The following is a 55,690-nucleotide window of genomic DNA, read 5'->3' as shown; positions in this document are numbered from 1 at the left end:
TCGGGTTCGCCCGCCAGCGACAGCCCCCGGATCGCCGCCGCCCGGCACTCGGCCCATTCACCGCGCCGGTAGCGGATGTCGGCCAGCGTGACCCAGGGCTCGCGGCGCTCCGGGCATTCGGCCGCGGCGCGCAGCGTCCAGTCCAGGCCATCGCGCCCCTGGACCATCTCGCACTTGGCCAGGTACAGCATGCTGGCCGACCGCTCGGGCCGGAAAAGGTTGCCCGGCAGGGCCAGGTAGCGCTCGAACTCGCGCGCCGCGTCCTGGTGGCGACCGGCGTGGAACAGCTCGCGCGCATGGTAGTGCGCCATGCGCGGGTCGTGGGGTTCCTCGGCCGCCGCGGCGGCCAGCAGCGGCAGGTAGGAGCCGCGCGGCTTGGCGCGATCGGGATGGTGCTCGACGCGCATGCCGGGCACGAGCACGCCTTGCTCGGCGATGCGGTCGGGATAGATGCCTTCATGGCAGGCGTGGCGCCACCGGTAGCCGTGACGGGCGTGGATGCGGTTGTTCAGGAAGCGTATCGCCGGGCTGCCGTCCGCATGGAAGGCAGACACGAAATCGTAGTGCGCGCGTGTGGTGCCCGACACCCAGGCCGCCTCCAGGGCCGGCCGCCAGCCCGGGCTCAGGATCTCGTCCAGGTCCAGCGACACGCACACGTCCACATCCCCCGGCACCAGCGCCAGCGCGGCGTTGCGGGCATCGTCGAAGCGCCAGGGCTCGATGGACAAGCGATGCACGCACGCGCCCAGCGCCTCCAGGCGCTCGATGCCACCGTCGGTCGATCCCGTGTCCGCGACCACGACCATGTCGGCGCTCGCACAGGACGCCATGAAGCGGTCGGCGAAACCGGCTTCGTCGCGGCAGATGGCGTAGACGGCGATCTTCAGGGCTTGCCCGCCGCGGCCAGCCGGACCTCGACGCGATCGATATTCTCGCGATGCGCCACCAGCATGGCCAGCAGATCGTCCTGGATGCCGACCTCCTTGACCTTGGGCACCAGCGCTTCCAGCTTCCTGACCACCCAGGCCTGGCCCCGATTCAGGAAGGCCATCCGCGCGGGCAGGTCGGCGATGGCCATGGCCTTGCCGTGGAAGGCGCCGGTACGCGAGCCGGGCTTGGCGTCCAGCGACTTGATGGCGGCGATCAGCATGGCACACCATTTCACTTCGTCCCGCCGGATGTCCTCCATCAGCGCGCGCTCGGCCGGATCCTGCAATTGCGCCACGGTTTCCTCGGCCACCCGCGCACCCGCCCGCTCGGCCTCCAGCAATTCCTCCAGCGCCGCCAGCAGTTCCTCGCGCGGAAGCTGGCCCATGTACGCGGCATCGGCCTGCTCGGCGTAGCACACCGGCGATGCGCGATCGGATTTGGGCTGCATGATTTCTCCAGAATGATGAGTCAGGCGGCACCGGGGCCCGCATCGCCGGGCTTGCGCACCAGCGTGACCAGCAGCGTCGTATCGGCCAGCGCCCGCACCGCGTGCGGCTCCTGGCCGAGCAGCGCGACCAGTTGGCCGGGACGCAGTCCACAGGTGCCGTGCGGCGTGGTGACGACGGCTTCGCCCGCCAGGCACTGGATGGTCAGTTCGCCGGGCACGTGATGCTGCGGCAGTTCGTGTCCCGCCGGGAGCACCAGCTGCATGAGTTGCAAGCCGTCCGTGCGGAGCAGGCTGCTGCTGGCGTGGGTTCCCCGCTGTTCGTCGCTGGCATGCAGGTCGATCGCTTCCAGGGGACTTGCGTGTCTGAGGGCCATGATCGCACCGACTGAACCTGTGGGCGCTCCAGTCTCCAGGCCGAGCGCATTGCCTTGTCGTACCTGACGTTATACGCCAGTACGGCGGCGGTCGCATTCCGAAGGAAAAAGATACAGCACGCGCGCGCCCCGCTTGCTAGGATCGCCCGCGTGCCACCCATGGGAGCCGGGATGACGGAATCGATCGCCTCGCCCTTCGCATTGACCTTCCGCCTGTGGCTGCGCTTCTGGCCGCAACTGATGTGCCTGGTGCTTGCCGGCGTGCTGGCGAACGAGCTCCTGCTGCGGCTGGCCGTGCATACCGGCTTCGCCAACCACCTGGCAGGGCTGGCCGTGCTGACGCTGGTGGCGCTGGCGCACCTGATCGTAACGGTGCTGATGTTCCAGGTGCTGCTACCCGGCCTGCCCGCCGTGCGCACCGCCCAGGACGCCGCGCGTGGCCAGGCCTCGCCGGCCTCCGGCGGCCCGGACCGGCTGGCATCGGCCATCACGGTGGCCCTGCTGCCCTTCTTCGCCTACTACGCCGCGTGGGGTTTCCTGGGCGACACCGTGCGGCAATACTCGCGCCTGGCGCTGTCCCTGGACCCGTTCGGCACGCATGGCAATATCCTGGACGCCCTGGATTCGCGCTGGCTGTTCGTCTCGGTCGCGGTGTCGTGGCTGGTGCGCAAGCTGGCCAAGCGGCGCCGCGACGCCACCGGACGGCCGGCGTGGCAGGTGGTCATGGTGATCTGCGAGACGAACTGGATCCTGATCGGCCTGTACGTCATCAGCCGCTGGAAGGACGACGTCTGGACCTGGGTCACCGGCCTGGGCATCCGGGACTACCTGGCCTCGCTCCTGAACGCCCTGGCCACGCCGCTGGCGAACGCGCAAGCGGCGGCGATGGTGCCGGTGGAAGCGCTTGCCGAGACGCCCGGCAAACTGCTGGCGAACCTGTTCTTCTACGCCTTGCTGCCGGTGGTCTGGCTGGTCATGACGGCGCTGGTCTACGGTTACGACGTGCGCGACGATACCGAATTGATGCGTATCAACCGCCGCATCGAACGCTTCGGTGAACGCTACCGGGCAATACCGAAATTCCTGCGCGACTTCGCCGCCCACTTCATCGGCGGCTACCGTTCACGCTACCTGCCCGTCGCCAACGGCATCCGCCTGACGCTGAACTCGGGCGTACTGCTGCTGATCACGCTCATCGTCGGCTACCGGCTGATCGACTGGGGCAGCGCCTGGCTGTGGATAGGCGCGACGCGGCTGATCGGCCCCCACGACCTGGACACCTGGCAACTCTGGGCGCACGGGTTGACGCTGCTGCTGGGCAGCCCGTTCCGCGATTCATCCACGGGGCTGCTGATCGAACCGCTGCGCATCTGCTTTCTGGCGGCGATCCTGGAAACCGCGTTCGCGCGGCCCACGCGCGAGTCGGCGTCGGCGCGCGCCGCGCCTCTGGAACGACCCGCCTGAAAGCCAGCGCCGCCTATTGCACCAACGTCGGCGGCTGGGCAAAGCGCAGGTAGCGCGGCCGCTGCGGTCCCAGCGCCACCGTGGCGCGCAGGGCCGCGGCGGCATCGCGCGGCACCAGAAAGGCGTGGCGAATGCGCACGGTGTCGCCGGCCTTGGGTCCCGATCCCGCGGCCAGCACGCATTCCCGCGCTTCCGAACGCGGCAGCGGCAAGACGCGCGTCGGCATCCAGCGCCGCCCTTGGCCGTCCTCCAGGGCGATCTCGCAACCCGCCCAGTTCTTGCGCACGTCGGCATCCCGCACCTGCACGGCAAATTCGGCCACCACGCCCATCGCGTTTTCCGGTATGCGCTTGCCCGCCGGCAGCGGCGCCATCCGCAACGCGCGAAGCCGCCAGCTCGCTCCCCCAAGATCGGCCTGGCCGCCCGTGGGTACCTCGCGCGCGATGCGCGCGCGCCCGCTCCACCACGTTCGCGCGCTGTCATGCATGACCACCGCCATGGCCAGGGGCAAGAGGATCACCAGCAGCCACAGGCTGCGCCGGCGCCATCGGCACTCCGCAGCGTCCCGCGCAACGGCGGGATCCCGGGCGTTCACGGCCGGCCTCCCGCCTGCTGCAGATCGAAGGTCTCGGCAATTGGCGGCAGGCCGTCCGCCGCGGCCGGCAGCGCATTCAACGCGACGTGCGCCTCGGAATCCAGCCGGGGAAACGGGCCTTCGGAAACCAGCAAGGTGGCGCCCAGGATCTGATCGGGCCGGATCTCGAAGACGAAGCGGCCACGCTGCGGCAGGCCAGGCTCGAGCGTATGGGGCGGCAGGTCCGGCAGGAACTCCGGCCGGTCCGACAACTCGTAGCGCAGTCCCGTCGGCCCTTCCCACACGGCGTGCGTGACGTTGACCGACCGCGAACGCGCGGCCATCCGCGCGGTGACGATCGCCCACACCCCCGCGCTTTCATGCCGTATCTCGCCGCCGAAACGCTTGCCGACCAATTGCCGCGCGAACTCCACGCGCTCGACCCGGATGTCGAACAGGCGCGTGGACGCCGCCTTCCCCATCTTCCCGTAGGCGGGGATGGGTCCGGTCAGGTCCTGATAGCGCGGCGTACCGCGCTGCATCGCGAACAGCACGCCAGCAGCCAACGCAACCATGGCCACGGTGGCGAACGGCCGCCTCACGAGGCCCACCCCGCCACGCTTTCCGTCACCTCGACCGCCATCGTGATTCGTCCCACCACGCGCGGATTGAACCAGCCGGGCGTGCCGTAAAGGTTGTCGACGGGCTTGTAGGTCTTGGCGATGACATCGGCGTCCAGGCTCGTGGGCAACACGGCCGAGGCCGGCAGTTTCCACACGAAAGCCACGCGCTCGGCCAGCCCCGGATGCAGCAGCGGCAGCGGCCGGGCCTCGCGTACCAGCGCCACCTCGGGATCCGGCACGGGAACGCCGCCCACGGGATGCAGTTTCAGCAGCTTCGCGTAGTCGCGGGTGGAGGCTTGCGTGCGGTTGTTCAGCTCGGCCTCGACCACCAGCGCCCGTTCACCTTCCTGCAGCCGGACGCCCAGGACCTTTTTTTCTTCGCTGACCCAGGCCCGCCTGGGTATCACCTGCCATTGTCCGGCCTCGATCTGGCTGCCGGCCGTGTACTCGGTCGCGGCCGGCGGCGGCGCGGCGCCCAGGATGCCGTAGACCGTCGCGGCGCAGACCGCGACGGTCGAACCGATGCCGGTGGCCAGACGAGCCCTGAGTTTGCCGAATGCGACGCGCACCCGCCCCTCCGTAGTTCACGCGTGAAGGTCCGGCGATGCTGGACGAGCGGGGATGGTAGCCCCCGGGCTCGCCGTGCGTAAATTGCGCGATTGTTTCGATACGTACCGCGCGGCCGTTACAAGCGCCGCGCGGGTTCCTGCCGCTTATTTGTAGGCTTCGACCACCGGGTCATAGACGGAAGTCTTGACCAGCTTGTCGATGGTCAGCGAGCCGAACGTCTTGGCTTCGTCGTTGGTGAAATCGTAGTCGGCCTTGACGGTCTGGAGCGTCCTGACCACATCGCCATGGTGGAAGGCCCCGAATGCCCCTTCCGTATCGGTATCGTTGCTGGTCTGCTTCCAGACCTTGTCATCGAACTGGAAGTGGGCAACGCCGAGAATCTGGCCGGGATGGCTCTTCTGGTACTCCAGCACGCCTTTCAACTGCCGCTGGACATAGTTCGCGGTGTAGTCCGGCTTGGCGCGGCTATAGCCGATCTCGGTGAAGAGGATAGGCACGCCGAACTGCTTGTACGTCGCCGGAATCCAGCCCTGGCCCGTGCTTTCCGCGTCCCTGAGCAGATAGTTCTCGTTGTTGTAGGTTTGCGGGGCAAGCATGAGGCGGTCCCTGTACTTGGCGGTCCTGGGATCGGTCAGCAGGCGGTTGAACTGATTCCAGCCCGGCATGTTCCTCCCTTCCAGGTAAGGTTCGCCGCGCGGCACGAAGGTCACCGGCATGCCGACCGGCACGCTCTTGCTGAACTTCCGCTTGTCGGCTTCTTCGATGAAGCGCGCGACCAGACCGATGGCGGTGTTGTAGTTGCCGGGATAGCCACTGAAATCGAGCTCGTTCGAGATGATCACCCCAGCGATCGCGGGATGCCAGTCGGTGCCGGCCTTGTTGCCGAAGTTCCTGCTGGAGAAATAGGCGCCGACGTCCCTGTTCCAGACGACCGAGCCCTGCGTGGAGATCCAGTTGCTGAGCGGCACGACGACCTTGATGTTCAGGCTGTTCGCATAATCCAGGAACTGGCTGTGGTCGTTGCGGGTATCCCAGTCGTAGAGCCGGATCAAGTTGATCCCCATATCCTTGATGGTCTTCAGGTCGTCGCGGCAATCGGATCCGCAGCTCTGCGAAAGATAGGACTGCTTGCCCCACAGCGATCCTGCCTGCTTGCGCGCGATGTCGCTGCCGAAATAGATGTAGGTATCGTTGGCCTGCGAAGGGTTGTAGCCCTGTCCGAAAGCCTGGTAGGCGGTGCCCTTGCCGGGAATGGGGAAGCGCGTGAAGCGGCCCGCGGCGATGCTCAGCACGGCATCGTCGACGGCTTCCAGCGCGCCCGCGTTCGAGCCCTGCAGCGTCGCCGTGTAGCTGATCTCGTCGGTGTCCGCGTCATAGGCGGGATTGGTCAGCTTCATGGCGTACAGCTTGGCGCCCCCCTTGGCCGTGGTGCCGAACAGCGTGGCGGTCGGCGCCGCCTCGCCGTAGGCATAGGACCACTGCGGCAGGAAATAGGAAACCGGCCGGGCCTCGGAGTACGTGCCCGGAGCGTTGTCCACCAGGAACATGTCCGCGCCCGCCTGGCTCAGCACCACCTTGTACTGGCCGGCCGTGGCGGTGGGCTGCAAGGCCGCCTTCGAGGCGTACTGCGTGTACTCCGCCACCTCCTTGTCGTCCGCCAGGTTGTTGAGCACCTTGACGGTGACATTGTCGAAGGCAAGCGCGGCGCCGGCATCCTGGTCCAGCGTGTCGTTCTGCAGCTGTGCCTGGAACGTCATCGTCCCGGTTTTCTCGTCGTAGGCGGGCCGGGAAAGCGCCACATACACACCTTCCATGGCACCGCCGCCCGACAGCTGGAACTGGACGGTCGCGTTGGGGTCGACGCCGCCATAGGCGTCCCGCCAGATGCTGCCCGCGTAGTCCTTGACCGGAGACTTGCCCACCGCCAGGCCTTGGCCGCCTTCGTACCACAGCACGTCGGATTCGACGTTCTTCAAGGTCAGGGTCCGGGTCGCCCCATCGGCGCCGGCCGACAACTGTCCGGACCCGGCCACCAGCATATAGGTGCGGGGCGAGTAGCTGGCGCCCGAGCCGCCGTCGCTCTTGGCCCCGTCTCCCCCGCAACCGGCCAGCATCGCCCCCGAGGCCAACGCCAGCGCCGACATGACAAATCGTTTTGTTTTCATACTGCCGCTCCTGAGAAACCGGTCCCGTGGCCCGTGAAACGAACCGACGCCCTGACATTCGCAATGCCGCGTCATTCGCATGGGAAGGATGAGCAGATGTTAGAGAAAGGCCTCTTTTGCGAGGCAGGCATGTTTGGGGCAAGCGTCCCGAGTACCGGGAAATCGTCCCGGATGTAGCATTGCGCGCCACAGGTGTATCATTTTGTGTCATGCCGACCACCCCGCCTCCTTGCGTACCGGAGCATCTGTCTTCCCACGACGTGGAGCCGGGGCTGCGTTTCGACGCCTGGCGCGAACGTGCGCACCAGTGGGTGGAAATGCTGCCGCCACCACCCGGTACCGAACTCGATGCGGAACTGCTCACCTTGCGCAGCAGCACCTGCATCTTCGGCACCATGCGTTCGTCCGCCTACGAAATGCGGGCGGCGTCCCGCCGCCTGGCCCATGCGCCCGAGATGGTGGTGGTCACACTGATCCAGGCCGGCGAACTGATACGCGATGCCGCACCGGGCGAGCCTCAACGCGTCGGACCGGGCAACCTGGGCCTGTACGACCCCTGGCGCATCGGGCACTACCGCTGGAGCCAGGGCTCGCGCGAGGTCTTCCTGGCCCTGCCCCGCGACGAGGTGCGCGCGGCGCTGGGACGCGAGCCGGGCAACGTGCCCATCCCGCTGGAACACTGCGCGCTGGCGCCCGCCCTGGCCAGCCAGTTGAATCATCTGGCCCTGCTGACACGCCAGCCGCAGAAGCTCGACGGCGTGGAGTACGCCAGCCTGCTGGAAGGCACGCGTTCGCTCGCGTTGCTGATGCTGCGCAACCTGGGGCGGCAGGGATCGAACCAGGAACAGTCCGACCTGGAAGATGGCCTGAACGGGGGCCGCCATGCGGCGGCGCTGCGCTTCATGGAACGCGAGGCCCACCGACACGACCTCGACGTCGCGGCGGTCGCCCGCGGCGCCGGCTGCTCGCGCACCCGCCTTTACGCGGCCTTCGCATCCCGGGGCGAAACGGTGATGGGAGCCCTGCGCGAAATCCGCCTGCAACGCGCCAAGGCCTTGATCGAGCGCAGCCCCAGGCTGCACATCGGCTCGCTCTCGTGGCGCTGCGGCTTCGCGGACCAATCGGCCTTCAGCAAGCTGTTCCGCCTGCGCTTCGGCCTGCTGCCCTCCGAATGGCACCATCGGACGTGGAGCAGTCCGGCCGCCGATGCGTCGGCCCGCGCCCGCTCGCAAGATCCCTGTTGAAAATCCCCGGCGTCGTCAGCGGTATTGGGGTTCCCCCCCATAAGATTCATTTAATATATATCTTCAAACCAGACGTCCATCCCCCACGGAGCCGGCCCATGGCCATCCTGCTGGAAGTCGAAGAACCGGTGCCCCCCACCCCGCCGCCTCCGCAGTGGCGCGCTTTCCTGGAACTGGGCTTCCGGCCCCTGTACCTGGCGGGCTGCCTGTGGGCCGCCTTGTCCGTCCTGCTCTGGGTGTACGCGCCGCAGGCCCTGACCGGACCGCTCGGCGGCGTGGCCTGGCATGCCCATGAAATGCTCTGGGGCTTCATCGCCACCATCGCCGTGGGTTTCCTGCTTACCGCCGGCGCCAACTGGACCGGCATCAATCCGCTGCACGGCAAGGCCCTGGGGGCGCTGACGGCCCTCTGGCTACTGGCGCGGGTCGGCTACCTGGTGCCCGACACCGCGGGATTCTGGCTTGCCGCATGCGGCGAGACCTTGTTCTTCGCCACCGCCGCGGTGGCCCTGGGACGCTCCATCTACCAGGCGCGCAGCAAGCGCAACTACGGCATACCCGTACTCATCCTTGGATTGGGCGCGGCGAACGTCCTCTACCTCCATACGGTCCTGCAAGGCGACTACGCCCTGTTGCTGGCGCGCTTCAACCTCGGGCTGCTGTGCATGGCGGTGATCGCACTGCTGGTGGCGCGGCGCGTGATCCCCTTCTTCGCGATGCGCGCCGTGGCCGGCCTGGACATCCCCATGCATACCCGCAGCGGCCAATGGCAGCTCGGCGCGGGCGTGCTGGCGATCGCGCTCCTGCTGGCGGACTGGATGCCAGGGGCGGGCCTGGCTCTTGCTGCCACCGGCGTGCTGACCTGCTGGCAACTGCTGGCATGGCGCCCCTGGGCGGTGCGGCGCGTGCCGCTGCTGTGGATCCTGTACGTGGGCTACGCCGCGCTGGGCATCGGCCTGCTGGTGGCCGCGGCGCACGCGGCGGGCTGGGTCCCGCGCCTGGCCTGGCCGGCGCACGTCATCGGCGCGGCGGGCTTCGCCGTGCTGATCATCGGCATGGTCACCCGCACGGCGCTGGGCCACCTGGGGCGTCCGCTGCGCACCGACCGCAGCATGGTGGCGGCCTATGCGCTGGTGATCGCGGCGGCCGCGCTGCGCCTGGCCGCGCTGCTGCCCACGGCCTGGGCCATGGGCGTCCTGCACGCATCGGCGGCCGCCTGGATCCTGGGGTTCGCGCTGTACCTGTGGCGCTTCTTCCCGCTGCTGATTCGCCCGCGTTTCGACCAACGTTCCTGAAGGAGAACCTGATGAAGATCCTGCACACCACCCCGGCCCTGCTGCTGGCCGCCACGCTGGCCGGCCCCGCCTTCGCCGCCACCTGCAACGTGGAGATCGCGGGCAACGATGCCATGAAATTCGACAAGACCAGCATCGAGGTGCCGCAAAGCTGCAAGCAGTTCACGGTCAAGCTCACGCACCCGGGCAAGCTGCCCAAGACCTCGATGGGACACAACTGGGTATTGAGCAAGGCCTCGGATGTGCAAGGCATCGCGGCCGACGGCATCCCCGCCGGGCTGGACAAGAATTACCTCAAGCCGGGCGATACGCGCGTGATCGCGCACACGAAGGTGATAGGCGGCGGGGAAACCGACTCCGTCACCTTCGACACGAGCAAGCTCAAGGCGGGGGAAAACTATGCGTTCTTCTGCTCGTTCCCGGGGCATGCGGCGCTGATGAAGGGGACGGTGGCGGTGACGAAATAGGCGCCAGGGGGTTTGCTTGGTAGCATGCGGGAATGATTGGTTAATTGACGGCATTCCCAGTACCCCAATGAAACTCGCTACCTGGAACATAAACTCCCTGAACGTGCGCCTGCCCCAGGTCATCGCCTACCTGCAGGCCACGCCGGTCGACGCGCTGTGCCTGCAGGAACTCAAGCTGACCGACGACAAGTTTCCCGTCGGCGCCTTCGAGGAAATCGGCTATCACGCGGCGTTCACCGGCCAGAAGACCTACAACGGCGTGGCCATCCTGAGCCGCCAGCCGGTCCGGGACGTGACCAAGAACATCGACGGCTTCGAGGACCCCCAGCAGCGCGTGATCGCCGCCACGCTGGACACGCCCGCGGGCGAGGTGCGCGTGATCAGCGCCTATTGCCCCAACGGGCAGTCGGTGGGCAGCGACAAGTACGACTACAAGCTGAAATGGTTCGCCGCCTTCCGCGACGGCCTGCAAGAGGAACTGGGCCGCTATCCGCGCCTGGCGGTGCTGGGCGACTACAACGTCGCGCCCGACGATCGCGACGTGCACGACCCGGTCAAGTGGGAAGGCAGCGTGCTGGTGTCCGAACCCGAGCGCGCCGCGTTCCGCTCGCTGCTGGACGTGGGCCTGCACGACGCCTTCCGGCTGTTCGAGCAGCCGCCCAAGTCCTTCAGTTGGTGGGACTACCGGCAACTGGGGTTCCGCCGCAATGCCGGCCTGCGCATCGACCACATCCTGCTGTCCGACACCTTGAAGGCCGTGTGCAGCGAGTGCGTGATCGAGCGCGAGATCCGCAAGAACGAACAGCCGTCGGACCACGCGCCGGTGATGGCGACGCTGGAAATCTAGCGGCGCTCAATCCGCCAGCGCGCAGGCCTGGCGGCGCAGGTCGGCCGCCGCTTCCAGGGTACCATCCGGACGCATGCGGATGGCCTTGGCCGACCCGAAATAGAACTCGTGCAGGGAATCCTCCTCCACCGGCACGCCGGCCTCGCGCAGCCGCCGCGCCACGCCCTCCTGGAAACCGGGTTCGAGCAGGATGTCGCCGCCGCGCGTGATGCTCCAGCGCGGCGCGTCGATGGCCTCGGCCAGCGGCATGTCCTCGAAGCAGGCATGGGCGATCACCTGTACGCCGGTCGTGGTCTGGCTCACGCCGCCCGGCGACACGCCCAGCATGGCCGGCCGGCCGCCTTCCATCACGATGTAGGGATTCAGGGTGTGGACCGGCCGCTTGCCCGGCCCCAGCACGTTGGGGCTGGCCGGATCGAGATCGAACTCGATCAGGCGGTTGTTCATCAGGATGCCGGTTTGCGCATCCACGCAGCCGCTGCCGAAAGGCTGGAACACGCTTTGCAGCATGGCCAGCGCGTTGCCCTGGTCGTCCGCCAGCACGATGCCGGCGGTGTCGCCGGGATCCCGCGCGCCCGAAGGCGTCGCCTCCGCCACGCGGGCCAGGCGCCGCGCGACCCGTTCCGGATCCAGGGTCGCGGGCCACGGCGCGGCCGGATCGGCCACCTTGCGCTGGAAGGTTTCCAGACATAGCCGGGCGATCTGGATCTGCGCATAGGCCCGTTGGCCTTCGGGCTCGTCCAGGTACGGCGCCAGCGCCTCCAGCTGGGCCAGCATCAGCACGCCCAGCGAGTTCGGCGGCATGACGTGGATGTGCCGGTCCCGTACGGACAGGCTGACCGGCCGCGCCCAGTCGGCCCGCTGCGCCAGCATGTCGTCCAGGCGCAGCAGGCCGCCCTGCTCCCGCGCGAAGGCGTCCAGGCTGCGGGCAATGGGTCCTTCGTAGAAAGCGTCGGCGCCATCGCGCGCGATGCGCTTCAAGGTGTCGGCCAGGGCGGGCTGGCGCAGCAGGTCCCCCGCCGCCAGCGGCCGGCCCTCGGGCGCGAACAGGGTGCCGAAGCCGGGCTGGCGGACTACCGCCGGCTTGGCGCTCCCGAGGTTGCGATGGATCTCGCTGGAGCACCCTATGCCGTCCGCCGCGTGGCGCACGGCGTCCTCCAGCAGCAAGGCCCAGGGCAGGCGCCCGTGGCGCCGGTGCGCCTGGTCCCACAGGCGCACGAGCCCGGGCACCACCCAGGTCGACGGCCCGCGCGGACCGATGCCGCCGTCGCCGAAGGCATCCGGCCGGGCCAGGCCGGGCGCCCGGCCCGTGCCGTTCAAGGCCTGGATCGTGCCCGAGGCCGCGTCGTAATACAGCATCATGCCGCAGCCGCCCAGCGAGGTCGCGTGCGGCAGCGCCACCGCCATGACGGCCGAGGCCGAGATCATCGCATCGACCAGCGAGCCGCCGGCCCGCAAGGTATCCAGCGCGCTCTGGCTGGCCAGGTGATGGCCGGTGACGACGGCGCGGCGCCGGCCGAATGCGGCGGCGCGGGAAGCGGGCCTGGCCATGCGGGTCATCGCAGCAGGTTGGCGCAGAAGGTGCCGACGAAGCAGCCCACTGCGCAGGCGATGGGCAGCCACCAGCCTTGCCAGCGTCCCGCCGCCGGCGAGGCGGATGGCGCGGGCGCAGGCACAGCCGGGGCAGCGAACCCGGATGCGGGGGCGGCGGCCTGGGCCCCCGCCCCCGACAATTCGCGCTGCACGTTGGCGAAGAACTGTTCCGAGAACTTGCGCGCCGCGCCGTCTATCATCCGCGCGCCCAGTTGCGCGACCTTGCCGGTCACCTCGGTCTCGGCGCGGTAGCCCAGCAAGGTGCCGCCGGCGATGTCCTCCAGCGTCACGGCCACGCTGCCGGTGGCGGCGCCGGCCACGCCGGCCGAGCCCTGGCCCGTCAGCGTGAAGCGCTCCTGCTGCGCCTGGACCGCGCGGGCGAAGGCCACGTCGAAGTTGGCGCGTATGGGCCCCACGCCCGCCGAGATCGTGGCCCGGTAGCCGCCGTCGTCGGTGCGGCTGATGGCGCGGCAATCGGGAATCGTGCGGCGCAGGAAATCCAGGTCGTCCAGCGCCTCCCAGACCCGGCCGCGCGGCGCCGCCAGCGTCTTGGTGCCGTCTATGATCATGGCCGCACCTCTCCCATCATGTCTATGCCCGCCTGCGCCAGGCCGCGGTCGGCCACGCGCATGCGTTCGTTCAGGCACTTGAACTGGCCGAAGCTCCAGGCCACCAGCGGACGCGCGAAGTCCAGCGAGGTCGGCCACTGGCGCGTGAACCAGTCATAGCGCACGGCCCAGGCCTGCGTGCGGTCGCTGATGAAGCGCACGCGCTGCTCCCAGGCGGCCACCGCCGAAGCAACGTCGTCGGCGTCCGCCACCAGGTGCGCCAGCGCGTAGGCGTTCATCAAGGTCAGCCCCGCCCCCTGCCCCAGGGTCGGCGGCAAACCATGGGCGGCGTCGCCCAGGATGGCGATGTTGCCGACGCTCCACTTCGGGCACTTGACCAGGCCGTAATGGTATTGCGTGCCCTCGGCCCGATGCAGCACCGCCATCAGGTCGGCGATCTTGGGAAAGCGCCGGCTCCAGTCCTCGACATCGATGGGAAAGCGCGCCGCCGTGGCATCCCAGGCCGGCGCGACCATGTAGACATAGGTGTGGCCGGGCCCCGACGGCGTCACGCCTATGCGCCGGTTGCCGGACCAGTGCTCCACCGTCTTGGGCTGGGGCGTGAAGGCGCGGCCCTCGATCAGGTAGCGGTTGATGATGGTCGGCAGTTCCGTGAACCCCCCTCCCATTTTCTGCGAGTTGCGCACCGCCGAATGCACGCCGTCGGCCGCGATGACGAGGTCGGCTTCATGCAGCCCGCCGTCGGCGGTCAGAAGGCCCTTGCCGGGCAGCGCGCCGGTCACGCGCGAGCCGGTCACGATGTTCACGCCGGCTTCCAGCGCCGCGTCGCGCAGGCCCTCGATCAGCACCTGCCGGGCGAAGGTATGGACGCGCGACTTGTCCCGCAGCGGCCGTTCCTGCTTGACCGTACCGTCGGCGAACTGGATCTGCGCGCGTTCGAGCACCGTGCCCTGGCCGCGGATGCGGTCCAGCACGCCCAGCTTCTCCAGCACTTCCAGGCTGTTGTTCTTGATATAGATGCCCGCCCCCACCTCACGGATCTCGGATCCCTGCTCGTGGACGTTGACTTCCCAGCCACGGCGCGCGAACAGCGCGCCGGCGCTCAGGCCGGCGATGCCGCCTCCGGCGATTTCTACTTTGCGTTTCATACCCGATATCCGAAGAAAATGATGAAGCGAAGAATCTCTATCCGGCCTGGCGGCGCTTGGCGGCCAGGCTGATCTGCATGGCCGCGCCCGAGGTCAGCAAGGCATGGATGCTGAACCGGTCGCGCAGGACCTCCCATTGCATGGCGCACAGCGCCTCGCGCTCGTCGTCCGCCAGGGCGAACGGCTGGCAGAAGGCCGCGGGATCGTCCAGGAAACGCTCCGCCGCCTCGGCCCCCGTGCGCAGGGTCAGGACCGCCTCGGCCAGCCTGGCGCGTGCCGGCGGCATCGCGGGATACCGCAGCGGGTCGCGCGCCGGCGCGGGTTCGGTCAGGTCCCATCCCGCCGACGCATAGATGTGATGCCACGACGGTTCCAGCAGCGCCGTGAACGGCGGCCGGTTCTCGCCCAGCGCCCCGGCCAGGATCAGCGGCGCGCGCAGCTCGACATTGCCGGTGCGGTCCAGTTCCCAGTCGTCGTAGCTCAGCAGGTGCGTCAGGTGGCCGGCCTGGATCTCGGCGAAGATGCGCTGGTCCGTCTCCAGGTCGGGATGCGGATAGTGCACCGTGCCCGGGTAGTGGGACAGGCCGCCGCTGGCGATCAGCAGCGCCCGCTTGCCCAGGCGCTGCAAGGCGGTCTGCAGGGCGGCGCCGAAGGCGTAGCAGCGGCGCCCGCCGGGCTGGGGCGGCACGTAGGCATTGACGAACAGGGCCACCAGCGGCACGTCGCGCCCGAAGCCCATGAATTCGTAGGGAATGGTGAAGGCCGTCTGCAGCTTGGCGTTCATCGTGAACGCCAGGTCGAAGCCGGCCCGCTCCATTTCCGGGACCAGGGCGTAGCCGGTGTCGCCGTCGATGGCCCACATGCCGCGATGCTTGTGCATGCCGTCGGCCTCGTGGGCCACATGCACGCAGAACGGTGGCACGCCGTGGGTGACGAAGTGGTCGCCGTGGTCGTTGGACACCATGACGATGCAATCGGGCTCGAGCGCCCGCAGCCGCTCGCCTATCGTTTCCAGCGAGCGGCGCACGCGGGCGACCTGCTCGAGGTCCTCGCTCTCGGGCAGGGAAAGGAACTGCGGCGCGTGCGGCACGATGGCCGCGCCGACGATGCCGTAAGGGTTGGAGGATTTCACGCTTGCACCTCGGTAGTGGGTCGTTCTTCGTTGGCCACTTCGACAACGGCCGCGACGATGCCGTGATAGCCCGTGCAGCGGCAGATGTTGCCGGACAGGCACTGGCGGATCGCCGGCTCGTCACGCAACTGGCCGCGGCGCACGATGTCGTACCCGCTCACGACCATGCCCGGCGTGCAGAAGCCGCATTGCAGGGCGTGGTACTCGCTGAAGGCCCGGCGCAGCCGGTCGGCCTTGGCGTCGCACAGCCCTTCCAGCGTCGTCACCGAGGAGCCGTCCACCGAGCCCGCCAGGGTCAGGCAGGCACGCACCACCTTGCCGTCGACGATGACGTTGCAGGCGCCGCATACGCCGTGCTCGCAGCCCAGGTGCACGGAGGTCTGCCGGCACTGCTCGCGCAGCACGTCGGCCAGTACCGCGGAGGGTTCGACCTCGAGTCCGGTCTCGCGGCCGTTCACGGTCAATGTGATGTTCATGCAGCAACTCCTTGCCATGCCTGTTCGGCCGCCCGGGCCATCGCCTGCGCGTGGCGGGATGCCGCCAGCGGATCGACGTGGGGCCGGGCGGCCAGGATCTCGTCCAGGGCTGAGGCCGCGATGTCGCGCCTGGGGGGCAGCAAGCCCCCGGCGGCCGGCAGCCGCGCCGCCGTGGCCGGCAGCGCCAGCGGACCGGGATCGATCGCGCCCAGCCAGCATGCCCACTGGCCGTCGGCCCCCTGCAGGGCCAATGCGCTGGCCGAGGCGAATTCGCCGGCCCGGTGCATGAGCTTGCACCGCCCCCACCGGACGAGGCCCGATGCCCGCTCGGGCAGCGTGGCCGCCAGCGCGATCTCGTCCACCTGCACGTCGCTGTCCATGGCGCCGCGAATGAAATCGCGCAGCGCGACGGCGCGCCGTCCCCGCAGGCTGGCCAGTTCCACCGTGGCGTCGAGCGCGGTCAGCAGCAGCGGCCAGTCTCCCGCCGGATCGGCGTGGACCAGGCTGCCGACCACGGTGCCCCGGCTGCGCACCGGCAGGAAGGCGATTTCGGCGGCATGCGCCCGCAGCAGGTCGAACAGCGCACCCGCCCGCTCGCACCGCTCGACGTCGGCATGGGTGACGGCCGCGCCCATGCGCACGGCCGGCGCGGTATCCAGGCGCGCGAGTGATTCCACCCGGGTGATATCGATCAGCGCGTAGGGGCGCAGCATGCGGTAGCGCATCATGGGCAATAGGCTCTGCCCGCCGGCCAGGACCTTGGCATCGCTGCCCAGGGCGGCGCGCAGCGCCAGCGCCTCGTCCAGCGTGCGCGGCACGTGCAGCGCGAAAGGCGGAAGCTTCATCGCGCACCTCCCTGCCCGGCTTCGTGCAGCTGGCGCAGCAGGTAGTCGGGCGTGATGGGCGTACGGCACACGTCCACGCCCAGCTCCGCCAGCGCGTCGCGCACGGCATTGGCGATGGCCGCGGGCGGCGCCACGGCGCCTCCTTCCCCCATGCCTTTCATGCCGAACTCGGAATGGGGCGACGGGGTGCTGAAGTGCAGGATGGAAATCGGCGGAACCTCGACCGCGCTGGGCACGGCGTAGTCGCCGAAGGTCACGGTCTGCGGCTGGCCATTGCTGTCGTAGATCATTTCTTCATACAGGGCCTGGCCGATGCCTTGCGCGACGCCGCCGCGTATCTGGCCGTCCAGGATCAGGGGGTTGACCACGGTGCCGCAATCCTCCACGACCAGGTAGTCCAGGATCCTGACGAAGCCGGTGTCCGGGTCGACGCTGACGCGCGCGGCATGCAGCGTGTAGGAAAACGTTCCGGTCTCGACGCCGGGCCGGTAGTCGGCCTGGAACGAGAAGCCGGGAGAAATGGAGCGCGGCAGCTTGCTCACGCCCACGTAGGCAACCCGGGCCAGGTCGCCGAAGGACATGGTGCCCTGCGGCGAGATGCAGGCGCCGTCGCGCACCTCGATCTGCGCGTCGTCCGTCTCGTGCAGCACGGCGTGGATGGCGCGCGCCTTGCCGACGATGTCCCGGCAGGCCATGGCCACCGCCCCGCCCGCCATCACGATGGACCGCGAAGCGACCGAGCCCAGGCCGTACGGCGCAGCCGACGTATCGCCCTGGCGTATCCGTATCGCCGAGACCGGCAGCGTGGTGATCTCGGCCGCGATCTGCGCCAGGCTGGTGAAATGCCCCTGCCCGTGCGACAGCGTGCCGACCTCGATGACCAGCGTGCCGTCCATGTTCAGCGTGGCGCGCGCCGACTCGTGGCCGTAGATCAGCGGCGAACCCCGGCGGCGCCATTCCTCGGCGCCGTGCGCGGCCTGCTCGACCAGCATCGCATAGCCCACGCCCACCCGGCCGCCGTCATCGGCCTGCCGCGCGGCGGGCCAGTTCTCGGCCACGAAGCGCCCGGCGGCATCGACGACCTCGCGGTAGTTGCCCGAGTCGTAGGCCAGTCCGGTGGCCGACACGTAGGGCATCTGCGCCGGCGAGATCAGGTTGGCCCGGCGCACGTCCAGCGGGTCGGCGCCCAGTTCGCGGGCGACCTCCTCGATGATGCGCTCCATCGCGAAGCAGCCGCCCGGCCGGCCCACGCCACGGTAAGGCCCCAGGGGGCTCTTGTTGGTGTGGATGCTGACGGCCTCGAAGCGATAGTTGCGGATGTCGTAGGGCCCGAGCATGACGTTGGTGGCCATGTTGGCCTCGATCGCCCCGGTGGAGGTCTTGGCCGAATAGGCGCCGGCATCCACCACCACCAGCGCGTCCAGCGCGTGGATCCTGCCCGTGTCGTCGAAATAGGCGGTGATGCGCTGCTCGTGCTGGCGGCTGTGGTTGCTGGCGACGAAATGCTCGTAGCGGTCCTCGATCCAGCGCACCGGCCGCCGCAGCTTCCAGGCCAGCGCGGTCACCAGCACTTCCTCGGGATAAAGATTGCTCTTGGAGCCGAAGCCGCCGCCCACGTCCGGCACCACCACGCGGATGTCGGCCTCGGTCAGGCCGGGAATCTGTTCGGCCAGGAAGGTGCGGATCAGGTGCGGCCGCTGGCTGGACACGTGCACGACCACGCCGCCGGCCGGATCGGGATAGGCCAGGCAGCCCCGGCATTCCAGGGGGCTGGCCAGCACCCTGCCCATGGACAGGCGGCGCGTGACCTGCCGCAGGCCGCGCCCGGCCGGATCGTCGATGATGGCCTGCGCATCGCCCAGCGCGCGGCCGATGCGCATGACCAGGTTGGAGGACAGGTGGTCGTGCAGCGGCACGCCCGGGTGGTCGACCTCGTCCCAGGCATCGACCACCGCGGCCAGCGGCTCGATGTCCAGCTGTACCTGCTCGGCGCGTTCCTCGGCCTCGGTCCGGGTCGCGCCCAGCGCCAGCACCACCGGCTCGCCGGCAAAGCGCACCTTGCCGTCGGCCAGCAGCGGATACGGCGCGCCGTTGAATTCCGGACGCAGCAGCGCGCAGTAGATGGGCAAAGCCAGGCCGGCGATGTCGGCCGCGGTCCAGAACGTGCCGGCCGGCAATTCCGGCGGCAGCGTCACGCCCTTCAATCGGCCATGGGCCACCGGGCTGCGGCAGAACGCTACTTCCAGGCATCCCGGCGCCTGGATGTCCGCCACGAAGGCGCCCCCGCCAGCCAGGTGGCGGGCATCCTCCACCCGGACCAGCGGCCGCCCGATATGGGCGTAGCCACCGTCGACCTTGCTTTCCCCCATGCTCACTCCAGCGTCACCTTGGCATCCTTGATGATGCCGCCCCACATGTCGAAGTCATTGCGCATGCGCTTCTTCAGATCGTCCACCGACGTGTCCATGGGCGCAAGCCCCAGATCGATCAACGTGCTGCGCACGTCCGGCTTCTTCAGGATCTTGTTCACTTCGCTGTTGATCGACGCCACCACGGCGGGCGGGGTCTGCGCCGGAGCCATCAGGATGAACCAGCTCGACAGTTCCTCGTCGGGCAGTCCCGATTCCTTCAGGGTCGGCAGCGCCGGCGTGCTCGGGAAGCGGTTGCGTGCCCCCACCATCAGCAGGCGCACCTTGCCGGCATCCACCATGGGGCGCAGCGGCGGGATGTTGTCGAAACTGAAATCGACGTCGCCCTGGGCCAATGCCACCGATGCCGGGCCGCTGCCCTTGTAGGGTGAATGCACGGCCTTGATGCCGAGCTGCTTGATCAGCCATTCGGAAGCCAGGTGCAGCGTGCTGCCGGGGCCCGCCGAGCCAAAAGTCACGCCTTTCTCGGTGGCGGCCTTGGCCTTGATCTCGGTGATGAAATCCTTGACGTTGGTCGCCTTGATGCCGGGTCCCACGGCCAGGAACGGCGGCACGTCGACGATGCCCACCACCGGCACCAGCTCTTTCATGGCGTCGTAATCGAGCTTGGGATACAGGTGGGCGTTGTTGACGACCGAGGTGGTCGCCAGCAACAGCGTATAGCCATCGGGCGCGGACCGGATCACGTTGCGGGTCGCGATCTGGGTGCTGGCGCCGGGCTGGTTCTCGATCACCACGGCCTGGCCGTAGGCTTCCTGCAGCTTCTTGCCGATCAGCCGCGCCGTCACGTCGCTGCCGCCGCCGGCGGCGAAGGGCACGATGATCCTGATGGAACGGCTGGGATAGGAATCCGCCGCCGTGGCGGAGGCCGCACAAGCCACGGCGGCGCACGCAAGCACGGCACCGGTGGCGCGTCGTGCGAAAAGCGATGAACTCAACGACATCTTCATGTTCGATACCTTGAGCGAAAAGAGAGGAAAAGAAGCATGGGCGGCACGCGAGGTCCGCGCGCCGCCAGCCTGCCTAGCGGGTCGCCACGACCTCGATCTCCAGCATCATCCCGGCGATCGCCAGGGGTGCCTCGATCGTGGTGCGGGCGGGGAACTTGCCTTCCTGGAAATAGCTGCGATAGATCTCGTTCATCTCGTTGAAGCGGCTGATGTCGGTCAGGATCACGTTGGCCTTCACCACCTTGTCGAGCGAGCTGTCGCATTCGGCCAGGATCTGCTTGAGATTCTTCATCACCTGGTGCATCTGCTCGGAGAAGGTCGGCGCCAGCTCGCGGTTGGCGTCGAAGGGGGTCGTGCCCGAGACGAAGACGAAGTCGCCGGCGACGACCGCGTGCGAGAGCGGCGCCTTGGGTTTGGCGACGGCATCGGACATGAAAATCTTGCTTGTGGACATGAGGGGCCTCGATAATGACTGGCGGGAAACGCTCGAACCGCCGGCTGCTGTGCCACCTTGGCGTCAGCCTTGCCGGGCGCCAAAAAATTATCGATAGATCCCTCCACCCCAACAAGACGAAGGGCACGCACACTATGTTCTCGGATCGAGAACACCTGTATGGGGAACATCCATGAACCAGGCTGATCTGGCCAGCTTCTATGAAGTCGCGGTATGCAAGGGCATACGCCGCGCATCCGAACGGCTCGACACCGCCCCATCGGCCCTGAGCAAGCACATCAAGCGCCTGGAGAGCGAACTGGGCATCAAGCTGCTGGACCGCTCCAGCCGCGGCGTGGTCCTGACGCCCGCCGGAGAAGTCTGCCTGCACTACGCCGAGGAAGTGTTGCACGGCGAGCGGCGCATGCTGGCCGAACTCGAGGCATTGAAAGGCCTGCGCAATGGCCACGTGAAGCTGTATTCCACCGAAGGCCAGATCGAGTTCGTCACGCAGACCGTGGCCGGTTTCCAGCAACGCTATCCAGGCGTGACCTTCGAGATCGTGGTGGCGGGCACGGAAACCACCCTGGCCGCGGTCAGCTGCGGCGACGCCGACCTGGGCCTGGCTTTCACGCCCACGCCGCACGACGCCATCGAATGCGCCCTGCGCATTTCCGCGCCGCTGGAAGCGGTGATGGCGCCCACGCACGAACTGGCGCGCCGCAAATCGATATCGCTGCGCGAGATGCTGAATCACCGCACGGCGCTGCCGGCCTCGGACTTCGGCATACGCCGGCTGATCGATTCCATCTGCGCCGGCGAACGCCTGCGGGTGGCGCCCGCGATGGTGACCAACTCCATCGCAGCGATGAGGAACTACGCGCGCAACCAGGGCGGCATCACCATCCTGTCGCACATGTCCATCCACCATGAACTGGATGCGGGCGACCTGGTCAGCATCCCGCTGTCGCATCCCATCCTGGGCAAGACCTGCGTGGACGTGTGCGTGCTGGGCCGCCGGCGCCTGCCGCAGGCGGTCAGCGCCTATCTCCAGCACATGCGCAAGCACGTGCGCACGCTGTACGGCCAGGACACCGGCAGGCGCTGAAGGCCGGCCTCAGGCGCCAGCGGCTCCGGCCGCTTCCAGCATCCGCTCCAGCGGCTCGATGCCGCGCGCCAGGGCCGCCACCGTTTCGGCATCGACCGCGGGCAGGCGCGGGATCTCGGCCAGCACGCGGACCTTGCCGAACTGTTCGATGCCGAGCCGGTTGCCCGCCGAGGGTTCGCCGCTCATCACCACGCCCGCCACCGGGATGCCCCGCGCGCGCAACGCCTCCAGCGACAACAGCGTGTGATTGAGCGTGCCCAGCGCGCTGCGCGCCACCAGCACCACCGGCAGCCCCAGGTGTGCGATTAGGTCGATCATGGTCGCCCGGTCGTCGATGGGAACCAGCAGTCCGCCGGCGCCCTCCACCACCAGCGGCGCGCGCGTGGCGGGAAGCGCGATGTCGGCCGCGCTCAGCGCCGCGCCTTCCTCGCGCGCGGCCGCCCAGGGCGACAAGGGCGCCTGCAGCACCGCGTGGGGCGCATGGATGCGCTCGGGCGCAAGGCCGGCCAGCCTCGCCACCGTGCCGGTGTCGTCGGGCTCGGTCGCCACGCCGGTCTGCAAGGGCTTCCAATAGTCGGCCTGCCAGGCGCGCGCCAGCACCGCCGACACCAGCGTCTTGCCGATGCCGGTGTCGGTGCCGGTCACGAACACGCCGCGCGGCGCCTCGCCCTTGCTCCAGGTGCCGTAGGCCAGATGGTAGGTCACGCTTGCCCCCTGTGTATCGAAACTGTGCAGTATCCGCTTGAATAGGGCGGGCGGCAGCGGCCGGCGCCCCGGCGCGGGCGCATCCGCACCTATTGCCTTGAGCCCGCGCAGGAACGTCATGCCGTCGCGATGCGGCAGCACCCGCCGCTCGGCCTGCATCAGGCGGCGCAGGCCGGGCAGCGCGGCGCCGATGTCCGCGGGCCGGGGGTAGTCGCGAACCGCGGCGCGCACGCCATGGTCCGCGTGCACCGCCCGCCACTCGGCGAAGGTGCCCTCGGCCAGCGTCGCCACGGCCATCCAGCCGCCTTCGGCGAGCAATCCGCCCAGCCGCGCCAGGCCGGCATCCAGGTCGCCGAACCATTGCACGGCCATGCTGGAACAGATCAGGTCGAACTCGCCCAGTTCCGCGTCGGGGTGCTCGCCGTCCACGGCCAGGAAACGGCAGGTGCCGGGCAGCGACAAGCGGCGCCGCGCGGTCTCCAGCATGGCGGGCGAGATGTCGGTCAGCGTCCAGCATGCCGGTCCCAGCCGGCGTGACAGCGCCTCGGCCAGGAATCCCGTGCCGCAGCCTATCTCCAGGATGCGCGGGCGCTCCGGCAGCGGCAGGCGGGCGATGCGCGCGGCCAGTGCCTCGGCCACCTCGCGCTGCAAGCCCGCGTGCCGTTCGTAGCGTCCCGCCGCATCGCCGAAACGGCGGGCCACGGCCCGCCCATGGATCCGCCCCGTCATGCCGGATCCGGGGCGCCGGCCAGTTCGCGCACGAACGCGCGTATCTGACTGGCGCACCACGCGGGATGCGTCAGGGGCAGCAGGTGGCCGCCTCCGGCGCACCAGACGGCCTCGCCGCCGAACGAGGCGGCCGTGAGCGCCGGCGTGACGACCGGATCGGCATCGCCGGCCAGGATGCGGACCGGCACGCGCCTGGCGGCCCAGGCCGCGCGTGCATCGCCCGCGCGCAATTGGCGCAGTCCGGCGGCCAGGACGGCTTCGTCCAGCGTGCCCGCGTCGATGGGATCGGCGGCGCCGCAGCGTCGGCGGAACTCGCCCACCACGGCGGCGGGATCGGCCGCCAGGCGGGTCAGCATGCGGTCCAGCACCCGAGCGGCCACCCCCGTGGGGAAATCGCCGGCGGCCGAGAAGCGCGCGAAGCCATTGATCAGGACGAGGCCGCGGCAACCCGCGCCCGCGTCTTCCAGGCTCCGCATGGCGCCCAGCGAATGGCCGACCGCCACGTAGGCGGCGGGGCGTTCGGCCGCGACGGTGCGGCCGAAGTAGCCGGCATCGTCGGCGTGGATGTCCCAGCCATCCAGATGGGCGCGCATGGGCGCCCAGGTCGAGGCGTCGAAGCCCCAGCCATGCAGGCACACCAGCGGCAGGCGCGCGCCATCGGTCATGGCCGGCCTTCGTCCGCGTTCATGGCCTGCGCGCGCAGTTCGGCGATGGTCCGGGCCAGGCGGGCCACGTCCGCTTCGTCGTGCGCGGCGCTGAGCGCAATCCGCAGCCGGCTCGTGCCCATGGGCACCGTGGGCGGACGGATCGCCACCGCCAGCAGGCCCCGCGCGCGCAGTCCGTCGCTCAGGGCCAGCGCCGCGCCCGCCTCGCCCACGATGGCGGGCACGATCTGCGTCGACGAGGCGCCCGTCTCCACGCCCTGGTCCGCCAGCGCCCGCCGCAGTCCGTCGCCCAGCCCCGCCAGCCGCCGCCGCTCGTCGTCCATGCCGGGCACGAGATCGAGCGCGGCGTCGATGGCGGCCAGCACCGGCGGCGGCAAGGCGGTGGTGTAGATGAATCCCGAGCAGGTATTCACGAGGTAGTCGCACAATTGCCGCGACCCCGCCACGTAGGCCCCGAAGCCGCCCAGGGCCTTGCTGAAGGTGCCCATGGCCAGGTCCACCCTGCCCTCGCCCAGGCTGGCCAGCCCGGCGCCGCGCGGCCCCAGCACGCCGGTCGCGTGGGCCTCGTCCAGGTAGACGAAGGCGCCGTGGCGCTCGGCCACCCGGCACAGCGCGGCCACGTCGGTGCGGTCGCCATCCATGCTGAACACGCTTTCCGTTACGACGAAACGCGGCCCCGGCTGGCCGGCGCGCTCGGCCAGCAGTGCATCCAGGTGATCGAGATCGTTGTGCCGGAAACGTATCTGCCGCACGCCGGCGGCCTGGCAGCCATGATGCAGGCTGGCATGGTTCAGCCGGTCGCTGAACACCAGCGGGTCGCCCTGGCCCGGTACGCGCAGCAAGGCCGGCAGCACGGCGGCGTTGGCCTGCCAGCCCGAGGCGAACAACAGCGCCGCCTCGGTCCCCTTGAAGCGGGCGAGCTTGGCTTCGACGGCCTGGTGCAGATCGAGATTGCCCGACACCAGGCGCGAGGCGCGCGCGCCGGCGCCGTGGCGCGCGGTCCACTCGGCCACGCGTTCGGCCAGCACGGGATGCCTGGCCAGGCCCAGATAGTCGTTGCTGGAGAAATCGACGACGTCGCGGCCTTCGAACGTCACATGCCCGCCGCGCGCCGCGGCGGCGGTGCGCAAGCGGCGCCGCGTCTGGCGCTGCGCGGCGCGGTCGAGCTCTTGGGAAAACAGGGAATCGAATATAGACATGGCCCGGCGATGCGCCCGGCGGCGCCCGCACCGTAGAATGCGTGTCATTGTAGAGGAACGACCGGTCCGGCCTGGCGCCGCGGCCGGCGCAGGACGATCATGCACACACCCCCGCCCGCCTGGGTCGCCGACGGCGCCCGCCACGTCTGGCTGCCCTATGCGCAGATGAAAACCGCCGCGCCGCCGCTGCCGGTGGTGCGCACCCACGGCAGCCGCATCGAACTGGCCGACGGCCGCAGCCTGGTGGACGGCGTGGCCTCGTGGTGGACGGCCTGCCATGGCTACAACCATCCCGCCATCGCCCAGGCCGTGCGCGACCAGCTCGATGCGATGCCGCACGTGATGTTCGGCGGGCTGACGCACGAGCCCGCCGCGCGGCTGGCGCAGCGCCTGTGCGCGCTGCTGGGGCCTGGCTTCGATCGCGTGTTCTACACCGACTCGGGCTCCGTGGCGGTCGAGGTGGCGATGAAGATGGCCGTACAGTTCTGGCTCAACCAGGGCGAGCGCCAACGCTCGCGCTTCCTGGCCTTCCGCGGCGGCTACCACGGCGACACCTTCGGCACGATGGCGGTCTGCGATCCGGAAGACGGCATGCACAGCCTGTTCCGCGGCCTCCTGACCCGGCACGTGATCGCGCCGCTGCCACGCGACGACGCCTCGGAAGCCGAGCTGGACGCGTTGCTCCGCCGGCACGCCCACGAACTCGCCGGCATCCTGGTCGAACCGCTGGTCCAGGGCGCCGGCGGCATGCTGATGCACCCGCCCGAGGTGCTGGCCCGCCTGCGCGCGCTGGCGGACCGCCACGGCCTGCTGCTGATCTACGACGAGATCTTCACCGGTTTCGGCCGCACCGGCACGATGTTCGCGTTCGAACAGGCCGATGCCCGGCCCGACATCGTCACGCTGTCCAAGGCGCTGACCGGCGGCACCCTGCCGCTTGCCGCCACCGTGGCCAGCCAGCGCGTGTTCGACGGCTTCTGGTCCGACGATCCGGGCCATGCCCTGATGCACGGCCCCACCTTCATGGGCAACGCCCTGGCCTGCGCCGCCGCCAACGCCTCGCTGGATCTGTTCGCAAGCGAGCCGCGCCTGAAGCAGGTCGCGGCCCTGTCCCGCGCGATGGAAGCCGGCCTGGCTCCCTGCCGCGAGCTGCCGTGGGTGCGCGACGTGCGCGTGCTGGGCGCCATCGCCGCGATCGAATTGAACGGACCGTTCGACCGCGACGCGCTGCGGGCCAGGCTGGTCGACGCCGGCGTCTGGGTGCGGCCCTTCGGCAACATCGTCTACCTGACACCGGCCTTCACCATCGGCCAGGACGACCTGGATCTTCTGATCGCCGCGGTGGTGGGCGTCGTGCGGACCATGCGCCCCACCGCCGCCTGAATCAGGCCAGCGAAACCAGCTTCGTCACCAGGCAGGCCTCGAGCCCCTCGATGCCATTCTCGGCGCCATGGCCGCTTTCCTTGACTCCCAGGAACGGTGCATCGGGAACCGAGATCAAGAAGGAATTGATGGCCAGCATGCCGGCCTCGACCTCCTGGGATACCCGCCTGACCACGTCCGTCGAACGGGTAAACGCATAGGCCGCCAGGCCGAACGGCAGCCGGTTGGCCCGTGCGATCACCTCGTCCGTGGACGTGAAGGTGTTCAACAGCGCCAGAGGGCCGAACGGTTCTTCGTTCATCACTCGGGCAGACTCCGGCACGTCGGCCAGCACCGTCGGCTCGAAGAAATAGCCGTCCGCCTCGATGGCCTTGCCGCCGCTGACGAGGCGGCCGCCGCCGTCCAGCGCGTTCTCGATCAGGCCTTCCAGGGGAGCCCGGCGCCGGTCGTGCGCCAGCGGGCCCATGCGGGTCCCTTCGGCCAGCCCGTCGCCCACCGGAATGGCTCGCACCCGCTGCCGAAAACCGCTGACGAAGCGCTCATGGATGCTTTCATGGATGTAGAAGCGCGTGGGACTCACGCACACCTGGCCGGCATTGCGATACTTCGAGGCGACGGCCAGGTCCAGTGCCTGCTCGACGTCGGCATCGCCGAACACGAGCACCGGCGCATGCCCGCCCAGCTCCATGGTGGTCCGCTTCCCGGAGGCCGCGGCGAGTTTCATCAGATGCTGCCCGACGGGAATGGATCCGGTGAAGGACACCTTCCGTATGACCGGCGACGCCAGAAGATGCTCGGAAACCGCCGCCGGCACGCCGAACACGACGGACAGGACCCCGCGCGGCAGGCCGGCCTCCAGCAGTGCCCTGGCCACTTCCAGCGCCGCCGCGGGCGCCTCTTCCGCAGGCTTCAGGATGCAGGGGCACCCGGCCGCCAGCGCCGAACCTATCTTGCGGGCCGCGTTGACCGTCGGAAAATTCCAGGGTGCGAATGCCGCGACGGGCCCGACCGGCTCTTTGACCACCATGAACTGGGTCTTGCCCAGCCCCGATGGCAGGATCCGTCCATACGCGCGGCGCCCCTCTTCCGCGAACCAGTCGAGCGTCTCCGCGGCCAACGCCGCTTCCTGGCGAGACTCGGCAATGGGCTTGCCCACCTCCAGGGTGATCAGCCGGGCTATTCGCTCGAGGCTGCCGCGCATCAGGTCGGCGGCCCGGCGCAAGATCCGCCCCCGATCGACCGGCGCCACCCGCCGCCATGCCATGAAGCTCCTTTGCGCGGCTTCAAGCGCATCGTCCAGATCCTGCCGGCTTGCCAGCGGAAGCAGGCCCAGCGCACCGCCTGTCGCGGGGTTCACGACCGGCATGGCTTCCCGGCCATCGAGCCCTCGGGGATCGCCCCCGATCAGCAGTTCCGGCTGCCGGTATGTATCGGTATTTCCCAGTTCCAAGATTCCATCCTCAAAGATTTCCCGACGGTCGGTCCAGACACGCGGCCGCGCCTACTGGTCCAGCGTCAGGTTGTTTTCCTTCACGATCTTCGCGTAGGCCTCGGACTCCTTGCGGATCAGCGCCGAGACTTCCTGAAGCTTGATCAGCAGCGGCATGTAGCCGAACTGGATCATCTTCGACGGCACGTCCGCCTGGCCGTAGATGGCGGCCACATCCCTGTTGACCTGATCGACCAGCGTCCTGGGCGTGCCCGCCGGCGCGAACAGCCCCACCCATCCCGACACCTGGAAACCTGCCGGCCCGCCGCTTTCGCCGACCAGCGGCACGTCCGGATACCCGGCAAGACGCTCGGTGCCCGCCCAGCCGATGAACTTGAGCTTGCCCGCCTGCTGCAACGGACCGGCGCTGCCCGGCGTCCCGAATGCCCAGTCGACGTCGCCATTGGCAACGGAGGCATACAACTGACCCACGTCCTTGAACGGGACATGCGTCATATGGGTGCCCGAGGCGGTCTCCAGTGCCGCGCCGGCCAGATGCGCCACGCTTCCGATCTGCCACGAGCCGTACGTCACCCTGCCGGGAGCCGCCTTCGCGGCGGCCAGCAGATCGCCGGCGCTGTTCCATTTCGATTGCGACGACACGGCGATGAAGAAGTTGCTGTGATGCAGGGGGATCACCGGCACGAAATCCTTCTGGGCGTCGTAGGGCATCTTCTTGTAAAGATGCGGCACCGCGGTGAAGTTCAGGCCATCCGCATGGAAGAGCGTATAGCCGTCGGCAGGCGAGCGCATGACGTCGGCGGCCGCGATGAAACCCGTGCCCCCGGGCTTGTTCTCGACGACGACGGCCTGGCCCCACGCCTTGGACAGGCGATCGGCCACGATGCGCAACATCGCGTCGGCTCCCGATCCGGTGGAAAACGCCGACACGATGCGGACCGGCTTGGCGGGATATTTCGGCGCCTGGCCAAAGGCCGGCGTGTTCGCCAGCATGAATGCCGCGGCAGCGGCCGTGATTGTCTTTTTCATGGTCTCGACTCCTGGTTTCTGATGGTTCTTGTGATCAGACGAAGATGGCTCCGCCATCGACGACGAGCGTCTGGCCCGTCATGAATGCCGCATCGGGTCCCAGCAGGAACGAGGCCGCGCCGACCAGGTCCTCCGGCATCTGGTCCCGCTTCAACGCCCGCGCGCTCTTGCCCACGTCGCGGAACTGATCGACGTGCTCCTTGTTCGTCAGGATGCCGTCCGACAGCGTGAATCCCGGGGCGATCGCATTGACCGTGATCCCCGCCGGCCCCAGTTCCCTGGCCAGGCTGCGCGTGAGCGCGATCACCGCGCCCTTGCTGGCCACGTAGTGAGGCATCCCGGTCACCCCTTTCAAAGGCGAGGTGGACGCGATGTTCACCACACGCCCACCGCCGCCCTCCCGCATGGCTGGCGAACACGCCTTGATGCCCAGGAACGGACCGGCGGTGTTGACTGCCATGACCTGCATCCAGTCTTTCTTGGAAATCTGCGTGAACGGCTGCATGGGCAGGCTCGCGAACATCGCCGCGTTGTTGACCAGTCCGTAGAGCGCATGTCCTTTCGCGGACAGGTCTTCGACGATGCGCATCCAATCCGCCTCTTCCGTCACGTCGCCGGAATAGCCGGTCGCGCTCAGTCCCTCGCGTGCGATCGACGCCGCGGCCTGCTCGGCGCCCGTGCTGTCGAGAATGGCGACGTCGAACCCGTCGGCCGCGAAACGCCGTGCGAACGCCAGCCCTATGCCTCTGGCCGCTCCTGTAACGATGATGCTCTTCACTGCTTGCGCTCCTGGCTCCTCGTTTACGATGCGCGCAGTATGCGTAAGGCAGAGCGGCACTGAATATTGCTTTTTCCGGTGGGCGCCATTAAGTTTCGGCATGACCATCCACATCCGCCCTCTCGATGCCTTTCTTGCGGTTGCCCAGTACGGCACGCTGGGGCGCGCAGCCCAGAAACTCAACATCACCCAGCCTGCCCTGAGCCGGACCATACGCAAGCTGGAAGAGCAGATCGGCATGCCGCTGTTCGAGCGCTACCTGACCGGCATGAAGCTGACCGCCGCGGGCGAGACCCTGCTGCCCCGCGCAGCGTTGATCCAGAAAGAAGCCGAGGCCGCCACCGAAGAAATCGACGAACTGCGCGGCCTGGCGCGCGGTACGATCCGCGTCGGTGCGATCGCCAGCGCGGTCGGACAAATCCTGCCCCAAGCCATCGCCCAGGTACTGGAACAATGGCCCAGGCTGCAGGTGCATATCGTCGAAGGAATCGCCGACGTGCTCGTCGATGCGCTCGTCAACCGGGAGGTCGACCTTACCGTCGGCGCTTCCATGCCCGCCAGCCCCGACATCTGCGCGATCCCGGATTGCCATTGGGAAGACGCGAGCTACATCGTCGCCGCGCCGTCCCATCCCCTCCGCGCCAACAGCGTCATCACCCTGGCGGACACCCTGGACTACAAGTGGGTGCTATCGCCCGAAGGGACCGCCCCCTACGAGGACTTGTCCAAGGAATTCGCCAAGGCCGGATTGCCCATGCCGGAGGTGATCGTCAAGACCCGCTCGAACATCACGAACAAGAGCCTGATCTCGCACGGCGGCTTCCTCGGATGGCTGGCTGAACCGCTGTACGAGCCGGAACGGCAGGCAGGCTGGATAGACCGGCTACCGGTGGCCGGCGTGGTCAAGCGCCGCCAATTGCAGGTCTACCGGCGAAGCCACGGGCTCTTGCCCCAGCCCGCGGTGAAGCTTCTGGACGTCCTGCGCCAGCTCACGTCTCGGCGGTGATGCGGCGAAGTCCCGCTTCTTCCTTCAGTCTGTCTTTTTGTTCTAAAATATAAATGATTATCATTACTATTTGTATAGTTATTTTTATTCAAAAATCCTTGTCCGGAGCGCCTCATGACCCATGCCCTGCCCCCGCTGCCCTACGCGTACGACGCCCTGGAACCCCACATCGACGCGCAGACCATGGAGATCCACTACACCAGGCACCACCAGACCTACGTCAACAACCTGAACGCCGCGCTGGAGAACTCGCCGCTGAAGGAACTGCCCGTGGAAGCACTGGTGGCCGGCGTCGACCAGGCGCCGCAAGCCCTGCGCACGACCATTCGCAACAACGGCGGCGGACACGCCAACCACTCGCTGTTCTGGACCGTGATGTCGCCCCGGGGCGGCGGCGCGCCGCACGGCCAGGTGGCGCGCGCGATCCAGTCCGACCTGGGCGGTTTCGAAGCCTTCAAGCAGGCGTTCACACAAGCCGCGCTGACGCGCTTCGGCAGCGGCTGGGCATGGCTGAGCCTGACGCCCCAGGGCAAGCTGGCCGTGGAAAGCACGGGCAACCAGGACAGCCCGCTCATGGCTGGTAACACGCCGATACTGGGTCTGGACGTGTGGGAGCATGCATACTACTTGCGCTACCAGAACCGGCGTCCCGAATACATCGCCGCCTTCTACAACGTGGTGAACTGGGATGAAGTCGAACGGCGCTACCAACAGGCCCAAAGCTGAGGCCCCCATGACGACGGCCAACCGAACCGCCTCCCCGGGCCAGGTGCTGCGCAAGACCGTGGGCGTCGCCATCGTGCTGCTGGGCCTGGCCGTGCTCGGTCGGCAGCTCTGGATACGGATGGCCACCGACCCGGTGGTGCTGGATGCCCTGATAGGCGGCATGATGGCCGCCGGCGCGACAGCGCTGGGGGCCGTGCCCGTGCTGTTCTCCCAACGCCTGTCCGATCGCGTGCAGGACAGCCTGTTCGGATTCGGCGCAGGCGTCATGCTGGCGGCCAGTGCCTTTTCGCTGGTGGTACCGGGCATCGAAGCAGCGAAGCTGCAGGGCGCCGGCCCCTGGGGCGCGGGCATGCTGATGGGCGCGGCCATCCTGCTGGGCGCCGCCCTGCTGCTGGCGATGGAGCGCTACCTGCCCCACGAGCACTTCATCAAGGGCGTGGAAGGCAAGCACACGATCCTGGCCGTGCGCCGCACGTGGATGTTCGTGTTCGCCATCGCCCTGCACAACCTGCCCGAGGGCCTGGCCATAGGCGTGGCCTTCGCCGGCACCGATCCGCTGCGCGCCTCGGCGCTCACCACCGGCATTTCCATCCAGGACGTACCCGAAGGACTGGTCGTGGCCGTCGCGCTGCTGGGCATCGGCTACAGCAAGGGCTTCGCGTTCGTGCTGGGTGCGCTGACGGGACTGGTCGAGCCGATCGCCGCCGTCATCGGCGCCTCGGTCATCTCCTACTCCGCGATGCTGTTGCCCTGGGGACTGGGGTTCGCGGCCGGGGCGATGCTGTTCGTGATCAGCCACGAGATCATCCCCGAATCGCACCGCAAGGGACACGAGGTCTATGCCACCTGCGGCCTGATGGTGGGCTTCGTCATCATGATGCTGCTGGACACGGCGCTGGGCTGACGGCTGGGGCGCCGCCCGGCGCCGCCGGCGTCAATCGTCGTCGTCCAGCCCCAGGTCCTGGATCTTGCGCGTGATGGTGTTGCGTCCGATGCCCAGCTTCAGCGCCGCCTCGATCCGGCGGCCCCGGGTGGCGCGCAGCGCGGTCGAGATCAGCATGCTTTCGAACTGGCGGGTCAGGGTCTGCATGATGTCGGGCTCGCCCCGCTGCAGGCGTTGTTCGACGTCGCTCTGCAGGCCGCCCAGCCACGGATTCGGGCGATCGGCCACGACCACGCCGCCGGCGGTGTGCGCCACCTCCGCGCTCGGCCCGGCCAGCACGCCGCGATCCGGCGTCAGCGCCTGCATTGTCGCGGCGAAGGCACCCGGCGCCAGCGCTTTATCGCCCTCGGCCGGCATCTTCTCCAGGAGTTCGGGCGGCAGGTCCTGCACGTCCACCGTCTGCGCCGGCGCCATCACGGTCAGCCAATGGCAGACGTTCTCGAGCTGCCGCACGTTGCCGGGAAACGGAAAGCGCGACAGGGCCGCCAGCGCGGCGGGCGTGAAGCGCTTGGGTTCCACGCCCAGGTCGCGCGCGCTGCGCGCCAGGAAATGGCGGGCCAGCAGCGGGATGTCCTCGGCCCGCTCGCGCAGCGGCGGCAGGCGCAGGCGGATCACATTGAGCCGATGGAACAGGTCCTCGCGGAACAGGCCCTGCTTGACGCGTTCTTCCAGCGGTTGGTGCGTGGCCGCGATGACGCGCACGTTGGCGTGCACCGGGTTGTGCCCGCCCACGCGATAGAAGCTGCCGTCCGACAGCACCCGCAACAGGCGCGTCTGCAATTCGGCGGGCATGTCGCCGATCTCGTCCAGGAACAGCGTGCCGCCGTCGGCCTGCTCGAAGCGGCCGCGGCGCATGCTTTGCGCGCCGGTGAAGGCGCCGCGCTCGTGGCCGAACAGCTCGGACTCCAGCAGGTCGCGCGGAATCGCGGCGGTATTGATCGCCACGAAGGGGCCGGAGGCCCGGGCACTATGCCGATGCAGTGCGCGCGCCACTAGTTCCTTGCCGCTGCCCGATTCGCCGGTGATCATGACCGTGACCTGCGACTGCGACAGGCGGCCGATGGCGCGGAACACTTCCTGCATGGCCGGCGCCTGCCCCAGGATCTCGGGCGTGCCGACCAGCGTCTCGTCGGCCGAGGCCTCCTCGCGCAGGCTTTCCTCGACGGCGCGGCGGATCAGTTCGGTCGCGGTGTCCACGTCGAAGGGCTTGGGCAGGTACTCGAAGGCGCCCCCCTGGAAGGCCGATACCGCGCTCTCCAGGTCGGAATACGCCGTCATGACGATGACGGGCAGCGCCGGAAAACGCCGCTTGACCGCCTGCAACAGTTCGATGCCGCCGGCCCCGGGCATCCGGATGTCGGTCACCAGCACCTGGGGCACGTCGTCGTTCAGGGCGTCCAGGGCCTCGCGCGCGGTGCCGAAGCTGCGGCTGGGCAGGTTCTCGCGGGCCAAGGCTTTTTCGAGCACCCAGCGGATCGAACGGTCATCATCTACGATCCAGATCGGTTTCATCGCTGCCTTCCTAGGTACGCTCGGGAAAAAAAATCCATCCAATTCTTCGATCAAGGTAAGGGCAACAGCAGGCGGAAATCGGTCAGGCCGGGCCGGCTGTCGCATTCGATCACACCCTCGTGCTGCTGCACGAAAGTCTGAGCCAGGGTCAATCCCAGTCCGCTGCCGCCCTCACGTCCCGACACCAGCGGATGGAAGATCCGGTCCAGCAATTCAGGGGGAATCCCCGGGCCGTTGTCCATCACATGCAATTCCAATGCCAGCCTGAAACGCTGCTTGGCCAAGGTGACCTGGCGCGCCACACGGGTGCGCAGCGTGATCTCGGCATCGCCGGCCGCGATGCGTGGCGACAAGGCCTCGGCGGCGTTGCGCACGACGTTCAGGACGGCCTGGATCAACTGCGCCTTGTCGCCCCGGAACTCGGGAATCGCCGCGTCGTAGTCGCGCACGATGCGCAGCCCGTTCGGATACTCGGCCAGCACCAGCGACCGCACGCGCTCGCAGACCTCGTGGATGTTGACGTCGCCGACGATGCGCGGCGCGCGATGCGGCACCAGCAGGCGGTCCACCAGGGTCTGGAGACGGTCCGCCTCCTGGATGATGACCTGGGTGTATTCGATCAGCGCGGGATCGGACAACTCGGCCTCCAGCAATTGCGCCGCGCCGCGCAGCCCGCCCAGCGGATTCTTGATCTCGTGCGCGAGGTTGCGCAACAGTTCGCGATTGGCCTGCGCCTGTTCCAGCAGGCGTTCCTCGCGGTCCACCTTCAGCTGCTGCTCGATCTCGCGCAGTTCGATCAGCGCCGGCCACGGCTGGCCGTCCAGCGCGACCACGGTTACCGATACCTGCGTCGGCTCGCGCCCCAGGCGATCGATCTCCAGTATCTGCCGCTTGTCCGCGAACAGGTGCTGGCGGGCCTCCTCCAGCGACTGGCGCAACTGCTCGCCATCGCGGAACAGGTCGCCGGCCTTGACCGCGTACAACTGCCGCACCGAGACCTCGAACAAATCCTCGGCCGGGGCGTTGGCATAGCGGATCAGGCCGTCGTCGTCGATGACGAGGATGGCGCTGGACAGCAGTTCGAACGCGGCGAAGGCGTCGACCGGATAGGAGGAAGGATCGGGAAGCAAATGAGTCATGTCCAATGAAAACGGGGCGTTCGAACGCCCCGTTTTTCCTTGCTGACGACTGATCAGGTCCTGATCAGAGGCCGTAGTACATGTCGAACTCGACGGGGTGGGTCGTGACGCGGAAACGCGTGACTTCTTCCATCTTCAGCGCGATGTAGGCATCGATCATGGCGTTGCTGAACACACCGCCGCGGGTCAGGAACTCGCGGTCCTTGTCCAGGGCTTCCAGCGCCTGCTCGAGCGAGGCACACACGGTCGGGATCTTCGCGTCTTCCTCGGGCGGCAGGTCGTACAGGTTCTTGTCGGCCGGATCGCCAGGATGGATCTTGTTCATCACGCCGTCCAGGCCGGCCATCATCAGGGCCGAGAACGACAGGTACGGGTTGGCCAGCGGATCCGGGAAGCGCGTCTCGATGCGGCGGCCCTTCGGGTTGGCCACGTACGGGATGCGGATCGAGGCCGAGCGGTTGCGGGCCGAGTAGGCCAGCTTGACCGGGGCTTCGAAGTGCGGAACCAGGCGCTTGTACGAGTTCGTGCCGGGGTTGGTGATGGCGTTCAGCGCGCGGGCGTGCTTGATGATGCCGCCGATGTAGTACAGCGCGAACTCGGACAGGCCGGCGTAGCCGTTGCCCGCGAACAGGTTCTGGCCGTCCTTCCAGATCGACTGGTGGACGTGCATGCCGGAACCGTTGTCGCCGACGACGGGCTTGGGCATGAAGGTGGCGGTCTTGCCGTAGGCGGCGGCCACGTTCCAGATCGTGTACTTCATGATCTGGTTCCAGTCGGCGCGCTGCACCAGGGTCGAGAACTTGGTGCCGATTTCCAGTTGGCCGGGGCCCGCCACTTCGTGGTGGTGCACTTCGACCGGCACGCCCTGCTGCTCCAGCAGCAGGCACATTTCCGAACGCAGGTCCTGGAAGGAATCGGTGGGCGGAACGGGGAAATAGCCGCCCTTGACCGAGGGACGATGGGCCAGGTTGCCGCCGTCGTAGTCGATGCCGGTGGACCACGAGGCCTCTTCCGACTTGATCTTGACGAAGCAGCCGGACATGTCGACGTTCCAGGTCACGCCGTCGAACACGAAGAATTCGGGCTCGGGACCGAAGTAGGCGGTGTCGCCCAGGCCCGAGGACTTCAGGTAGGCTTCGGCGCGCTTGGCCAGCGAGCGGGGGTCGCGGTCATAGCCCTTCATGTCGGAAGGCTCGACCACGTCGCAGGTCAGGATCAGGGTCGATTCCTCGCGGAACGGATCCATGCGGGCGGTCGAGGGCTCGGGAATCAGCAGCATGTCCGAGGCTTCGATGCCCTTCCAGCCGGCAATCGAGGAGCCGTCGAAAGCATGGCCCGTTTCGAACTTGTCATCGTCCACGGTATGGGACGGCACCGTCACGTGCTGTTCCTTGCCACGCGTATCGGTGAAACGGTAGTCAACGAACTTGACCTCGTTGTCCGCAATCATCTTGAGGACGTCTTTGGGCGTTGCCATTAGGGCTCCTGATAGTCTCGTAACCGCCTCCGGCTCCCGGAGGCTCAAGCGTTCTCGATAATGCATACAGCGCGACCGGAAGCGATCTGGGCTGAACGGTTGCGCATCAAGTTAAGCAGTTTCCGTGCCAGCATCGGCCGGGGCCGCTTGCCGGCCCGCTTGCGCAGGACGGCGCGGCATTCTCGCACATCGGCGAGCCGGGGAAGATGTCAGGCCTCGCACCACCATGAAGCATACCCGGCCGGGGCATTCCCTATATTGGTGCAAAAGGGGAAACCAGGCTTATTTTGCACCATAAAAGTGCATTCGTGCCGCGTGATGGCGCGGCCCGCACGGTTACGGGCAACGGTCCGCCTTTTCGCCCGTTCAAAGAAACAGGCTTTGCAGGTCGTTCAGGAAGCGCCGACCCAGCGCCGTCGCGCGGATGCGGGTCGGATCCTCGTCCAGCAGGCCCCGCTCCACGGCGCGGGCAAGCGGCCGGGCGATGGTGGCCAGGTTCAGGCCGGTCCGTTCGGCGAAGCTGGCCGCCGGCACGCCATCGGCCAGCCGCAGCGCGTTCAGCATGAATTCGAAGGGCAGTTCGTCGGGCCCCACCAGCCGCGATTCCGCCAGGTGCGTCGCGCCATCCGCCGGGTCCAGCAGCGCATCCATCCAGGACTGGGGATTGCGCACGCGCGCCTCGCGCAGGATGCGGTCGTGGAAGGACAACTTGCCGTGGGCACCCGGGCCGATGCCGAGGTAGTCGCCGAACTCCCAGTAGTTCAGGTTGTGGCGGCAGCGGGCACCGAGCCGGGCATAGGCCGATATCTCGTAGTGGTCGTATCCCGCCTCGGCCAGCCGCGCCTCGATCCGGTCCTGCATCTCGAAGGCCGTATCGTCGTCGGGCAGTTGCGGCGGATACTTGGCGAAGACCGTGTTCGGTTCCAGCGTCAGGTGGTACAGGGACAGGTGTTCCGTCCCGAAGGACAGCGCGGTCTCGACATCGTCCAGACAGCCGTCCAGGGTCTGCCCCGGCAGCGCGAACATCAGGTCCAGATTGACCCGCTCGACGTGGCGCTGCGCGATGGCGATCGCCTCGCGCGCCGCCCGGCCGTCGTGGATGCGGCCCAGCGCGCGCAGGCGGTCGTCGTCGAAGCTCTGTATGCCCAGCGAAATGCGGTTGACCCCGCTGGCCGCGAAATCGGCGAAGCGCCCGGCCTCGACCGTGCCGGGGTTGGCTTCCATCGTGATCTCGGCGTCGGGCAGGAGCGGCAGCCGCGAGCGCAGCAGCGCCAGCAAGGAATCCATCGTGGCGGCCGACAACAGGCTCGGCGTTCCGCCGCCGATGAAGACCGACACCACCTTGCGGCCCCACACCTGCGGCAGGCTCTGATCGAGATCGGCGGTCAGCGCCTGCAGGTAGCGATACTCCGGCAGCTCATCGGGCGCCGCGTGCGAATTGAAATCGCAATACGGGCACTTGCGCACGCACCAGGGCACGTGCACGTACACCGACAGGGGCGGCAGGCTGGTCAGCAGGCTGGGGCCGGGCGCGAACGGCATGGCCGCGCGCGCCGCGGGCGCCCCCTGCCCCGCCGGCCGGATCGCGATGGACCGGGCCATCAGAACGTATCCAGCTTGCCCATCAGCACCGCCAGCGCCTGGGCGCGGTGACTGACGCGGTTCTTCTCGTCGGCGGACAGCTCGGCCGCCGTGCGGCCCAGGCCGGGCAGCAGGAAATGCGGGTCGTAGCCGAAACCGCCGGCGCCGCGCGGCTGCTCGATGATCTCGCCCCACCACAGCCCTTCGCCGATCAAGGGCTGGGGATCGTTGGCCGAACGCACCAGCACCAGCGCGGCGTAGTAATAGGCCCGGCGGTCCTGCGCGCCGCGCAGGCGCTCGACCACCAGCGCGTTGTTGGCGGCATCGGACTTCTCGCCGCCGTTGCGCGCCGCGTAGCGCGCCGAATAAACGCCGGGCTCGCCGCCCAGCGCCGTCACGCACACGCCGGAATCATCGGCCAGCGCGGGCAGGCCGGTCAGCTGGCTGGCATGCCTGGCCTTGGCCAGCGCGTTCTCGATGAACGTGACATGGGGTTCTTCCGCCTCCGGCACGCCCAGGCTGCCCTGGGGCACCAGCTCGAAGCCGCGCGGCGCCAGCAGCGACGAGAACTCGCGCAGCTTGCCCGCGTTGTTGGAAGCCAGGACCAGTTTTCTTGCCATCGTTCGCTCCGCTCCCACAGGCATCAACGGCCCGGATACGGCTGCGCCAGCGCCTCGCGCTGCAGGCGCACGAGATCGGCGATGCCGGCCTCGGCCAGCCCCAGCAGCGCATCCATTTCCTGGCGCGAGAACGGCACGCCCTCGGCCGTGCCCTGGACTTCCACATAGGCGCCGCTGCCCGTCATCACGACGTTCATGTCGGTCTCGCACTGCGAATCCTCGGCGTAGTCCAGGTCCAGCACCGGCTGCCCTTGATAGATGCCCACCGATACCGCCGCCACGTGGTCGCGGATGGGCGAAGCGGCCAGGGCGCCGCGCGCCATCAGCAGCGCGATCGCATCGCTGGCCGCGACGAAGGCCCCGGTGATGCTGGCCGTGCGCGTGCCGCCGTCGGCCTGGATCACGTCGCAATCCAGGTGCAGCGTGCGCTCGCCCAGCTTCTCCAGGTCGAACACCGCGCGCAGGCTGCGGCCGATCAGGCGCTGGATTTCCTGCGTGCGGCCGGTCTGCTTGCCCTTGGCCGCCTCGCGGCCGCCGCGCGTATGCGTGGCCCGCGGCAGCATGCCGTATTCGGCCGTGACCCAGCCCTGCCCCATGCCCTTCAGGAACGGCGGCACCTTGTCCTCGACGCTGGCGGTACAGATCACCTGCGTGTCGCCGAAGCTCACCAGCACCGACCCTTCGGCATAGCGGGTATAGCCGCGTTGCAGGGAAACAGGACGCAGCGAGGCGAGGCCGCGGCCGGACGGCCGGGCGAATGCGGAAGGGGCAATGCTCATGAAAAAAGACTCCAGATCGGCGGGCGGACCGGCGCGCCGGCGCCCAGGACGCATGGGCCGCGCCGCGGCGGCCGGATGCGGACATTGTACGGGCAAGGCCCCACGAACCCTTCCGTGCGATTTATCATGCTGATTCATGCCGACAAACGCACCGGCCCTGTCGCCGTGCTCGTCGGCCTTGCCCACGTCCTGACAGGCCTTCGCCATGATCCGTAGCATGACCGCCTTCGGCGCCGCGCGCGCCGACACCGACCACGGTTCGGTGTCCATCGAACTGCGCAGCGTCAACAGCCGCTTCCTCGATCTCCATTTCCGCATGCCGGACGAACTGCGCGCGCTGGAATCGCCGCTGCGCGAGATGCTGACCAAGGGCGTGGCGCGCGGCAAGATCGAGGTGCGCGCCTCCATCCAGCGCCGCCTCAGCACCGACCCCGAATCCATCAACGTCGCCGCCCTGGAACAGGCCGCCACGCTGTTCCGCAAAGTCCAGGCCGTGCTCCCGGACGTCCAGCCGCCGCGCCTGTCCGAACTCTTGTCCTGGCCCGGCGTGCAGGCGGCCGAGGAATCGGAGGACACCTGGCGCGAAGCCGCCCTGCGCGCCGCCGGCGAGGCGCTGACCCAGATGCAGGAAGCGCGCGACCGCGAAGGCGAACGCCTGGCCGCCATGATCGCCGACCGCGCCGACTCGGTCGCCGCCATCGTGGGCGAGGTCGAACAGCGCATGCCCCAGCTCGTGCACGAATACCGCGAACGGCTCGCGCGCAAGCTGCGCGACACCGTCGAGGCCGCCTTCCCGGGCGGCTTCCAGAACATCCGCGGCGAGGAACTGTCCGAACGCCTGGCCCATGAAGCCACCCTGTTCGGCCTGCGCATCGACGTGGCCGAGGAACTCTCGCGCCTGCATTCGCACCTGGCCGAGCTCAAGCAGCTGATCGGCAAGGGCGGCGCGGGCAAGAAGGCCGACAAGGGCAGCGCCGGCAAGCGGCTGGACTTCCTGTTCCAGGAAATGAACCGCGAGGCCAACACGCTGGGATCCAAGGCGGGCGGGCTGGAAGTGACGCGGGCGGCGATGGACCTGAAGCTGCTGATCGAGCAGATGCGGGAACAGGCGCAGAATATCGAGTAACGCGCCAGAAAGATGACATCAGACCTGGCTCTGTGCCTTTCCATCGGAGCAAATGCCTTGCTCGACCGACCCCACACCCAGCCCGGGCGCGCTGACCCCGCCGCCCGCACCGCGCTGCTCGCTTCCTTCTCCGCGCATCCGGACGCCTTCGACGCGCGCCTCTTCGCCCGCCTGCTGGCCGCCCGCGAAGTCCGGCACGAGCTGCCCCTGCTGGGGCTGTCTCAGGAAGCGCTACGGGAGCTGTACGCCCGCTGGTTTCCAGGCGCGCTCCTTCCCTCGCTGCCGGCGCAACCAGAGGCCGGCACCACGTTCACGGCCAACCTGCGCACCCACATGCTGGCCTGGCGCAACCCCGCGCTTCCCGCCGCCGACGTCACCTGTCTGGCGACGATCATCGCCCATGCCTGTCTGCGGCCCGATCACCTATGGCGCGACCTGGGGCTGGCCGGGCGCGACGACGTCACGCGCGCGCTGCATCGCTACTTCCCCGGGCTGCCCGAGCGCAACACGGGCGACATGCGCTGGAAGAAATTCCTGGCGTACGACCTGGCGGTCACGCGTGGGGAAACGCCGCAGCCCGCACCGGGCTGCCACGGCTGCGAGGAATACGGGCGCTGCTTCCCGAAGCGCCTGCGCTAGGGCCGATCGACGTGCCCGAGGTCGCGGCCCGGGTCCAGCCGGTCGCGCACGCGCTGCTTGAGTACCTTCGCATCCGGGAAGCCGCCATCGGTCTTCCGGTCCCAGATCAGCTCGCTGTCGTAGCGGATCTGGAAGACCCCGCCCGTACCCGGCACCAGCGCGACCTGCCCCAGGTCCGTGCCGAACGTGGACAGCAGTTCCTGCGCCATCCAGGCCGCGCGCAGCAGCCACAGGCACTGCGTGCAATAAGTAATCGAAATGGCGGGTCCGTTCATGGCAAGGCCTCCATCAGGCGGGCGGCAGCAGCGCGTCCAGCCGGGCTTTCAGCAGCCGGGGGAAATGCGGCCGCCAGCGGGCATTGGCAGGCGAAGGATGCGGCAAGGGATGCAGGCGCAAGATCCGTTCGCTGCCTTGCGCACGCAGGGGTACGGCAACGCTGGACTCGTACTTGTCCTCGCGCCGCCAGAATTCGCGCACGGCGGCCAGTTCGTCGCCCACCAGACCGATGCTGAACCATTCGAAGGCTTCGTTGCCCAGGGTGATGACATCGCCGCCGCGCCACTGCGCCGACAGGATGTGCTGGATCAACGGCTGGAAACGCTGCCGTACCGCGGGCGACCACGCCTTGTTGTGCAAGGGCTTGTAGGGCACGGTGCTGATCCAGAAGAAACCCGCGCCGACGCGCAGTCCTTCGTCGAATGAATACGGCACGTCCGGCGCCAGGTGGCGGTGCAGTTCGGCGCGCAGCAACTGGCCGGAGCTGCCCACGAAGGGTTGCCCGTGCCGGACTTCGTCCGCGCCTGGGTCGCGGCCGAAGAAACACAATGGCGCCCGGGCGGGCCCCAGACCTAGAATAGGCAGGAGCGGATCGCGGCCGGCGGCGGCATAGGCCTCGCCGTCGATGCGATCCAGGCCGGCGGCCAGGCGGCGGAAGGCGGCAAGTTGTTCGGCGTCCAGGGGCATGGCGGGGCGAAACGAAAACCGGAACGGCATTGTAGGGTCGGCCGGTACGATGGAGAAGCGGCGCATGAGCAAGGCGAAAAACATGGCTTCCGTACGCGTGGGCATAGGCGGCTGGGTGTTCGAACCCTGGCGCGGCAGCTTCTATCCCGAAGGTCTCGTGCAAAGCCGGGAGCTGGACTACGCCAGCCGCCACGTGACTTCCATCGAGATCAACGGCACGTTCTACGGGACGCAGAAGCCGGCCAGCTTCGCCCGCTGGCACGACGAGACGCCCGAGGACTTCGTCTTCGCGCTGAAGGGCCCACGCTTCGCCACCAACCGCCGCGTGCTGGCCGAGGCCGGCCCCTCCATCGACAAGTTCCTGGCCAGCGGCCTCGTGGAACTGAAGGACAAGCTCGGCCCCATCAACTGGCAGCTTCCGCCCACCAAGAAATTCGACCCGGAGGACTTCGCCGCCTTCCTGGCGCTGCTGCCCGCTGAATACGAGGGCCGGAGGCTGCGCCATGCGGTGGAGGTCCGGCACGAGAGCTTCGCGGTACCGGCCTTCGTCGATCTGCTGCGCCGGCACGAGGTGGCGGCGGTCGTGGCGGACAAGGAGGGCGTGCCGCACCTGCACGACGTGACGGCGCCGTTCGTCTACGTCCGGCTGCAAGCCGCGCGCGAGGACCGCAAGTTGGGCTATGCGCCAGCCGATCTCGATGCCTGGGCCGAACGCGCCCGCGCCTGGGCCGGCGGCAAGGCGCCGGCCGACCTGCCCTGCCTGGCCGCCCCGCCCGCCAAGGCCGAGCGGGCGCGCGAGGTGTTCGTCTACATGATCAACGGCTTCAAGCCCAAGGCGCCCGCCGCGGCCATGGCCTTGATCGAGCGGCTGGGCTGACTCCAGCCGCCGCCGTGGCCGCTATGTCGTTGCGGCCTCCTCGTCTTTCCCGAGGTTGCCGCATTCCGCCAGCCACGTCTCGAACATGCGATGCACGGCGGTCTTGGGCACGCCGGCGGGTGTCAGGCTGACGTATCGATTGACCGACGTCCGGATCTCGGGAAACGGCAGGACCAGCCGTCCCGCCATGACATCGTGCGCCAGCGTGGGCATGGGCACCACGCCTATGCCCAGGCCGTCGATCAGCGCCATGTAGGTCACGTAGAAGTGATCGAAGCGCTGGCGCGGCAGCCGGGGTTCGTGCAGGTAGCCGGCGGCGTTGAACCATTGCTGCCACAGTCCCGGCCGGGTCTCGGTGTCGAGCAGCACATGGCCGGCCAGGTCATCCAGGGTGCGCAGCGGCAGGCGTTCGAGCAACGCCGGCGCCGCGGCCAGCACGTGCCATTCGTCCATGAACGGCATCGCCGAAAAATGCGCATGGCTGACGGCCCCGCGGCGTATGGCCACGTCGAAGCTGCCGGCCAGCGCCAATTGCTGCGTGGTGGCGGTCTGCACCTGCACCAGGGTGCCGGGATGCCTGCGATAGAAATCAGGCAGCCGCGGAATCAGCCAGCGCATCGCGAAGGTAGCCGGCGCGCTGACGCGCAGCAGCATCGAGGCGCTGCCTCGGCCATAGCGGCGCGCGGCCTCTTCGATGCGCTCGAACGCCACGCCGACCTCCTGCGCGAAGGCCTGGGCATGGGGCGTGGGCGTCATGCGCTGGCCCGTGCGCTCGAACAGTTTCTGGCCCAGCCATTCCTCCAGCACCTGGATCTGCCGGCTGACCGCGCCATGGGTGACGGCAAGTTCCTCGGCCGCGGCGGTATAGCTGCCCGCGCGGCAGGCGGCCAGGAAGGCCCGCAGGGCCGGCAAGGGAGGAATACGGGAAGCAACCATGGCTAGATGTCAGTTTGGCGTCCGAAGTCGTGAATAAAAATCACAGCAAGGGGAAAATCTATCACAGCAACGTTGATTTACTCACACTATGCTGGCGCTTCCCTGATACACCCCTACGCCGATTCATGTCCTCCATTTCGCTGCACGGCCGCCAGTACAGCCTACCCACCCGCCCCACCGTCGTGATCTGCATCGACGGCTGCGACCCCGAATACATCACGCGCGGCATCGCCGACGGCGTCTGCCCGACTATTGCCGACTTCCACCAGCGGGGCCATGGCGGCGTGGCCGATTGCGTCATGCCTTCCTTCACCAACCCGAACAACGTCTCCATCGTGACCGGCGTTTCGCCCGCGGTGCATGGCATAGGCGGCAACTACTACCTGGACCGCGACACGGGCCGCGAAATCATGGTGACGGATGCCACGCTGCTGCGCGGAGAGACGCTGCTTGGCCTGATGTCGCAGGCGGACGTCCCCACGGCGGCGATCACCGCCAAGGACAAGCTGCGCCGCATCCTGGGGCACAACCTGCGAGGCATCTGCTTTTCGTCCGAAAAGGCCGCGGACTGCGCCGAAACCGAGCATGGCATCGCCGACGTGGAAACGCTGGTGGGCCGCCCCGCTCCCGACATGTACTCGGGCGATCTGTCGCTGTATGTGCTGGACGCCGGCCTCGCGCTGCTGCGTCAGGGGCGCGCCCGCCTGCTGTACCTGTCACTGTCGGACTATGTGCAGCACAAGCACGCGCCCGGCACGCCGGAATCGGACGCCTTCCTGGCCGCAGTTGACCAGCGTTTGCGCGCATTCGTGGACGAAGGCGCGGTGGTCGGCTGCGTGGCGGACCATGGCATGTCGTCCAAGAGCGATGCCGACGGGCGACCCAATGTCATTTTCCTTCAGGACGAACTGGAACGACAATTCGGCGCCGGCAGCGCGCGCGTCATCTGCCCGATCGCCGATCCTTTCGTGCGTCACCACGGCGCGCTGGGTTCGTTCGTGCGCGTCTACGCCCGCGATGCCTCGACGATCGAGGCGATGATGCGTGCCTCGGCCGCCTTGCCCGGCGTGTTCGAGGTATATGGCGGCGCGCAGGCGGCGGCGCTGCTGGGCCTGCCCCTGGATCGCGAGGCGGACTTCGTGGTGGTGTCGGAGGAAAATTTCGTATTGGGATCGCGCGACGCCGAACACGACCTGTCGACCGTGGGCGACCATCCCCTGCGCTCGCACGGCGGCTTCTCGGAACAGCGCGTGCCCTTCCTGCTGTCGCATCCGCTCAAGCCCGACTACGCGGCACGCGCGGCTGCGGACGGGCTGCGCAATTTCGACATTTTCGACTTCGCGCTCAATGGCGTAATGGACCGCTGAAACCCGGAAGACGCTTCGCCACACCCCGATTTATTATCGGGCCAATTAATCAATATATTATCCGGCCATTCTCGATATCCATTATCGATAATGGCCTTATTTTTCTTTTAAATCAACAACTTAAATTAAAATAAAATCTCGCTTGTAATAAAAAATAAACATGGGGAAATTATCATTTCCACCATGAAATCAAACAAGCGATGCATATTGATCATCTGCGACAGCCTGCGCAGGGATCTGATCAGCGAGGCGACCACGCCGACGCTGGCCCGCCTGGCAGCGCGCGGCCACTGGTACGCCGACGTCCGCGGGGTCTTCCCCTCCACCACCCGCACCAGTTCCAGCAGCATCGCCACCGGATGCCTGCCGGCCCGGCATGGACTCCTGGGCAACACCATGCTCCTGGAAGAACCCGGCGGACTGCGCTGCCATTCGGTGGGCGATCCGGCGTTCCGCGAACGCCTGCGCGCCCTCACCGGACGAACCTTGCACGCCCCCACGCTGGCCGAGCACGTATCCGCCCACGGCGGTGCATGCATCATGTCCAACGTCTCGGCGGGCGCGGCCTACTTCCACGACCCGGACGAGCATGGCGAGGTCTATCACCGCGCCGGCTCGTACGGCCCCGGCGGCGTGCCCTATGCCGGCGCGCGCGGGCTGGACGTCGCCTCCGGCGCCCAGGGCGATGCGGCCATGACCGAGCGTTTCTGCGCGCGCCTCCAGGCGCCCGACGCGCCAGTCGTCGCCACCCTGTGGCTGTCCGAACCCGATCACACGGGCCATGCCCATGCGCTCGGCTCGTCCGCCCATTTGGCGGCCATCGGCCACGCCGACGCCTGCGTGGCGCGCGTGCTGCGCACGGTGGCCGCGCTGCGCGAAGCGGGGCAGGACATCCTGGTGATGGTCGGTTCCGACCACGGCATGGAAACCGTGGTGGGCGAAATCGACGTCGGCCAGGACCTGGTGGCCGCGGGCCTGAAGGCCGCGGCGGGCAGCCGCGATGTCGTCGTCGCTCCCAACGGCAGCGCCTGTATCGTCGGCGTGTCGGCGGCCGCGCGCGACCGCGTGCCGGCCCTGCTCGAACATCTCGCACGCCAGCCCTGGTGCGGCGCCGTGTTCCACGGCGAGGCGCTGGCCACCCTGGGCCTGCCCGTCGGCACGACCACCTGCACCATCGCCATCGCGATGCGGCACACGGATGATGCCAATGCCCATGGCGTGCGCGGCGGCACCTGGATCGCGACCGATCCTTCCGAGGGCAAGTCCTACGGCGGCCACGGCCAGCACGGTGGCCTCGGCGGCTTCGAACAATCGCCGTTCCTCATCGTCGAGGGCGGCGGCTACGCGGACGGCCGCATCCACGCCCATCGGGTTTCGCTGATCGACTATGCGCCCACCATGCTGCGCCACCTGGGCCTGCCCCATGGCGACATGGATGGCACGCCCCTTCCCCTCCCTGCCGAGGCCGCCTGAGCGCGCCCGTTCCCTACACAGGACTTCGCCATGCAACGACGTGATCTACTCAAACTGCTCGCCATGAGCGCCACCGCCGGCCCCCTTGCCATGCCCGGCCTGCTGCACGCCCAGAATGCCCCCACCCCGCGCCGCGGCGGCACGCTGAAGGTGGCGCTGCTGGGCCTGGACACCGCCGACCCGCACCGTCATGCCGGCTCCATCGCCGTGCAGCAGGTCTATGTCGAAACGCTTACCAGCATCGGCGACGACGGCACGGTGCGCCCCTTTCTTGCCGAACGCATCGACGCCTCGGAGGACGGCCGGACCTACACGTTCCACCTGCGCAAGAACGTGCGCTTCCACAACGGCCGCGCGATGACCTCGGCCGACGTCAAGGCGAACTTCGAGCGCGTGCGCGACAAGGTCAAGGGCGGCTGGCTGAGCGGCGCCATGAAGCTGGCGCGCAACATCGATACACCTGCGCCCGACGTCCTGCGCGTGGAACTCGCCAACGCCCATGCTCCCTTCCTGAACCTGCTGTCCGAGCTGTGGATCGTCGCCCCCGAATCGGAAGGCTGGAACGAAACCATCCGCCGCCCCATCGGCACGGGTCCCTTCAAGTTCGGCACCTGGCAGCCGGACGTCAGCTTCCAGGCGCCGGCCTTCGACCAGTACTGGCAGGCGGGCCTGCCCTATCTCGATGCCTTGGAGTTCGACCTGCGCGGCGACCGCGACAACAGCCTGTCGCTGCGCGCGGGCGACCTGCACCTGGCCCACGTCGGCAACGACAAGCTCGACAGCCTGGCGAAGGACCGCATGGGCATACAGTTCCTCAAGGACACGGCCTGGTATTTCCTGTCCTTCAACAACCGCAAGCCCCGCCCGCTGCTGCAGGATGCGCGCGTGCGCGAGGCGATCTCGCTGGCCGTCGACAAGCAGGCCTACATGAAGTTCGTGGTGAAGACGGCCGTCGTCAGCGACCAGCCCGTGCGCCCGAACACCTATTTCTGGGACCGCGAGCTGGAGCAGCGGGACCCCCACGCCAAGCCCGACCTGGCCCGCGCACGCGAACTGCTCAAGAGCGCCGGCGTGGAACCATCCAAAGAAACGCTGAAAGTGGTCTCCTGGCAATCCGACTATGCGCAGGTTGCCGTGCAGATGGTGCGCCAACTCGGTTTCAAGATCGACCATCAGGCGCTCGACGACATCGGTGCACAGCGCCTGCTCGCCCAATACGACTGGGATCTCGCACCTTTCCACTCCGGCCCGCGCGCCGACGTCTACCTGCGCTATGCGCGGCTGCTGTCCGACGGCCCCAGCCCCATGCTGTGGGGCGGCATCCAGGACAAGGAGCTCGATGCGCTGATCGGCGCCGCGGTCTCCTCGCCCAGCACGCAGAAGGCCCGCGAAGGCTATCTCCAGGCCTGGAAGCACGTCATGGACAAGCGCTACACCCTGGGGCTGGGCCACGCGGCCGATGCCATCGGCGTGGCGCCCAAGGTGCGCGGCTACGAGACGGGCTACACCTGGAGCCAGAACCGCGTCGACGGCGGGCTGGCACGGACCTGGCTCGCGGTATGAACACTTTCCGCCGTCTGGCTCCCTGGGTCCTGCTGGCGGTGGCCCTGGTAGCCGCCGCGATCGGACCGCTGCTGCCGGGCCTGGACCCCTATCATCAGGATCTGCTGGCCCGCAACCTGCCGCCCGGCCCCGGCCACTGGCTGGGCACCGACAGTTTCGGGCGCGACATCCTGGCCCGGCTGGTGGCCGGCACCCGCCTGACGCTGCTCGTGGCCGTTTGCTCGGCGGGCATCGCGCTGCTGGGCGGCGCCGGGCTCGGCCTCATGGGATGCGTGGCCGGCGGACCGGCGCGGAGCGCCGTCTACGCCGCCTTCGACATGGTCCGCACCCTGCCGCCCATCCTGCTGTCGCTGGCGCTCATGGTATCGCTGGGCGTGGGCACCCTGTCGGTCATCCTGGCCGTCGGCATCGCTTTCATGCCGCTTTTCGGCTATGTCGCGCGCGCCGTGTACGAACGGGAAATGGCCTCCGGCTACGTGGCCGCCGCGCGCGTGCTCGGCGTCGCGCCGGCCGTCATCGCCTGGCGCCACGTCCTGCCCAATGCCGCCGGCGCGCTGCTCACACAGGTCGCCATCGTCGTGCCCCGGGCCATCGTCACGGAATCGGTGCTCAGCTTCTTCGGCCTGGGCGTCTCTCCGGACGTGCCGACCTGGGGCCGCATCATCGCGACGGCGGTCTCGTACGCCGAACAGGCGCCGGCCTCGCTGCTGCTGCCCGTGCTGGCGCTGGCCCTGACCACGCTCTCGCTGTCCGTGCTCGGCAACCGCCTGCGCGACCGCTTCGACCCGCTGGGCGCCCGCGCCTGACCTCCGTTGCTAACCACCATGCCGCTGCTCTCTTCCTCCGCCCTTCACCTCATCCGGCAACTGCTCAATATCGTGGTGATCTCGTTCGCCATCTTCCTCCTGGTACGGGCGGTGCCCGGCGACGTCATCGACTTCTACGCGGCTCGCGGCGATTACGACACCCAGTCGCTGGCCGCCATGCGCGCCGACCTCGGCCTGGACGACGGCCTGTCCACGCAGTTCGGCCTGTGGACCCGGGCCGCGCTGCGGGGCGACCTGGGCCTGTCCATGCGCTTCGGCACACCGGTGGCGGACATGCTGGTCCACGCCCTGCCCGCCAGCCTGAAACTGGCTGGCGCGAGCCTGCTGGTGGGCCTGGCGCTGGGCATGGGCCTGGCCGTGCTGGCGCTGGCCGCGCCGCGCAGCCCGGCGGCCGCCGCGATCGAAAGCCTGAACGTCTGGTCCATCGCCGTTCCCACTTTCTGTACCGGCGTCCTGGGGATACTGGCGTTCTCCATCTGGCTGGGCTGGCTGCCCATACGCGGCCAGATGCTGCTGCCGGTCCTCATCCTGGGCCTGGACATTGCCGGCCAGATCGCCAAGCCGCTGCACGAGGAACTGCGGGAAACGGCCAGGGCCGGCTTCATCCGAACCGCGCGCGCCAAAGGCTTGTCGTCCTGGCGCATCGCGTGGCGGCACATCCTGCCCAATTCGCTGTCGGTCGTCATCGCGCTGGCCGGCGTCATCCTGGGCGGACTGATAGGCGGGACGCTGACCATGGAGGCGCTGTTCGGCCTGCCCGGACTGGGCAGCCTGACGCTGGACGCCATCCGCGGCCGCGACTATCCCGTCATCCAGGCGGCGGTCATGCTGCTCGCTACCTCGGTGGTCCTGGTCAACGTCGCCACGACCCTCCTGCACCGCTGGGCCGACCCGCGCACGGCGCGTTCCCAGGCCTAGCCCGCATCTGAACGGAACTCCCATGCAAGCGCCTCTTCTTTCCATCCAGAACCTGACGCTGAGCTACGGCGGCACCCCGGTTGTCCATGACGTCTCGCTCGACATCCGCGATGGCGAAACCCTCGGGCTGATCGGCGAATCGGGCAGTGGCAAATCCATGACCGCGCTGGCCGTGCTCGGGCTCGCCCCCGGCCATCCACGTGTCGCCGGCAGCATCCGCCTGCGCGGCCGGGAACTGACCGGGCTGGATCCGGCGTCCTGGCGTACGGTACGCGGCCGCCAGATCGGCATCGTGTTCCAGGATCCCATGAGCGCGCTCAACCCGCTGATGACCCTGGGCGCGCAGATCACGGAGGCCATGCAGGCCGGCCGCGGCCGGCGCGAACGCCTGGCCCGCGCCGCCGAACTGCTGCATGAAGTCGGACTGCCCGACCCCGCCCGCATGTTGGATCGCCACCCCTTCGAACTGTCGGGCGGCCAGCAGCAGCGCGCGATGATCGCGATGGTCCTGGCTGGCGAACCCGCGCTGCTGATCGCCGACGAACCCACCACCGCGCTGGACGTCACGACGCAGGCGCAGGTACTGGCCCTGCTGCGGGACGTCCGGCGCAGGCGGGGCATGGCCATGCTGTTCATCTCGCACGACCTGGACGTCGTGGCGGCGATGGCCGACCGCATCGCAGTCATGCGCCATGGATCGCTGCTGGAGGTTGGGGACGCCGACGCCATGCTGCATGCCCCGCGGAACGACTACACGCGCTCGCTGGTGGCGGCGCACACGCATCGCGCCCTGCCCCGATGCGGCGCCGCGCGGCGCGGCAACGGCGACATCGTCCATGCCCAGGGCCTGTGCGTGGACTATGGCCGGGCCCGTTCCCGCCATCGCGTGTTGCAGGACGTGGACCTGCGGCTGCGCGAAGGGGCCACCCTGGGCATCGCCGGCGAATCCGGGTCGGGCAAGAGCACCCTCGCCCGCGCCCTGCTGGGCCTGGTGCCGCCCGCCGCAGGCAGCGTGCGCGTGTGCGGCATGGATCCGGCCGACCGGCGCCAGCGCGTCCGCTACGCCCGCGCCTGCCAATACATCTTCCAGGACACCTCGGGCAGCCTCAATCCCCGGCGCACGCTGTTGCAGGCCCTGTCCGAGGCACAACTGGCGGCCGAACCCGCCACGCCGCGCGAGGCCCTGGCACGCCGCTGCGCGGCCATGCTCGAAGAGGTCGGCCTGGCGGCAGACATGCTGGCGCGCTTTCCCCACCAGCTTTCGGGCGGGCAGCGCCAGCGCGTGGTCATCGCGCGCGCCCTGGCGATGCGGCCGCGCGTGCTGGTCTGCGACGAACCGGTGTCGGCCCTGGACGCCACGGTGCGCAACCAGATCCTGGATCTGCTCGCCCGCCTGCGCGAGGCCCATGGACTGACCCTGCTGTTCATCGGCCACGACCTGGCGGTGATGCGGTCTCTGGCCGACGAGATCCTCGTCCTCAAGCAGGGACAGGTAGTGGAGCACGCCGCGACCGATGCCTTGTTCGAGCGGCCGCGCACGGCCTATGCGCGACAATTGCTGCAAGCGAGCGGCATGGCGGCAGGCGGCGCGAGCGTGCCGCCCGCGCGCTTACACGCGCCGGGCAGCGCGCATGACACCAGGCAGGCCTTCGCGCCGCCGGCGTCGGTCGGGCCCGCGCTGGCCCTGCACCTGTGACTGCCCCTGCGCTCACCCGGGCAGCGACGCGCCGCCGCAGACCTGGATGTCCTGCCCGGTAATGGCCGCGGCGGCATCCGACAGCAAAAAACCCACCAGCGCCGCCACCTCGGCCGGCTCGATCAAGCGGCCCAGCGGCGGCAGGCGCGGCGCGCTGGCGGCACGGCCCGGGTCGTCCAGCATGGCCGTGCGCGTGGCCGCGGGCGACACCACGTTCACCGTCACACCCCGTGCTGCCACCTCGGCCGCCCAACTGCGTCCCATGGCCACCAGCGCGGCCTTGACCGCGGCATATTGGCTGCGTCCGGCCATGCCGCGGGAAACACGGCTGCCGATCAGCACCACCCGGCCCCGGCCGCGCGCGGCCATGGCCGGCGCCATGCCGTCGGCGAGCTGGCTGGCCGCGGCCACGTGCAGCCGCCACATCAGCTCGAAGGCGGCGCCGTCCAGGCTGCCCAGCGGCGCGGTTCGCATGATGCCCGCCGCGTGGACCAGCGCATCGCAGTCCAGCAGGCCGGGCAGCGCTTCGGCAATGGCATCGGCCTGCGCCAGATCGACCGACCGGCCTTCGAAGCACGGATGATCCAGGGTCGCCGCCGCGCGGTCCAGCCCGACCACGTGCCAGCCCTGCTCCAGCAGCGCGGCCGCCACCGCGCGGCCGATGCCGGCGCTGCTGCCCGTCACGGCGGCGCGGCGCTCATTCCGCACGGATGTTGCCCTCGACGATGATCTGCTTCGACCGCGCCATGTCCTCCTGCTGGAAGCGCGCGAAGTCCTCGATGGAACCCGCTTTCAGCACCAGCCCCTGCTGCTCCAGCTTCTCGCGCATGCCGGCCTCCAGCGCCTTGTTGACCTCGGCGTTGAGCTTGCGGGCGATGTCCATGGGCAGCTTCGCCGGGCCCCACAGGCCGTACCAGCTGTAGAACTCGTAGCCCGGCACGGTCTCGCCCACGGTGGGCACCTCGGGCAGCGTGGGCACGCGCGACCGCGACGTGACGGCCAGGATCTTGAGCATGCCGCCCTTGTAGTAGGACATGGCCCCCAGGATGGGATCGATGAAGCCGGAGATCTGCCCCCCGACCAGGTCCTGGTAGGCCGGCGCGGACCCCTTGTACGGCACGATCAGGTAGTTCATCTGCCCGGCCCGGCGCAGCAGCTCGGTGGCGAGCTGGCCCGCCGAGCCGGTGGAACCGACCGCGAAGCTGAGCTTGCCCGGGTTCTGCCGGGCATAGTCCAGCAGGCCCTTGATGTCGTTGAACGGCAGCGACTTGTTCACGGCCACCGACAGGGGCGCCTGGGCCACCAGCGAGATGGGCTGGAAATCCTTGTCCATGTCGAAGGGTGCGACCTTCATGGTCATCGGCGTGGTGGTCACCGTCGACGCATTGAACATCAGCGTGTAGCCGTCGGGCGTCGCCTTGGCCACGGCGGCGGCCCCGATCATGCCGTTGCCGCCGGCCCGGTTTTCGACGACGAAGGCCTGGCCGGTCTGCTCGCTCAGGCGCTGCGCCAGTTGCCGCCCCACCGTGTCCAGCGTGCCGCCGGGCGGGAACGGGATGATGATGCGCACCTCGCGGGCGGGATACGGCTGCGCCGATACGCCGCCGGCCACGCTCAAGGCCGCGGCCGTCAGCCCGGCGGCAAGAAAGGGTCTGCGTTGCATGCTTGTCTCCGTTTTATTTTGAATCGGGTCGCGTTCGGGGTCAGCGTCGAAGCAGTCCGGCCTGTTCCACCGCTGCCCGCAATGCCGTCATTTCCCTGGTATCGGGCGCCTCGGTGGGCGGACGGACGGTGGCGTCGTCCAGCACGCCGGCCAGGTACATGCCGGCCTTCATGCGGGCGTGGGCCTCGCCGGTGGGTTCGCCGCCGCCGTACACGGCATCCTTGAGCGGCGTGATGACGGCCTGGATCCGCTGGGCGCGCTTCAGGTCGCCTTCCTGCACCGCCCGCCACAGATCGCCGATCAGTTGCGGAATGAAGGTGGCGAAGCCCACCAGCGCGCCGTCCACGCCCTGCACCATGGAAGCCAGCAGGTATTCGTCATGGCAGGTCAGGATGGCCTTGCCGGCGTCGGCGTCGCGAATGGCCTGGATGTCGCGCGCGTACTTGTTCATGTCGCGCTGCCCAACCTTGAAGGCCTGCACGTACGGCAGCCTGGCCAGGTGGGCCAGCAGGGCCGAGGAATACGCCGCGCGCGTCCAGGCGGGATACACATGGCAGACCAGGTCGGCGCCCGGCGCCGCGCGATGGATGGCGTCGAAATACTGCAAGGCGTGGTCGGACGTGAAGCCGAAGCGCAGCCAGTGGTGCGGCGGCATCACGTCCAGCCCGGCCGCGCCGGCCTCGACGGCGGCGCGCGCGTGCTCGGCGGCCTCGGACAATCCTTCGCAGACGATGGACGAGATCACCGGCAGCCGGCCGCGCAGCTCGTCGGCGACGATGCGGGTCACGGTAGCCCGCTCCGCCGGCGTCAGCGAGAAGACCTCGCCGGTGTGGCCGTTGGTCATGACCGCGACCACGCCTTCGTGGCCGGCCAGCCAGGAGGCCAGCTTGCGCAGGGCGGGTTCGTCGATGCGGTGATCCGGGGTGAAGGGGCAGGCGATCGCGGGAATGATGCCGCGATAGTTGGCGATGGAAGGCAAGTGGGTCTCCATGAGGCTGCGGTGGGTAGAATCCATCATTGCCGCCCGCCCGCTCGGCGTCCAATACTCGAAATGCATACAACTATCGCGGAGACGAGACCCCACGATGGGACCGGACAATCGCCCCCTGGACCTGGAATGGCTGGAAGACTTCGTCGCGCTGGCCGACAGCGGCAACTTCTCGCGCGCGGCCGAGGCCCGCGCCATCGCGCAGCCGGCCTTCAGCCGGCACATCCGCGCGCTGGAGGAATGGGTGGGCGCCGACCTGATCGACCGCGGCGCGCACCCGGCCACGCTCACCCCCGCCGGCCGGCGGCTGCTGCCCCTGGTCGAGGACGTGCTGGCCCGGCTGGTGGCCGCCCGCATCAAGGCCCGCATGGCGCATGACCAGAGCGTCGCCAGCCTGCGCATCGCGGTCACGCACGCCCTGTCGCTGTCCTTCCTGTCCGGGTGGCTGGCGCGCCTGGAAGCCAGCCTGCAGCTGGGCGCGGTCGAGATGATGTCCGACGGCACGGCCGCCTGCGAGGAACTGATGCTCCAGCGCAAGGTGCAGTTCCTGCTGTGCCACGCCCACCCCGCGCTGCCCGGCCGGCTGGACGAGGCCGCCTGCCCGGTGCTGCGGCTGGCGGACGATGCGCTGGTGCCCGTCTGCGCCCCCACGCCCTCGGGCTCCCCCCGCCACGACCTGCGGCAGGACGGGCCCATTCCGCTGCTGGCCTACGGCGAAGCCTCGGGCCTGGGGCGCATCCTGCGCGCCGGGCTGGGCGCCGCGGCGCGCGACCCGCGCCTGCACCCGGTGTTCACCGCGCCGCATGCCCTGCTGCTGGAAGCCCTGGCCCTGGAAGGCCGGGGCGTGGCCTGGCTGCCCCGCATCCTGGCGGCGCCGGCGCTGGCCAGCGGACGGCTGGTGGAGGCCGGCGATGCCTCGTGGCAGGTCGCCACCGAGATCCGCCTGTACCGGCAGCACGTGGACATGGCGCCGGCCGCGGAATCCCTGTGGCAACTCGCGCGGCTGGACGACGCGCCAGCCTAGGGCCAGTTCCTGCTGGAAGAAGCCTCAGGAAGGCTGCCGCTTCTTGTCCAGCCGCCGCAACTGCACCTGCATTTCCTTGACCGCCTGCACGCTGCCCTTGGCGGAGGCGGCCGCGATGCCCTCGTCCCAGGCAGCGCGGGCATCATCGTCGCGGCCCAGCGCCAGCAGCGCCTTGCCGAGCTGCTTCCACGCGGCGGCATAGCCGGCATCCAGTTCAACCGCGCG

General features: G+C 68.7%; 54 protein-coding genes (1 of these 54 cut by a window edge). 20 read left to right on the top strand and 34 right to left on the bottom strand.

The window, feature by feature from the left end:
- Positions 1-883: 883 nt before the first annotated feature.
- Positions 884-1,378 carry a DUF6306 domain-containing protein gene (locus EGT29_RS11565; protein WP_124689134.1) on the bottom strand — a complete coding sequence of 165 codons (495 nt, stop codon included), beginning with the start codon at positions 1,376-1,378 and terminating at the stop codon, positions 884-886.
- Between the two features lie 20 nt (positions 1,379-1,398).
- Entirely contained in the window at positions 1,399-1,752 is a 354-nt protein-coding gene (locus EGT29_RS11560; protein WP_124689133.1) for a cupin domain-containing protein, read from the bottom strand.
- Positions 1,753-1,923: 171 nt separating this feature from the next.
- Between EGT29_RS11560 and EGT29_RS11555 the strand changes: the two genes are divergently transcribed.
- Positions 1,924-3,216, top strand: coding sequence for a hypothetical protein (locus tag EGT29_RS11555; RefSeq protein WP_124689132.1), 1,293 nt, complete (start codon positions 1,924-1,926; stop codon positions 3,214-3,216).
- Between the two features lie 13 nt (positions 3,217-3,229).
- Here EGT29_RS11555 and EGT29_RS11550 read toward each other — a convergent pair whose 3' ends face one another.
- The 4 genes from EGT29_RS11550 to EGT29_RS11535 all read right to left on the bottom strand — a co-directional run bounded on the left by EGT29_RS11550 (position 3,230) and on the right by EGT29_RS11535 (position 7,148).
- Positions 3,230-3,811 (bottom strand): hypothetical protein, encoded by a 582-nt coding sequence (locus EGT29_RS11550; protein ID WP_124689131.1) that lies wholly within the window; start codon positions 3,809-3,811, stop codon positions 3,230-3,232.
- Positions 3,808-4,392, bottom strand: coding sequence for a hypothetical protein (locus tag EGT29_RS11545; RefSeq protein WP_238160374.1), 585 nt, complete (start codon positions 4,390-4,392; stop codon positions 3,808-3,810). The genes EGT29_RS11550 and EGT29_RS11545 overlap by 4 nt, the downstream gene beginning before the upstream one ends.
- On the bottom strand, positions 4,389-4,982 hold the full coding sequence (locus EGT29_RS11540; RefSeq protein ID WP_124689130.1) for a hypothetical protein: 594 nt from the start codon (positions 4,980-4,982) through the stop codon (positions 4,389-4,391). The genes EGT29_RS11545 and EGT29_RS11540 overlap by 4 nt, the downstream gene beginning before the upstream one ends.
- A 144-nt stretch (positions 4,983-5,126) precedes the next feature.
- On the bottom strand, positions 5,127-7,148 hold the full coding sequence (locus EGT29_RS11535) for a hypothetical protein (protein ID WP_124689129.1): 2,022 nt from the start codon (positions 7,146-7,148) through the stop codon (positions 5,127-5,129).
- 209 nt (positions 7,149-7,357) lie between these two features.
- On the opposite strand from EGT29_RS11535, the gene EGT29_RS11530 reads away from it, so the two are divergent.
- The 4 genes from EGT29_RS11530 to xth all read left to right on the top strand — a co-directional run bounded on the left by EGT29_RS11530 (position 7,358) and on the right by xth (position 11,001).
- Complete coding sequence (locus tag EGT29_RS11530) at positions 7,358-8,392, top strand: AraC family transcriptional regulator (RefSeq protein WP_124689128.1); 1,035 nt, start codon at positions 7,358-7,360, stop codon at positions 8,390-8,392.
- Between the two features lie 98 nt (positions 8,393-8,490).
- The gene (locus EGT29_RS11525) at positions 8,491-9,687 is read left to right on the top strand and encodes an NnrS family protein (protein WP_124689127.1); all 1,197 of its coding nucleotides are present in this window, start codon (positions 8,491-8,493) and stop codon (positions 9,685-9,687) included.
- Between the two features lie 11 nt (positions 9,688-9,698).
- Positions 9,699-10,154 (top strand): azurin, encoded by a 456-nt coding sequence (gene azu / locus EGT29_RS11520; protein WP_124689126.1) that lies wholly within the window; start codon positions 9,699-9,701, stop codon positions 10,152-10,154.
- 67 nt (positions 10,155-10,221) lie between these two features.
- The gene (gene xth / locus EGT29_RS11515; protein WP_124689125.1) at positions 10,222-11,001 is read left to right on the top strand and encodes an exodeoxyribonuclease III; all 780 of its coding nucleotides are present in this window, start codon (positions 10,222-10,224) and stop codon (positions 10,999-11,001) included.
- Between the two features lie 6 nt (positions 11,002-11,007).
- On the opposite strand, the gene EGT29_RS11510 is transcribed toward xth, so the two are convergent.
- The 9 genes from EGT29_RS11510 to EGT29_RS11470 form a co-directional block, all read right to left on the bottom strand.
- Entirely contained in the window at positions 11,008-12,552 is a 1,545-nt protein-coding gene (locus tag EGT29_RS11510) for a gamma-glutamyltransferase family protein (RefSeq protein WP_161567792.1), read from the bottom strand.
- 5 nt (positions 12,553-12,557) lie between these two features.
- A complete protein-coding gene (locus tag EGT29_RS11505; protein WP_124689123.1) occupies positions 12,558-13,163 on the bottom strand; it encodes a CoxG family protein in 606 nt (201 codons plus the stop codon).
- Positions 13,160-14,311: an NAD(P)/FAD-dependent oxidoreductase gene (locus tag EGT29_RS11500; protein ID WP_124689122.1), complete on the bottom strand. Its 1,152-nt coding sequence runs from the start codon at positions 14,309-14,311 to the stop codon at positions 13,160-13,162. The genes EGT29_RS11505 and EGT29_RS11500 overlap by 4 nt, the downstream gene beginning before the upstream one ends.
- A 37-nt stretch (positions 14,312-14,348) precedes the next feature.
- Positions 14,349-15,443, bottom strand: a complete 1,095-nt coding sequence (locus EGT29_RS11495) for a hypothetical protein (RefSeq protein WP_161567791.1) — start codon at positions 15,441-15,443, stop codon at positions 14,349-14,351.
- Positions 15,440-15,919, bottom strand: a complete 480-nt coding sequence (locus EGT29_RS11490; protein ID WP_161567790.1) for a (2Fe-2S)-binding protein — start codon at positions 15,917-15,919, stop codon at positions 15,440-15,442. Before EGT29_RS11490 ends, EGT29_RS11495 begins: the two co-directional genes overlap by 4 nt.
- Positions 15,916-16,764 (bottom strand): xanthine dehydrogenase family protein subunit M, encoded by an 849-nt coding sequence (locus EGT29_RS11485; RefSeq protein ID WP_124689119.1) that lies wholly within the window; start codon positions 16,762-16,764, stop codon positions 15,916-15,918. Before EGT29_RS11485 ends, EGT29_RS11490 begins: the two co-directional genes overlap by 4 nt.
- On the bottom strand, positions 16,761-19,133 hold the full coding sequence (locus EGT29_RS11480) for a xanthine dehydrogenase family protein molybdopterin-binding subunit (protein WP_124689118.1): 2,373 nt from the start codon (positions 19,131-19,133) through the stop codon (positions 16,761-16,763). Before EGT29_RS11480 ends, EGT29_RS11485 begins: the two co-directional genes overlap by 4 nt.
- Before the next feature lie 2 nt (positions 19,134-19,135).
- Positions 19,136-20,143, bottom strand: a complete 1,008-nt coding sequence (locus tag EGT29_RS11475; RefSeq protein WP_124689117.1) for a tripartite tricarboxylate transporter substrate binding protein — start codon at positions 20,141-20,143, stop codon at positions 19,136-19,138.
- 73 nt (positions 20,144-20,216) lie between these two features.
- Positions 20,217-20,597: a RidA family protein gene (locus EGT29_RS11470; protein WP_124689116.1), complete on the bottom strand. Its 381-nt coding sequence runs from the start codon at positions 20,595-20,597 to the stop codon at positions 20,217-20,219.
- A gap of 172 nt (positions 20,598-20,769) precedes the next feature.
- Between EGT29_RS11470 and EGT29_RS11465 the strand changes: the two genes are divergently transcribed.
- Positions 20,770-21,684, top strand: a complete 915-nt coding sequence (locus tag EGT29_RS11465; RefSeq protein ID WP_124689115.1) for a LysR family transcriptional regulator — start codon at positions 20,770-20,772, stop codon at positions 21,682-21,684.
- Positions 21,685-21,693: 9 nt separating this feature from the next.
- Here the strand turns inward: EGT29_RS11465 and bioD are convergent, their stop codons facing one another.
- From bioD to EGT29_RS11450, 3 genes are read right to left on the bottom strand one after another with little or no spacing between them, the layout of a single operon-like run.
- A complete protein-coding gene (bioD, locus tag EGT29_RS11460; protein WP_124689114.1) occupies positions 21,694-23,118 on the bottom strand; it encodes a dethiobiotin synthase in 1,425 nt (474 codons plus the stop codon).
- Entirely contained in the window at positions 23,115-23,783 is a 669-nt protein-coding gene (locus EGT29_RS11455; protein WP_124689113.1) for an alpha/beta fold hydrolase, read from the bottom strand. Before EGT29_RS11455 ends, bioD begins: the two co-directional genes overlap by 4 nt.
- A complete protein-coding gene (locus tag EGT29_RS11450; RefSeq protein ID WP_124689112.1) occupies positions 23,780-24,982 on the bottom strand; it encodes an 8-amino-7-oxononanoate synthase in 1,203 nt (400 codons plus the stop codon). Before EGT29_RS11450 ends, EGT29_RS11455 begins: the two co-directional genes overlap by 4 nt.
- Before the next feature lie 99 nt (positions 24,983-25,081).
- Between EGT29_RS11450 and EGT29_RS11445 the strand changes: the two genes are divergently transcribed.
- Positions 25,082-26,365 carry an adenosylmethionine--8-amino-7-oxononanoate transaminase gene (locus EGT29_RS11445; protein ID WP_124689111.1) on the top strand — a complete coding sequence of 428 codons (1,284 nt, stop codon included), beginning with the start codon at positions 25,082-25,084 and terminating at the stop codon, positions 26,363-26,365.
- 1 nt (position 26,366) lies between these two features.
- Here the strand turns inward: EGT29_RS11445 and EGT29_RS11440 are convergent, their stop codons facing one another.
- The 3 genes from EGT29_RS11440 to EGT29_RS11430 are packed head-to-tail and all read right to left on the bottom strand — an operon-like array spanning position 26,367 to position 29,622.
- On the bottom strand, positions 26,367-27,815 hold the full coding sequence (locus EGT29_RS11440) for an NAD-dependent succinate-semialdehyde dehydrogenase (RefSeq protein ID WP_238160373.1): 1,449 nt from the start codon (positions 27,813-27,815) through the stop codon (positions 26,367-26,369).
- A 51-nt stretch (positions 27,816-27,866) separates the two neighbouring features.
- On the bottom strand, positions 27,867-28,844 hold the full coding sequence (locus EGT29_RS11435) for a tripartite tricarboxylate transporter substrate binding protein (RefSeq protein WP_161567789.1): 978 nt from the start codon (positions 28,842-28,844) through the stop codon (positions 27,867-27,869).
- A 34-nt stretch (positions 28,845-28,878) separates the two neighbouring features.
- The gene (locus tag EGT29_RS11430) at positions 28,879-29,622 is read right to left on the bottom strand and encodes an SDR family NAD(P)-dependent oxidoreductase (RefSeq protein WP_238160370.1); all 744 of its coding nucleotides are present in this window, start codon (positions 29,620-29,622) and stop codon (positions 28,879-28,881) included.
- Positions 29,623-29,722: 100 nt separating this feature from the next.
- On the opposite strand from EGT29_RS11430, the gene EGT29_RS11425 reads away from it, so the two are divergent.
- The 3 genes from EGT29_RS11425 to EGT29_RS11415 all read left to right on the top strand — a co-directional run bounded on the left by EGT29_RS11425 (position 29,723) and on the right by EGT29_RS11415 (position 32,258).
- Positions 29,723-30,628, top strand: a complete 906-nt coding sequence (locus EGT29_RS11425) for a LysR family transcriptional regulator (RefSeq protein WP_124689109.1) — start codon at positions 29,723-29,725, stop codon at positions 30,626-30,628.
- A 114-nt stretch (positions 30,629-30,742) separates the two neighbouring features.
- Complete coding sequence (locus EGT29_RS11420; RefSeq protein WP_124689108.1) at positions 30,743-31,354, top strand: superoxide dismutase; 612 nt, start codon at positions 30,743-30,745, stop codon at positions 31,352-31,354.
- A 7-nt stretch (positions 31,355-31,361) separates the two neighbouring features.
- Positions 31,362-32,258, top strand: coding sequence for a ZIP family metal transporter (locus EGT29_RS11415; RefSeq protein WP_124689107.1), 897 nt, complete (start codon positions 31,362-31,364; stop codon positions 32,256-32,258).
- Positions 32,259-32,288: 30 nt separating this feature from the next.
- Here the strand turns inward: EGT29_RS11415 and ntrC are convergent, their stop codons facing one another.
- From ntrC to rph, 6 genes are all read right to left on the bottom strand, one after another.
- Positions 32,289-33,809 carry a nitrogen regulation protein NR(I) gene (gene ntrC, locus EGT29_RS11410; protein ID WP_124689106.1) on the bottom strand — a complete coding sequence of 507 codons (1,521 nt, stop codon included), beginning with the start codon at positions 33,807-33,809 and terminating at the stop codon, positions 32,289-32,291.
- Between the two features lie 50 nt (positions 33,810-33,859).
- The gene (glnL, locus tag EGT29_RS11405) at positions 33,860-34,948 is read right to left on the bottom strand and encodes a nitrogen regulation protein NR(II) (RefSeq protein WP_124689105.1); all 1,089 of its coding nucleotides are present in this window, start codon (positions 34,946-34,948) and stop codon (positions 33,860-33,862) included.
- A 64-nt stretch (positions 34,949-35,012) separates the two neighbouring features.
- The gene (gene glnA / locus EGT29_RS11400; RefSeq protein ID WP_124689104.1) at positions 35,013-36,425 is read right to left on the bottom strand and encodes a type I glutamate--ammonia ligase; all 1,413 of its coding nucleotides are present in this window, start codon (positions 36,423-36,425) and stop codon (positions 35,013-35,015) included.
- A gap of 366 nt (positions 36,426-36,791) precedes the next feature.
- Positions 36,792-38,027, bottom strand: coding sequence for a radical SAM family heme chaperone HemW (gene hemW, locus EGT29_RS11395; protein WP_124689103.1), 1,236 nt, complete (start codon positions 38,025-38,027; stop codon positions 36,792-36,794).
- The gene (gene rdgB / locus EGT29_RS11390) at positions 38,027-38,626 is read right to left on the bottom strand and encodes an RdgB/HAM1 family non-canonical purine NTP pyrophosphatase (RefSeq protein WP_238160369.1); all 600 of its coding nucleotides are present in this window, start codon (positions 38,624-38,626) and stop codon (positions 38,027-38,029) included. Before rdgB ends, hemW begins: the two co-directional genes overlap by 1 nt.
- A 23-nt stretch (positions 38,627-38,649) precedes the next feature.
- Positions 38,650-39,405, bottom strand: a complete 756-nt coding sequence (rph, locus tag EGT29_RS11385; RefSeq protein ID WP_124689101.1) for a ribonuclease PH — start codon at positions 39,403-39,405, stop codon at positions 38,650-38,652.
- A 205-nt stretch (positions 39,406-39,610) separates the two neighbouring features.
- On the opposite strand from rph, the gene EGT29_RS11380 reads away from it, so the two are divergent.
- Positions 39,611-40,531 carry a YicC/YloC family endoribonuclease gene (locus tag EGT29_RS11380; RefSeq protein WP_124689100.1) on the top strand — a complete coding sequence of 307 codons (921 nt, stop codon included), beginning with the start codon at positions 39,611-39,613 and terminating at the stop codon, positions 40,529-40,531.
- Positions 40,532-40,588: 57 nt separating this feature from the next.
- A complete protein-coding gene (locus tag EGT29_RS11375) occupies positions 40,589-41,170 on the top strand; it encodes a nitrogen fixation protein NifQ (protein WP_238160367.1) in 582 nt (193 codons plus the stop codon).
- On the opposite strand, the gene EGT29_RS11370 is transcribed toward EGT29_RS11375, so the two are convergent.
- Together EGT29_RS11370 and EGT29_RS11365 are read right to left on the bottom strand one after the other, a co-directional pair.
- Positions 41,167-41,445, bottom strand: coding sequence for a SelT/SelW/SelH family protein (locus tag EGT29_RS11370; protein WP_124689098.1), 279 nt, complete (start codon positions 41,443-41,445; stop codon positions 41,167-41,169). The genes EGT29_RS11375 and EGT29_RS11370 overlap by 4 nt on opposite strands.
- 13 nt (positions 41,446-41,458) lie before the next feature.
- Positions 41,459-42,133: a uracil-DNA glycosylase family protein gene (locus tag EGT29_RS11365; RefSeq protein WP_124689097.1), complete on the bottom strand. Its 675-nt coding sequence runs from the start codon at positions 42,131-42,133 to the stop codon at positions 41,459-41,461.
- 64 nt (positions 42,134-42,197) lie between these two features.
- On the opposite strand from EGT29_RS11365, the gene EGT29_RS11360 reads away from it, so the two are divergent.
- Positions 42,198-43,010 carry a DUF72 domain-containing protein gene (locus EGT29_RS11360; protein WP_202865612.1) on the top strand — a complete coding sequence of 271 codons (813 nt, stop codon included), beginning with the start codon at positions 42,198-42,200 and terminating at the stop codon, positions 43,008-43,010.
- A 21-nt stretch (positions 43,011-43,031) separates the two neighbouring features.
- On the opposite strand, the gene EGT29_RS11355 is transcribed toward EGT29_RS11360, so the two are convergent.
- Positions 43,032-43,946: a LysR substrate-binding domain-containing protein gene (locus tag EGT29_RS11355; RefSeq protein WP_124689096.1), complete on the bottom strand. Its 915-nt coding sequence runs from the start codon at positions 43,944-43,946 to the stop codon at positions 43,032-43,034.
- A 125-nt stretch (positions 43,947-44,071) separates the two neighbouring features.
- On the opposite strand from EGT29_RS11355, the gene phnA reads away from it, so the two are divergent.
- The 6 genes from phnA to nikE all read left to right on the top strand — a co-directional run bounded on the left by phnA (position 44,072) and on the right by nikE (position 51,790).
- Entirely contained in the window at positions 44,072-45,313 is a 1,242-nt protein-coding gene (gene phnA / locus EGT29_RS11350) for a phosphonoacetate hydrolase (protein ID WP_124689095.1), read from the top strand.
- Between the two features lie 183 nt (positions 45,314-45,496).
- Positions 45,497-46,786, top strand: coding sequence for an alkaline phosphatase family protein (locus EGT29_RS11345; RefSeq protein ID WP_124689094.1), 1,290 nt, complete (start codon positions 45,497-45,499; stop codon positions 46,784-46,786).
- A 30-nt stretch (positions 46,787-46,816) separates the two neighbouring features.
- Entirely contained in the window at positions 46,817-48,349 is a 1,533-nt protein-coding gene (locus EGT29_RS11340) for an ABC transporter substrate-binding protein (RefSeq protein ID WP_124689093.1), read from the top strand.
- Positions 48,346-49,155 carry an ABC transporter permease gene (locus EGT29_RS11335; RefSeq protein WP_124689092.1) on the top strand — a complete coding sequence of 270 codons (810 nt, stop codon included), beginning with the start codon at positions 48,346-48,348 and terminating at the stop codon, positions 49,153-49,155. Before EGT29_RS11340 ends, EGT29_RS11335 begins: the two co-directional genes overlap by 4 nt.
- Before the next feature lie 18 nt (positions 49,156-49,173).
- Positions 49,174-50,094 (top strand): ABC transporter permease, encoded by a 921-nt coding sequence (locus tag EGT29_RS11330; RefSeq protein ID WP_124689091.1) that lies wholly within the window; start codon positions 49,174-49,176, stop codon positions 50,092-50,094.
- A gap of 22 nt (positions 50,095-50,116) precedes the next feature.
- Positions 50,117-51,790, top strand: coding sequence for an ABC transporter ATP-binding protein (nikE, locus tag EGT29_RS11325; protein ID WP_124689090.1), 1,674 nt, complete (start codon positions 50,117-50,119; stop codon positions 51,788-51,790).
- A gap of 12 nt (positions 51,791-51,802) precedes the next feature.
- Here nikE and EGT29_RS11320 read toward each other — a convergent pair whose 3' ends face one another.
- From EGT29_RS11320 to EGT29_RS11310, 3 genes are read right to left on the bottom strand one after another with little or no spacing between them, the layout of a single operon-like run.
- Complete coding sequence (locus EGT29_RS11320) at positions 51,803-52,498, bottom strand: SDR family NAD(P)-dependent oxidoreductase (protein ID WP_124689089.1); 696 nt, start codon at positions 52,496-52,498, stop codon at positions 51,803-51,805.
- Positions 52,488-53,453 (bottom strand): tripartite tricarboxylate transporter substrate binding protein, encoded by a 966-nt coding sequence (locus EGT29_RS11315; protein ID WP_124689088.1) that lies wholly within the window; start codon positions 53,451-53,453, stop codon positions 52,488-52,490. The genes EGT29_RS11320 and EGT29_RS11315 overlap by 11 nt, the downstream gene beginning before the upstream one ends.
- Positions 53,454-53,493: 40 nt before the next feature.
- Positions 53,494-54,432, bottom strand: a complete 939-nt coding sequence (locus EGT29_RS11310; protein WP_124689087.1) for a dihydrodipicolinate synthase family protein — start codon at positions 54,430-54,432, stop codon at positions 53,494-53,496.
- Positions 54,433-54,538: 106 nt separating this feature from the next.
- Between EGT29_RS11310 and EGT29_RS11305 the strand changes: the two genes are divergently transcribed.
- The gene (locus EGT29_RS11305) at positions 54,539-55,465 is read left to right on the top strand and encodes a LysR family transcriptional regulator (RefSeq protein ID WP_124689086.1); all 927 of its coding nucleotides are present in this window, start codon (positions 54,539-54,541) and stop codon (positions 55,463-55,465) included.
- Between the two features lie 24 nt (positions 55,466-55,489).
- Here the strand turns inward: EGT29_RS11305 and EGT29_RS11300 are convergent, their stop codons facing one another.
- Positions 55,490-55,690 carry the 3' portion of a tetratricopeptide repeat protein gene (locus tag EGT29_RS11300; protein ID WP_124689085.1) on the bottom strand. 123 nt of this gene lie beyond the right edge of the window, so only the last 201 of its 324 coding nucleotides appear in the window; its start codon lies off the right edge, out of view — the gene reads right to left on this strand; the stop codon is at positions 55,490-55,492.

The organism is Pigmentiphaga sp. H8, assembly GCF_003854895.1.
Lineage (GTDB): Bacteria > Pseudomonadota > Gammaproteobacteria > Burkholderiales > Burkholderiaceae_B > Pigmentiphaga.
The sequence above is the reverse complement of the archived record's forward strand: the minus strand, read 5'-3'. Positions and strand labels throughout refer to the sequence as shown.

What these genes read in the sequence shown, in the direction of transcription:
- rdgB (WP_238160369.1), bottom strand. Translation starts at nt 38,626, where the DNA reads ATGGCAAGAAAACTGGTCCTGGCTTCCAACAACGCGGGCAAGCTGCGC.
- EGT29_RS11315 (WP_124689088.1), bottom strand. Translation starts at nt 53,453, where the DNA reads ATGCAACGCAGACCCTTTCTTGCCGCCGGGCTGACGGCCGCGGCCTTG.
- EGT29_RS11330 (WP_124689091.1), top strand. Translation starts at nt 49,174, where the DNA reads ATGCCGCTGCTCTCTTCCTCCGCCCTTCACCTCATCCGGCAACTGCTC.
- EGT29_RS11525 (WP_124689127.1), top strand. Translation starts at nt 8,491, where the DNA reads ATGGCCATCCTGCTGGAAGTCGAAGAACCGGTGCCCCCCACCCCGCCG.
- bioD (WP_124689114.1), bottom strand. Translation starts at nt 23,118, where the DNA reads ATGACGGGGCGGATCCATGGGCGGGCCGTGGCCCGCCGTTTCGGCGAT.
- EGT29_RS11465 (WP_124689115.1), top strand. Translation starts at nt 20,770, where the DNA reads ATGAACCAGGCTGATCTGGCCAGCTTCTATGAAGTCGCGGTATGCAAG.
- EGT29_RS11500 (WP_124689122.1), bottom strand. Translation starts at nt 14,311, where the DNA reads ATGAAACGCAAAGTAGAAATCGCCGGAGGCGGCATCGCCGGCCTGAGC.
- EGT29_RS11565 (WP_124689134.1), bottom strand. Translation starts at nt 1,378, where the DNA reads ATGCAGCCCAAATCCGATCGCGCATCGCCGGTGTGCTACGCCGAGCAG.
- xth (WP_124689125.1), top strand. Translation starts at nt 10,222, where the DNA reads ATGAAACTCGCTACCTGGAACATAAACTCCCTGAACGTGCGCCTGCCC.
- EGT29_RS11485 (WP_124689119.1), bottom strand. Translation starts at nt 16,764, where the DNA reads ATGAAGCTTCCGCCTTTCGCGCTGCACGTGCCGCGCACGCTGGACGAG.
- EGT29_RS11530 (WP_124689128.1), top strand. Translation starts at nt 7,358, where the DNA reads ATGCCGACCACCCCGCCTCCTTGCGTACCGGAGCATCTGTCTTCCCAC.
- EGT29_RS11435 (WP_161567789.1), bottom strand. Translation starts at nt 28,844, where the DNA reads ATGAAAAAGACAATCACGGCCGCTGCCGCGGCATTCATGCTGGCGAAC.
- phnA (WP_124689095.1), top strand. Translation starts at nt 44,072, where the DNA reads ATGTCCTCCATTTCGCTGCACGGCCGCCAGTACAGCCTACCCACCCGC.
- EGT29_RS11455 (WP_124689113.1), bottom strand. Translation starts at nt 23,783, where the DNA reads ATGACCGATGGCGCGCGCCTGCCGCTGGTGTGCCTGCATGGCTGGGGC.
- EGT29_RS11345 (WP_124689094.1), top strand. Translation starts at nt 45,497, where the DNA reads ATGAAATCAAACAAGCGATGCATATTGATCATCTGCGACAGCCTGCGC.
- ntrC (WP_124689106.1), bottom strand. Translation starts at nt 33,809, where the DNA reads ATGAAACCGATCTGGATCGTAGATGATGACCGTTCGATCCGCTGGGTG.
- EGT29_RS11360 (WP_202865612.1), top strand. Translation starts at nt 42,198, where the DNA reads ATGAGCAAGGCGAAAAACATGGCTTCCGTACGCGTGGGCATAGGCGGC.
- EGT29_RS11425 (WP_124689109.1), top strand. Translation starts at nt 29,723, where the DNA reads ATGACCATCCACATCCGCCCTCTCGATGCCTTTCTTGCGGTTGCCCAG.
- rph (WP_124689101.1), bottom strand. Translation starts at nt 39,405, where the DNA reads ATGAGCATTGCCCCTTCCGCATTCGCCCGGCCGTCCGGCCGCGGCCTC.
- EGT29_RS11480 (WP_124689118.1), bottom strand. Translation starts at nt 19,133, where the DNA reads ATGGGGGAAAGCAAGGTCGACGGTGGCTACGCCCATATCGGGCGGCCG.
- EGT29_RS11470 (WP_124689116.1), bottom strand. Translation starts at nt 20,597, where the DNA reads ATGTCCACAAGCAAGATTTTCATGTCCGATGCCGTCGCCAAACCCAAG.
- EGT29_RS11340 (WP_124689093.1), top strand. Translation starts at nt 46,817, where the DNA reads ATGCAACGACGTGATCTACTCAAACTGCTCGCCATGAGCGCCACCGCC.
- EGT29_RS11560 (WP_124689133.1), bottom strand. Translation starts at nt 1,752, where the DNA reads ATGGCCCTCAGACACGCAAGTCCCCTGGAAGCGATCGACCTGCATGCC.
- EGT29_RS11415 (WP_124689107.1), top strand. Translation starts at nt 31,362, where the DNA reads ATGACGACGGCCAACCGAACCGCCTCCCCGGGCCAGGTGCTGCGCAAG.
- EGT29_RS11370 (WP_124689098.1), bottom strand. Translation starts at nt 41,445, where the DNA reads ATGAACGGACCCGCCATTTCGATTACTTATTGCACGCAGTGCCTGTGG.
- EGT29_RS11355 (WP_124689096.1), bottom strand. Translation starts at nt 43,946, where the DNA reads ATGGTTGCTTCCCGTATTCCTCCCTTGCCGGCCCTGCGGGCCTTCCTG.
- EGT29_RS11365 (WP_124689097.1), bottom strand. Translation starts at nt 42,133, where the DNA reads ATGCCCCTGGACGCCGAACAACTTGCCGCCTTCCGCCGCCTGGCCGCC.
- EGT29_RS11335 (WP_124689092.1), top strand. Translation starts at nt 48,346, where the DNA reads ATGAACACTTTCCGCCGTCTGGCTCCCTGGGTCCTGCTGGCGGTGGCC.
- glnL (WP_124689105.1), bottom strand. Translation starts at nt 34,948, where the DNA reads ATGACTCATTTGCTTCCCGATCCTTCCTCCTATCCGGTCGACGCCTTC.
- EGT29_RS11535 (WP_124689129.1), bottom strand. Translation starts at nt 7,148, where the DNA reads ATGAAAACAAAACGATTTGTCATGTCGGCGCTGGCGTTGGCCTCGGGG.
- glnA (WP_124689104.1), bottom strand. Translation starts at nt 36,425, where the DNA reads ATGGCAACGCCCAAAGACGTCCTCAAGATGATTGCGGACAACGAGGTC.
- hemW (WP_124689103.1), bottom strand. Translation starts at nt 38,027, where the DNA reads ATGGCCCGGTCCATCGCGATCCGGCCGGCGGGGCAGGGGGCGCCCGCG.
- EGT29_RS11505 (WP_124689123.1), bottom strand. Translation starts at nt 13,163, where the DNA reads ATGATCATAGACGGCACCAAGACGCTGGCGGCGCCGCGCGGCCGGGTC.
- EGT29_RS11475 (WP_124689117.1), bottom strand. Translation starts at nt 20,143, where the DNA reads ATGAAGATGTCGTTGAGTTCATCGCTTTTCGCACGACGCGCCACCGGT.
- EGT29_RS11420 (WP_124689108.1), top strand. Translation starts at nt 30,743, where the DNA reads ATGACCCATGCCCTGCCCCCGCTGCCCTACGCGTACGACGCCCTGGAA.
- EGT29_RS11445 (WP_124689111.1), top strand. Translation starts at nt 25,082, where the DNA reads ATGCACACACCCCCGCCCGCCTGGGTCGCCGACGGCGCCCGCCACGTC.
- azu (WP_124689126.1), top strand. Translation starts at nt 9,699, where the DNA reads ATGAAGATCCTGCACACCACCCCGGCCCTGCTGCTGGCCGCCACGCTG.
- EGT29_RS11490 (WP_161567790.1), bottom strand. Translation starts at nt 15,919, where the DNA reads ATGAACATCACATTGACCGTGAACGGCCGCGAGACCGGACTCGAGGTC.
- EGT29_RS11380 (WP_124689100.1), top strand. Translation starts at nt 39,611, where the DNA reads ATGATCCGTAGCATGACCGCCTTCGGCGCCGCGCGCGCCGACACCGAC.
- nikE (WP_124689090.1), top strand. Translation starts at nt 50,117, where the DNA reads ATGCAAGCGCCTCTTCTTTCCATCCAGAACCTGACGCTGAGCTACGGC.
- EGT29_RS11450 (WP_124689112.1), bottom strand. Translation starts at nt 24,982, where the DNA reads ATGTCTATATTCGATTCCCTGTTTTCCCAAGAGCTCGACCGCGCCGCG.
- EGT29_RS11510 (WP_161567792.1), bottom strand. Translation starts at nt 12,552, where the DNA reads ATGGCCAGGCCCGCTTCCCGCGCCGCCGCATTCGGCCGGCGCCGCGCC.
- EGT29_RS11305 (WP_124689086.1), top strand. Translation starts at nt 54,539, where the DNA reads ATGGGACCGGACAATCGCCCCCTGGACCTGGAATGGCTGGAAGACTTC.
- EGT29_RS11555 (WP_124689132.1), top strand. Translation starts at nt 1,924, where the DNA reads ATGACGGAATCGATCGCCTCGCCCTTCGCATTGACCTTCCGCCTGTGG.